Genomic DNA, 55,529 nt, shown 5'->3' on the forward strand with positions numbered 1-55,529 from the left:
CGAGGCCGACGAGCCAAGCGGCACCCAGCCACTGATGTATCAACAGATCACCAAGCAGCGCACCACCCGTGAGCTGTATGCCGATCGTCTGATCCAGGGCAGTGTGCTGGACGAGGCGCGTGTTCAGGCGAAAGTCGATGAATACCGCAACGCCCTGGACAACGGCCTGCACGTGGTGAAGAGCCTGGTCAAGGAACCGAACAAAGAGCTGTTCGTGGACTGGCGTCCGTACCTGGGTCACACCTGGACCGCGCGTCACGACACCACCTTCGATCTGAAGACCCTTCAGGAGCTGTCCGCCAAGTTGCTGGAACTGCCGGAAGGTTTCGTGGTTCAGCGCCAGGTGGCGAAGATCTACGAAGACCGCCAGAAGATGCAAGCCGGCGGCCTGCCGATCAACTGGGGTTACGCTGAAACCATGGCGTACGCGACCCTGGCGTTCGAAGGTCACCCGATCCGCATGACCGGCCAGGACATCGGCCGCGGTACCTTCTCGCACCGTCACGCGGTTCTGCACAACCAGAAGGACGCGGGTACCTACATCCCGCTGCAACACCTGTACGAAGGCCAGCCGCGCTTCGACCTGTACGACTCGTTCCTGTCGGAAGAGGCCGTGCTGGCGTTCGAATACGGCTACTCGACCACCACGCCGAATGCGCTGGTGATCTGGGAAGCCCAGTTCGGCGACTTCGCCAACGGTGCTCAGGTAGTGATCGACCAGTTCATCACCAGTGGCGAGCACAAGTGGGGCCGTCTCTGCGGTCTGACCATGCTGCTGCCACACGGTTATGAAGGTCAGGGTCCGGAGCACTCCTCGGCCCGTCTGGAGCGTTACCTGCAGCTGTGCGCCGAGCACAACATCCAGGTGTGCGTACCGACCACGCCGGCGCAGATCTACCACTTGCTGCGTCGTCAGGTGATTCGCCCGCTGCGCAAGCCGTTGGTCGTGCTGACACCGAAGTCGCTGCTGCGTCATAAACTGGCCATCTCGACCCTGGAAGATCTGGCGGAAGGTTCGTTCCAGACCGTTATCCCGGAAATCGATGCCCAGGATCCAAAAGACGTGGGTCGCATCATTCTGTGCAGCGGCAAGGTCTACTACGACCTGTTGGAAAAACGCCGTGCCGAAGGTCGTGACGACATCGCCATCGTGCGTATCGAGCAGCTGTACCCATTCCCTGAGGACGACCTGATCGAAGTCCTGGCTCCGTACAAAAACGTCAAACACATCGTTTGGTGTCAGGAAGAGCCGATGAACCAGGGTGCCTGGTACTGCAGCCAGCATCACATGCGTCGCATCATCAGCGGTCACAACAAGTCGCTCGTACTCGAGTACGCGGGCCGTGACGCTTCTGCTGCCCCAGCTTGTGGTTACGCATCGATGCACGCTGAGCAGCAGGAAAAACTGCTGCAAGATGCCTTTACTGTTTAACGCCTTCGCGCACCTGAAACCGAATTTAAGGAACCACAGATAATGGCTATCGAGATCAAAGCCCCCACTTTCCCGGAATCGGTTGCCGATGGCACCGTTGCCACCTGGCACAAACAACCGGGCGACGCCGTCAAGCGTGACGAACTGATCGTCGACATCGAGACCGACAAGGTCGTGCTGGAAGTTCTGGCCACCGCTGACGGCGTGCTGGGCGCCATCGTCAAGAACGAAGGCGACACCGTTCTGTCCGACGAAGTCCTGGGCTCCATCGTTGAAGGCGGCGCTGCTGCCGCTGCTCCTGCTGCCGCCGCCGCTCCGGCCGCTGCCGCTGCTGCCCCGGCTGCTGCCGATGGCGAAGACGATCCAATCGCTGCTCCTGCCGCGCGCAAGCTGGCTGAAGAGAACGGCATCAACATCGCTTCCGTTGCCGGCACCGGCAAAGGCGGTCGTGTGACCAAGGAAGACGTAGTGGCTGCCGTTGCCGCGAAGAAAGCCGCTCCGGCTGCCGCGCCTGCCAAGGCTCCGGCGCCTGCCGCTGCTGCTCCGGTCTTCGCTGCTGGCGATCGCGTCGAGAAGCGCGTGCCGATGACCCGTCTGCGTGCCAAGGTTGCCGAGCGTCTGGTTGAAGCCCAGTCGAACATGGCGATGCTGACCACCTTCAACGAAGTCGACATGACTGAAGTCATGGCCCTGCGTTCGAAGTACAAGGATCTGTTCGAGAAGTCCCACAACGGCGTACGCCTGGGCTTCATGTCGTTCTTCGTCAAGGCCGCTACCGAGGCCCTGAAGCGCTTCCCTGCGGTCAACGCCTCGATCGACGGTTCCGACATCGTCTACCACGGCTACGCCGACATCGGTGTTGCCGTGTCCAGCGACCGTGGTCTGGTGGTTCCGGTTCTGCGTAACGCCGAACTGATGAGCCTGGCTGAAATCGAGGGCGGCATCGCCACCTTCGGCAAGAAGGCCCGTGACGGCAAACTGTCGATGGAAGAGATGACCGGCGGTACTTTCACCATCACCAACGGTGGTACCTTCGGTTCGATGATGTCGACCCCGATCGTCAACCCGCCGCAAGCGGCAATCCTGGGCATGCACAACATTCTGCAGCGTCCTATGGCGATCAACGGTCAAGTGGTTATCCGCCCGATGATGTACCTGGCACTGTCCTACGATCACCGTCTGATCGACGGTAAAGAGGCCGTGACTTTCCTGGTAACTATCAAGAACCTGCTGGAAGACCCGGCGCGTCTGCTCCTGGACATCTAAAAAGCAGCTGCAAGTTGCAAGCGACAAGCTCCAGGCCTGTAGTGGGCGAGGTAGGCTTGAAGCGTGTGGCTTGCAGCTTCTAGCTTGCCGCTAAAAGGAACCTTTTATGACTCAGAAATTCGACGTGGTAGTGATTGGTGCGGGCCCAGGCGGCTACGTAGCTGCAATCAAGGCCGCACAGCTTGGTTTCACCACTGCTTGTATCGAGAAGTACACCGACAAAGAGGGCAAGCTGGCCCTTGGCGGTACTTGCCTGAACGTCGGTTGCATTCCTTCCAAGGCATTGCTGGACAGCTCGTGGAAGTTCCATGAAGCCCAGGACGGTTTTGCCATTCACGGCATCAACCACGCTGGCGTGACCATGGACGTACCGGCCATGGTCGGTCGCAAGGCCAACATCGTCAAAGGCCTGACCAGCGGTGTTGCCACCCTGTTCAAAGCCAACGGCGTGACCTCGATCCAGGGCCACGGCAAACTGCTGGCCGGCAAGAAAGTCGAAGTCACCAAGCCTGACGGTTCGGTTGAAGTGATCGAGGCCGAGAACGTGATCCTGGCTCCAGGTTCGCGTCCGATCGACATTCCACCGGCTCCGGTTGACCAGAATGTGATCGTCGATTCCACCGGCGCGCTGGAATTCCAATCCGTACCAAAACGTCTGGGCGTGATCGGCGCTGGCGTCATCGGCCTGGAACTGGGTTCGGTATGGTCGCGCCTGGGCGCAGAAGTGACTGTCCTGGAAGCCCTGGACACTTTCCTGATGGCAGCGGACACCGCCGTTTCCAAGGAAGCGCTGAAAACCCTGACCAAGCAAGGCCTGGACATCAAGCTGGGCGCTCGCGTGACCGGCTCCAAGGTCAACGGCGAAGAAGTCGTGGTTACCTACACCGACGCCAAGGGCGAGCAGACCATCACGTTCGACAAGCTGATCGTAGCCGTTGGTCGCCGTCCGGTGACCACCGATCTGCTGGCTGCCGATTGCGGCGTGACCCTCGACGAGCGCGGTTTCGTGCACGTTGACGATCACTGCGCCACCACCGTACCGGGTGTCTACGCCATCGGTGACGTGGTGCGCGGCATGATGCTGGCGCACAAGGCCTCGGAAGAGGGCATCATGGTCGCCGAGCGCATCAAGGGCCACAAAGCCCAGATGAACTATGACCTGATCCCTTCGGTTATCTATACTCACCCGGAAATTGCATGGGTCGGTAAAACCGAGCAGGCCTTGAAAGCTGAAGGCGTTGAAGTTAACGTCGGCACCTTCCCGTTTGCCGCCAGCGGCCGTGCCATGGCAGCCAACGACACCGGTGGTTTCGTCAAAGTCATCGCCGATGCCAAGACAGACCGCGTATTGGGCGTCCACGTGATTGGCCCAAGCGCTGCGGAACTGGTTCAGCAAGGCGCGATCGGCATGGAATTCGGCACCAGTGCCGAAGACCTGGGCATGATGGTCTTCTCCCATCCGACCCTGTCCGAAGCCCTGCACGAAGCAGCCCTGGCTGTGAATGGCACTGCCATCCACATTGCCAACCGCAAGAAACGCTAAGCAATAATAAGAAACCACGGCGGTTGGCCCGTCGTGAGCCTTGTGCGCAAGACTCACCGCGGAATATCCGCTGGACTCGACCTCTCAGGGTAACGCCGCACACTGGATCGCCGCTCAGGCTGGTGGTTCAGGGTGCGGCGCTGGTTTGAGAGTAGCGGTCACAGGTGGTGCGGCACTCACATGAGCGCAGCGCCGAATGCGCAGTACCTAACGAAGACGGTAAAAAGCATGAATCTTCACGAGTATCAGGGTAAGCAGCTGTTCGCTGAGTACGGCCTGCCAGTATCCAAAGGCTACGCGGTAGACACCCCGGAAGAAGCAGCAGAAGCTTGCGACAAAATCGGCGGCTCGGAATGGGTTGTCAAAGCCCAGGTTCACGCCGGTGGTCGCGGTAAAGCGGGCGGCGTTAAGCTGGTTCGCAGCAAAGAAGACGCTAAGGCATTCGCTCAGCAGTGGTTGGGCAAGCGTCTGGTGACCTATCAGACTGATGCCAATGGCCAGCCTGTCACCAAGATCCTGGTTGAATCGTGCACTGATATCGCTAAAGAGCTGTACCTGGGCGCTGTCGTTGACCGTTCGAGCCGTCGCATCGTGTTCATGGCTTCCACCGAAGGTGGCGTGGACATCGAGAAAATCGCTCACGACACTCCAGAGAAAATTCTCAAGGCCACTATCGATCCACTGGTTGGCGCTCAGCCATTCCAAGGTCGCGAGCTGGCTTTCCAACTGGGTCTGGAAGGCAAGCAAGTTGCCCAGTTCGCCAAGATCTTCGTAGGTCTGGCCAAACTGTTCCAGGATCACGATCTGGCTCTGCTGGAAGTGAACCCGCTGGTGATCAAGGCCGACGGCGATCTGCACTGCCTGGACGCGAAGATCAACATCGACGCCAACGCCATGTACCGTCAGCCTAAGCTGAAGACCTTCCACGATCCGTCGCAAGACGATCCGCGTGAAGCCCACGCTGCCAAGTTCGAACTGAACTACGTAGCCCTGGAAGGCAACATTGGCTGCATGGTCAACGGTGCCGGCCTGGCCATGGGTACCATGGACATCGTCAACCTGCACGGCGGCAAGCCAGCCAACTTCCTCGACGTAGGTGGTGGCGCTACCAAAGAGCGCGTGACCGAAGCCTTCAAGATCATCCTGTCCGACGCCAACGTTGCTGCAGTACTGGTCAACATCTTCGGCGGCATCGTTCGCTGCGACATGATTGCCGAAGGCATCATCGGCGCTGTGAAAGAAGTCGGCGTGAAAATCCCGGTTGTTGTTCGCCTTGAAGGCAACAACGCTGAACTGGGCGCTAAAGTACTGGCAGAAAGCGGCTTGAACATCATCGCTGCTACCAGCCTGACCGACGCTGCTCAACAAGTTGTCAAAGCTGCGGAGGGCAAATAATGAGCGTCCTGATCAATAAAGACACCAAAGTTATCTGCCAGGGCATTACCGGTTCGCAAGGTAGTTTCCACACCCAGCAAGCCATCGAATACGGCACCAAGATGGTTGGCGGCGTAACTCCGGGCAAAGGCGGCACCGAGCACCTGGGCCTGCCAGTGTTCAACACCGTGAAAGACGCAGTAGCTGCCACTGGCGCCACCGCCAGCGTGATCTACGTTCCTGCTCCTTTCTGCAAGGACTCGATCCTGGAAGCGGCTTTCGGCGGCATCAAGCTGATCGTCTGCATCACCGAAGGCATTCCTACCCTGGACATGCTGGACGCCAAAGTTAAGTGCGACGAGCTGGGTGTTACCCTGATCGGCCCTAACTGCCCAGGCGTGATCACCCCAGGCGAATGCAAGATCGGCATCATGCCAGGTCACATTCACTTGCCAGGCAAGGTCGGTATCGTTTCCCGTTCCGGCACCCTGACCTACGAAGCTGTGAAGCAGACCACTGACGCCGGTTTCGGTCAGTCCACCTGCGTCGGCATCGGCGGTGACCCGATCCCGGGTTCGAACTTCATCGACATCCTGAAGCTGTTCCAGGAAGACCCGAAGACCGAAGCGATCGTGATGATCGGCGAGATCGGCGGTTCGGCTGAAGAAGAAGCGGCTGCCTACATCAAGGCTCACGTGACCAAGCCGGTTGTTTCCTACATCGCTGGTGTGACTGCTCCTCCGGGCAAGCGCATGGGCCATGCTGGCGCAATCATCTCTGGCGGCAAAGGCACTGCAGACGAGAAATTCGCTGCGCTGCAAGACGCAGGCGTAAAAACCGTGCGTTCGCTGGCAGACATCGGCAAGGCCCTGGCCGAGCTGACCGGTTGGGCTGTCAAGTAAGCCTCGCGCTTAGCTTGCAGTTCTGCTGACAAAGGCCACCTTCGGGTGGCCTTTGTGCGTTTGGGGCCGCCAAAAGTGGCAGGCAACCTGCCTCAAGGGAGGCGCTACTTGCAGCTTGTGGTTATTCTTCTTTCAAAAATGCGACATCACGACGTCGCATATCGGATAGTTCGCCCTCGAACGGTGCGCTCGTCTTACAGTTTCTGTACTCTAGCCGCCTCTTTATGCGTCTGCTGCCCACAAGGTTGCTGCGCGCTAAACGGGTCAGTCTTATACGGACTGACAGCATTTCCCTCACCCATAAGGGAAATCCCTCTCTAAATTCCGATTCAGTAGTGTGGTATTTCCTTAATGAAAGTGTTGAAAGGCCAGGACATCCTGGCACTCGGCTTTATGACTTTTGCCCTGTTCGTCGGGGCCGGCAACATCATCTTCCCGCCTATCGTCGGCTTGCAGTCCGGACCTCATGTCTGGATGGCGGCGCTGGGCTTTTTGATCACCGCCGTCGGTCTGCCGGTGATCACCGTGGTTGCCCTGGCCAAGGTCGGTGGCGCCATGGATGCCCTGAGCACCCCTATCGGCAAGATCGCCGGGGGCTTGCTGGCTGCAGTGTGCTACCTGGCGGTCGGTCCGTTGTTCGCGACCCCGCGTACGGCCACTGTGTCTTTTGAAGTGGGCCTGGCGCCGCTGACCGGCGAAAGCCCGCTGGCGCTGTTCCTCTACAGCTCGGTGTACTTCCTGCTGGTGTTCTTCATCTCCCTGTACCCGGGGCGTCTGCTGGATACCGTCGGCCGCTTCCTGGCTCCGCTGAAAATCATCGCCCTGGCGGTGCTGGGCATTGCCGCCTTCGCCTTGCCGGCAGGGGATATCGGCGTCGCTACTCCCGAGTATGTGGCCGCGCCGTTTTCCCAGGGCTTCATCAATGGCTACCTGACCATGGATACCCTCGGCGCCCTGGTGTTCGGCATTGTCATCGTCAACGCCATTCGTTCCCGCGGGGTCGAGTCGCCACGTTTGATCACCCGTTACGCGGTGATCGCCGGCCTGATTGCCGGGGTCGGCCTGGCGCTGGTCTACGTCAGCCTGTTTCGCCTCGGTTCGGGCAGCCATGAAGTGGCCGCCGGTGTCACCAACGGCGCAGCCGTGTTGCACGCCTATGTACAGCACACCTTCGGCTCCCTGGGCAGCGGCTTCCTTGCGGTGCTGATTTCCCTGGCCTGCCTGGTCACCGCCGTGGGCCTGACCTGTGCCTGTGCCGAATACTTCAGCCGGGTGTTGCCGTTGTCCTACAAGACCCTGGTGGTGATCCTCGCGGCGTTCTCGCTGCTGGTGTCGAACCTGGGCCTGACCAAGCTGATCGCCTTTTCGATTCCGGTGCTGACCGCCATCTACCCGCCGTGCATCGTCCTGGTGGCGTTGAGCTTCTGCAAGGATTTCTGGCAGGAGCAGCGTCGCATCGTCGGTCCAGTGATGCTGGTGTCTTTCCTGTTCGGCCTGATCGATGCGCTCAAGGGCGCAGGTCTGATCGACGGCTTGCCAGGCCCGCTGTCCCACCTGCCATTGAGCGAGCAGGGCCTGGCGTGGCTGGTGCCTTCGGTGATCGTCCTGGCGGTCGCAGTGGTCTTCGACCGGGTGCTGGGCAAGCGTAGCGAAGCCCTGGCCTGATCGTTCGCTGATCGTGCGGGGGCCATCATCAGTGGCCCCGAGCATCAGGAAAAATGCCCCGTATCCATCGATACGGGGCATTTTTTATGGGCGGCGGCCGGTGTCTTTTTCCTCGACCAAGCGTCGAAGCAGTGTCCCTTGCCATTGCCCTCTGCCAACGCCCTACAGGAATTTGCATGTCGTTCGTCCAAGCCAACCTGATCCACCTACTGGCCGCCTTGTGGTTCGTCGTCTGCTGGGGTGGCTATACCCGCTACGCCAGTTGGAAGGGAAGGGACACCGCGTGCCTGGCCAGTGTCCTGCACCTGTATCGCGAGGACTGGATGCGCCGCATGCTGCTGCGCGACAACCGCATCGCCGATGCCAGCGTGATCGGCAACCTGGAGCGCAATGCCTCGTTCTTCGCCTCCAGTACCCTGATCATCCTGGCGGGCATCCTCACCGTGCTGGGCGCCTCGGAGCGTGCAGTGTCGCTATTGGCGGACATTCCCATGGTCCAGCAGGCGTCCCAGGGCATGTCGGAAATCAAGCTGCTGTGCCTGGCGCTGGTGTTCGTCTATGCCTTCTTTACCTTCAGCTGGTGCATGCGCCAGTACAACTTCGCTGCAGTGCTGGTGGGGTCGGCACCGATGATCGGTGAGCGTCATGTTTCCGAGCAGGAGCGCAAGGCTTTTGCATCGCGAGCAGCTCGGGTAATTTCCATGGCGGCCAACCAGTTCAACTTCGGATTGCGTTCCTATTACTTCGGCATGACCATGCTGGCCTGGTTCGTCAGCCCCTGGCTATTCATGCTGATGAGTGCAGGTGTGGTGTTTGTCCTGTATCGACGGGAGTTCCACTCCGATGTACTTGAGGTCATGGTCTATACACCGACGGAGCAACCTCTGGTCGATAGCCCCAAGGATGCAGCCTGAGCGCTGATGGCTGATCGATTGAACGGTTAAAAGGAGTTGGCCAATGAGCAGCAGTTCGCGTGCCTTGAAGTACTTGTGCCTGGGGTTCTTTCTGTTGTCGGGCTGCAGGGTGCAAACCCTGTATCTGAATGGCGAAGCCCGGGGCAGGGTGGTCGATGCATTGAGCGGCATGCCGATCGCCGGGGCCAAGGGTGCGGTGTGTGGCGCACAGTTCCTGACGGCTGATGACGGCAGCTTCAAGGTCGCAGCGGCAACTGACTGGGAATGGGTAATGCCGCTGGCCGGGCGTTCGCCCCGGGACATCCCGCACCCTTGTTTCATGAGGATCGCGGCAGCGGATTACCAGACCCGCCAATGGCTGGCGCCTTTTACCGCCCACTATGACTTTCCCATCAGGCTGCTGCCCGTTTCCAGCCCCTTGCACTATGCACTGGAGTCCCCAGGCAATGAGTCGGTGCCAAGGCAGCCGTTGCAGACAGCGCCCCGCCAGGACGAATGGTTTCTGGGGGCAGGCGGCTGATCTTCAACGCTTAGTTGCTTGTCCGGCAACTAAGCACTGCTGTATTGAGCGACTGTTTTACGCGCAAGAAAAAGCCCGCACTTGGCGGGCTTTGTTCTTTGTTGCACTAAAACCGACTTAGTTGGTTTTAGGAGCTGCTTCCTTGGCGCTTTCTTCAGCAGCAGCCTTGTTGGATTCAGCCTGATCTTTGGCGGCTTCGGCGTTTTCTTTTGCCGCGTCGTTCACTTTATCCTGAGCTTCGTTCATTTTCTGTTGGGCTTGCTCAGCATGTTGATTTGCATCTTGAGCTTTGTCCTCGGATTTTTTGTCGCAGGCAGCCAGACCGAGGGAAGCGGTCAGCATCAGGGCAATAGCTAAAGTCTTACGCATGGGGTGTTTCTCCTGAGTGAAGATATCTACTGGCCTTTCGATCATGGCCTTGTGATTTAAGTTCCTTGAGGCTCACAGATATATTAAGTAGTCATTTCATGGAACTTTTACCTGCTTCATTCAACGCACATTCCAGACAATAAAAAGAGATAAGTCTCATGGCGCAAAACCCTATTTCTGAGCGTGCGGCGCGCTTTCTTTCCGCCTTGCGCCACTGCCAGGTGCTGGGCATCCGGGTACATAGCGCCTCTGAAGAGGGCCTGACCCTGACCTTGCCCTACAGTCCGCAGATTGTCGGTGACCCGCAAACCGGGATCATCCATGGCGGTGCCCTGACCACGCTGATGGACAGTGCCTGTGGCATGGCCACGCTTTGCGTACTGCCGGAGTTCGAGGTGTGTCCGACCCTGGACCTGCGCATAGACTATATGCATCCGGCGGTCCCTCATCATGATGTGCACGGCTTTGCCCAGTGTTACCGGGTCACCACCGATGTGATCTTTACCCGCGGCTTTGCCTATCAGGAGGATCCCGAGCGTCCCGTGGCTCATGTGGTCGGCACTTTCATGCGCATGGGCAAGGGGCTCAAGGGCAGCCGTGGGCTCGCCAGCTCGATCAAGGGGGAGCGGGCATGAGCGCGGACCTTCGAGCACTTCTGGAGCAGGCTCGCCAGCAGGGCGATTACACCGCGTTGCTGGCGCAGATTCCCTACGCGAAGCTGATCGGCATCGAGTGCACGCCACTGGGAGATGAGTTGCTGTTTCGCCTGCCAGCCAACAAGGGCAACATTGGCAATCCGTTGCTGCCGGCCCTGCACGGCGGAGTGATCGCCGGCTTCATGGAGCTGGCGGCGGCTTTGCATCTGCTGATCTTCACCGGTTCGCCCGGGGTCCCGAAGATCATCGACTTTTCCCTCGACTACCTGCGTGCCGGACAGTTTCGCGATACCTTCGCCCGCTGCCAGGTGTGCCGCCAGGGGCGGCGGGTAGCCAACGTCGCGATCACCGCCTGGCAGAGCACCGCCGATGAGCCGATTGCCACTGCTCGCGCACATTTCAAGATTGAAGAGAGCAGCGCCCCTTGAAATCCTGCCAGCGACCCCCACTTTCATGTCATCCCGCCGCCCTCCGCTCCCGGAACGCGGCCAATGCCATCTGATTGGAGTTTGATGACCATGAGTGTGGAAACTCAAAAAGAAACCCTGGGCTTCCAGACCGAGGTGAAGCAGCTGTTGCACCTCATGATCCATTCGCTGTATTCCAACAAGGAAATCTTCCTTCGCGAATTGATCTCGAACGCCTCTGACGCCGTCGACAAATTGCGCTTCGAAGCCCTGTCCAAGCCCGAGTTGCTGGAAGGTGGCGGCGAACTGAAAATCCGTGTCAGCTTCGACAAGGACGCGAAAACCGTCACCCTCGAAGACAACGGCATCGGCATGAGCCGTGAAGATGTGATCACCCACCTGGGGACCATCGCCAAGTCCGGCACCGCCGACTTCATGAAAAACCTGTCGGGCGACCAGAAAAAGGATTCGCACCTGATCGGCCAGTTCGGCGTGGGCTTCTATTCCGCATTCATCGTCGCCGACCAGGTTGAAGTGTTCAGCCGTCGTGCCGGCCAGCCCGCCAGCGAAGGCGTGCACTGGTCGTCCAAGGGCGAAGGCGAGTTCGAAGTCGCGACCATCGACAAGGCCGAGCGCGGTACCCGCATCGTGCTGCACCTGAAGTCCGGCGAAGAAGAGTTCGCCGATGGCTGGCGCCTGCGCAACATCATCAAGAAGTATTCCGACCATATCGCCCTGCCGATCGAGCTGCCGAAAGAGGCCGCTGCCGCCGAAGGCAGCGATGCGCCTGCACTGGAATGGGAAACCGTCAACCGCGCCAGCGCGCTGTGGACCCGTCCGCGTACCGAGATCAAGGACGAGGAATACCAGGAGTTCTACAAGCACATCGCCCACGATTTCGAGAACCCGCTGAGCTGGAGCCACAACAAGGTCGAAGGCAAGCTGGAATACAGCTCGCTGCTCTACGTGCCGGCCCGTGCGCCGTTCGACCTGTACCAGCGTGAAGCGCCCAAGGGCCTGAAGCTGTATGTGCAGCGTGTATTCGTCATGGATCAGGCCGAGTCCTTCCTGCCGCTGTACCTGCGCTTCATCAAGGGCGTGGTGGACTCCAACGACCTGTCGCTGAACGTGTCGCGGGAAATCCTGCAGAAAGACCCGATCATCGACTCGATGAAGTCGGCGCTGACCAAGCGCGTCCTCGACATGCTGGAAAAACTGGCGAAGAACGAGCCTGAGCAATACAAGGGCTTCTGGAAGAACTTCGGCCAGGTGATGAAGGAAGGCCCGGCCGAGGACTTCGCCAACAAGGAGAAGATCGCCGGCCTGTTGCGCTTCGCGTCCACCCTGGGTGATGACGGCGAGCAGAGCGTTTCCCTGGCCGACTACCTGGCCCGGGCCAAGGAAGGTCAGGACAAGATCTACTTCCTCACCGGCGAATCCTACGCCCAGGTGAAGAACAGCCCGCACCTGGAAGTCTTCCGCAAGAAAGGCATCGAAGTGCTGCTGCTCACCGACCGTATCGACGAGTGGCTGATGAGCTACCTCAACGAATTCGACGGCAAGAGCTTTGTCGACGTGGCGCGTGGCGACCTGGACCTGGGCAACCTGGACTCGGAAGAGGACAAGAAGGCTGCCGAGGAAGTTGCCAAGACCAAGGAAGGCCTGGTGGAGCGGATCAAGTCCGCCCTGGGCGAAAGTGTCAGCGAAGTGCGGGTTTCCCACCGCCTGACCGACTCGCCAGCGATCCTGGCCATCGGCGAGCAGGACCTGGGGCTGCAAATGCGCCAGATCCTCGAAGCCAGCGGGCAGAAGGTGCCGGACTCCAAGCCGATCTTCGAATTCAACCCGACTCACCCGCTGATCGAGAAACTCGACGGCGAGCAGAGCGAAGAGCGTTTTGGCGACCTGTCGCACATCCTCTTCGATCAGGCGGCCCTGGCCGCCGGCGACAGCTTGAAGGACCCGGCGGCTTATGTACGCCGGCTGAACAAGCTGCTGGTGGAGCTGTCGGTTTAATCATGTAGCAAGAAAAACCCGCTTCGGCGGGTTTTTTCATTCTGGTGTCCCCCTACTGGAGAAGATGAGTCATGAGTCAAATCACAGTGCGTTCCGTGGTCTATCAGATCGATGGCCAGCCCTATGAAGGGCGCCTGGCCTTCGATGCCGCCCATAAAGCTGCGCGCCCGGGGTTGCTGATGGCGCCGAACTGGATGGGTGTCAGCGCCGGAGCGGAGAAGATCGCCGAGGCGGTGGCGGCCAAGGGTTATGTGGTGCTGATCGCCGATCTGTATGGCCAGTCGCTGCGCCCCAGCGATGCGAGCCAGGCCGGCGCCGCGATGATGCCGCTCAAGGATGACCGGGCGCTGTTGCGCAAGCGCATGCAGGCAGCCTTTGCGGCCTTGCAGAGCCAGGGCGAAGCCGCGGTGGATAGCTCCAGGCTGGCCACCTTCGGCTTCTGCTTTGGCGGCTGCTGCGCACTGGAGCTGGCTCGCAGTGGCGCACCGGTGAAGGCGGCAGTATCGTTCCACGGCACCCTGGACACCCCCAACCCTGCCGATGCCAACAACATCAAGGGGTCGGTGCTGGTGCTGCACGGTGCGGCGGACCCGTTCGTGGCCAAGGAGCAACTGCCGGCCTTCGAAGCGGAAATGGACGCGGCGGGGGTGGACTGGCAACTGGTCAGCTACGGCGGTGCGGTGCATTCCTTCACCGATACCCACGCCAATATCCCGGGCAAGATGATGTACGACGCCAAGACCTCGGCCCGCGCCTTCGCCACCATGCACTACCTGCTGGACGAAGTGTTCCAGGGCTGATCCGTTGGCCCTGATCCCGTAGGAGCTGGCTTGCCAGCGAAGGCATCAGCGAGAGCAACGCCAGGCTCACGGGCCTGTTCGCTGGCAAGCCGGCCCCTACCGATCAGTGGCGGGAGAGGGGCAATTCGATGCGCTCGCTTTCTCCCGGCACCTGCGGCCAGTCTCCGGCCGCCCAGCGTTGTCGAGCCTGGTCGATCAGCGCCGGATCGCTGGCGACGAAGTTCCAGTTGATCCGCCGTGGCCCGTCCAGGGGCGCACCGCCGATCAGCACCGCGTGGCAGTCGCTCTCGGCGAACAGCGTGGCGTTTTCCCCCTCCGGCAATACCACCAGCGAGTGCGCGGGCAATGGCTCGCCGTCCAGTTGTGCCTCGCCGTCCAATACATACAGCGCACGCTGTTGATGCTCGGTGGGAATCAGCAGGCTGGTGGCGGTCTGCAGCCGCAGCTCGGCATAAAGGGTAGGGGAGAGCACCGGCACTGGCGACTCGAGGCAAAAGCCGCTGCCGGCGATCATGCGGATGCTCACCCCCAGGTTGTCGCTCACCGGCAGGCAGCTGGCCGGATGATGGCTGTAATGCCCCGGGCCTTGCTCCTGCTCTTTGGGCGAGGCCAGCCAGACCTGCAGGCCGTGCATGGCAAACCCCTGGGCCAGCAAGGGCGCTGGCGTGCGCTCGACGTGGGCGATGGCGCTGCCGGCGGTCATCCAGCTGACATCCCCGGCTTGCACGATCTGGTCCGATCCCAGGCTGTCCTTGTGCTGGATCTGCCCTTCGAACAGGTAGGTGAGGGTGGACAGGCCGATATGCGGATGCTGGCGGATATTCATGCCTTTGCCGGCCGGGTAGGCGGTTGCCAGCATATGGTCGAAGAATACGAAGGGGCCGACACTGCGGCACTGTGCCGAAGGCAATGGGCGGAGGATGGGCTGGCCTTCGACGTCCTCGGGGCGGGGACGGATCACGAGGGGTGAGTGCATGGCGGACTCCAGGCTGATCGAGTTATGCCCTGGAGCATAACCCGATCCGCCCGGCCCTTGCCGCTATTGGCTGAAGGCGCCTTCGGAGAGGTGGGTCTCGATGCTGACTTCGCTGGTGGTCATCAGTTTGTGGATCGGGCAGCGGTCGGCCACACGGTGCAGTTCATCGCGCTGGGCATCGGTGAGCACCCCCTTGAGGGTCAGCTTGACGTGCAGGGCGTACTTGCCTTTCTGCTCCTCGCTGTTGTCGTGCTTGAGCTCCACCGTGACCCCAGTGAGGGGGATGTTCTTCTTCTGCGCATACAGCTTCAGGGTCAGGGCCTTGCAGGCGCCCAGGGCGGCGTCGAAGTAGTCGTGAGGTTCGGGCGCGGTGCCTTCGCCGCCGGCGGACTTGGGCAGGTCGGTGAACAACTGATGGTCATCGACCTGGATGCTGTGGCGGAAACCTTCGCTGGATTCGGTGTTGACGGTAATGGTCATGGCAAACCTCGGGCAGTGATGAGAAACGGATCAGGCTGTAAAGGTGCTGAAGTTATAGAGCATCCTGGGGCGCCGGCGTTCCCCTTTTTCTGAACCTGCGACTCGGCGCCGCGGTCTATCGAGCTTCGATCCCTGGAGGCGAGCCAGTGCACTGGAGTCATTTATACGGGGCGTCTGCATGGGCGTTGCTGATGCTGTTGCCGGTCGCTGCGGCCCAGGCACGGGACTACCTGTACAGCGATGCGCACCTGCATTACGTGGATTTCTTCCAGGAAACCGCAGGCATGCAGGCCTTGCTCAAGGCGATGGCCGACAACCGCATTGAACGGGTGATGATCTCGGGCATTCCGGTGGCCAAGAAATGGCATGAGGACGAACCCAAGCGCCCACGGTATTACGCCGGTGATGATGCGCGGGCCTATTGGTACAGCGCCACCGACGTGCTGGTGGCTGCCGCGGTGAAGGCCTTGCCCGCCGAGCAGCGTCGGCGCTTCCATCCCTTTCTCAGTGGCTTCAATCCCAATGACAAGAACTCCGACGCGCATATCCAGCGCATGCTCGACCTCGACCCGGGGCTGTGGCAGGGCATCGGCGAGGTGTTCACCCGCCATGACGACCTCACCGCGCTGACCGCCGGGGATACGCCCCGGGCCAACAACGAGGCCATGACCAGGGTCTATCACCTGGCGGCGGAAAATGACCTGCCGGTGTTGCTGCATTCCAACATCACCTCCAAGCGTGAACCCAATCCGCTGTACCTGGCGGAAATCGAGGAGCCGCTGCGTAACCATCCCCACACGCGCTTCATCTGGGCCCATGCCGGTACCAGTGCCGAGATCCATCGTCACCAGGCGCATCTGGAGTTTCTCCTGCCGACCCTGACTCGCTTGCTGGAGAGCTATCCCAATCTGTCCATCGACCTGTCCTGGAGCCTGCTCACGCCTTATTTGCTGGATGATCAGGGCCAACCACGCCAAGCGTGGCTGAAGCTGGTGGAGCGCTTCCCTGAGCGTTTCATGCTGGGTTCGGATGTGGTCGGTCGTTTCGACAAGCTGGGGGAGGAGTTACACAGCTTTGACGTCTTCCTCGACGCCTTGCCCGAGGACGTGGCGCGCAAGGTGGCCCACGACAACTTTCTCGCCATCCTCCCCGCCCGCGTGCGCCGCTAGGTCCAGGCGCACGTCCAGGGCTTTCGCGGCTCCAGACTGTCATCAGCCTGTCACGCCTGCTTCATAAGCTCGCGCCATCTCAATCAAGGAGCGCGATATGCACCTCACTCGTTTAGGCGCGCTGGCGGCGCTGATGATCTTCAGTGGCCTGGCCAGTGCCGAAGTCCGTGTTGAAGGCCCTGTTGAATATGGCGTGTTCGAAGGGCCCAAGGCCGAGTTGCAATCGGGGGAGCGGGTGTTGCGGCGCAGCAACGAGACGATCCAGAAAACTGCCGTGGTTCCGGCCCGGCTCGGCACCAAGTTCGGCATGCGCTACCAGTTGCTGGGCAAGGTCGCCGAGGACCAGCCGCTGACCCTGCTTTACCTGACCCCGGGCATCCGTACCCCGGACGGGGTGCGTCATGACAAGTTCGAAGTCACCCAGAAGCTGGTGCCCAATGCGCCCCAGGATGTGATGGCTTACGAGTTCACCGAAAGCCATGAAGTGGTGCCTGGCGAATGGCACTTCATGGTCTTCCAGGGTGACCGTTTGTTGGTAGAACAGCGATTTTCTGTGCGCTGAATCGTTTTATGCCCTGGTATCGGAGTGCTAGGGCGTTTTGATATCACGTTTTTGTCTTACGCAATTTCCCGCTGGCCCGATACCGTCTAAGAGCACCTTGCTGCAAGGTCTTGCAGCGCTCTAGGAAGGAGCCAGAGGAATGAGTCTTAGAAGTCTTAATATTGCGCCTCGTGCGAGCCTGGGTTTTGGCTTGCTGGCGCTGATGGTCTTTGCCCTCGGGGCATTCGCGCTGGTGCAGATGGGCAACATGCGCCAGCAATCCGACGAGGTTGAAAGCAATTGGCTGCCCAGCGTCATGTCCGTCGGTGACATGAGCCAGGACCTGCTGCGCATTCGCGCCTTGACCTTGCGCCTGCTGATCAACCGCGATCCACAGGCGATCGCCCAGAACGAAAAAAAGATCAATGACATCAAGAGTGGCCTGGGCGTTGCCCAGGGGCGCTATGAGTCGCTGATCGTGCTGCCTCAGGAACGGGTCCTGTTCGATCGATTCAAGAGCCTTGAAAAACAGTACCTGGAGCGTCAGGCCCAGGTGATGGTGTTCTCCGCGCAGAATCAGCTGGAGGAGGCGGTCAAGGTGGTCAATGGCGAGATGAACCAGTTGGCCGATGAAATGGCCACGACCCTGCATGAGCTGATCGAGTTGAACAAGCAAAGTGCGACCCAGGCTACCGATCTGGCTCAGGCGGTGTTCAGCAAGTCGCGGGTGTGGGTGCTGGGGATGATCGCGGTGGCGGCGCTGGTGACCATTGGCCTGGCGCTGCTGTTGACCCGCAGTATCGTCCTGCCGCTGGCGCAGTCGCTGAGTGTGGCTGAGGTGGTGGCTGGCGGCGACCTGACCGGCACCATCACGGTGAGTGGCAAGGACGAGCCGGCGCGCCTGCTGCAGGCGCTCAAGGCCATGCAGCACAACCTGCGGGAAACCATACGGCGCATCTCCGACTCTTCCAGCCAGCTGGCATCGGCTTCCGAAGAACTCAGTTGCGTCACCGAGGATGCAACCCGAGGCCTGCACCAGCAGAGCCTGGAGATCGAGCAGGCGGCCACGGCAGTCAACCAGATGACGGCGGCAGTGGAGGAGGTGGCAAGCAATGCGGTGGCCACCTCCGAGGCGTCCCGGGAGTCCGACCGCATTGCCCAGCACGGGCGCGAGCAGGTGCACCAGACGGTGCTGTCCATCGAGTCGCTGGCGCAGGACGTGACGACCAATGCCAGCCAGGTGGAGGACCTGGCGCAGAAGGTCTACGGCATCAGCAAGGTGCTGGACGTGATTCGCGCCATTGCCGAGCAGACCAACCTGCTGGCGTTGAACGCCGCCATCGAGGCTGCGCGAGCCGGGGATGCCGGGCGCGGGTTTGCCGTGGTGGCGGATGAAGTGCGGGCCCTGGCTCATCGAACCCAGCAGTCGACCCAGGAAATCGAGCAGATGATCGGCGGAATCCAGCAGGGGACCGATCAGGCGGTCAGTTCCATGCAGCAGAGCAACAGCCGGGCCCACTCGACGCTGGAGGTGGCCAAGGCTGCCGGGCAGGCGTTGGAGGAGATCGCCACGGCCTTCACCCTGATCAACGAGCGCAACATCGTGATTGCCAGTGCCTCGGAGCAGCAGGCGGCGGTGGCCCGGGAGGTCGATCGCAACCTGATGAACATCCGCGACCTGGCCCTGCAGACCTCGGCGGGAGCCAACCAGACCAGCGCCGCCAGTCAGGAGCTGTCACGGCTGGCGGTGGATTTGAACACCATGGTGGCGCGCTTCTCGGTCTGAGCCCTGCCGGTTCCAGCGGGATACACGCGGTGCGCAGGAACCGTTCAGGTGGCGAACGGCAGGCAAAGAAAAGCCCCGAACCAGTCGGGGCTTTTCATTGCCGCAGGCAGCGGGGCTTACTTGCCCTGCCAGCGCTTCAGTACCAGGGTGGCGTTGGTGCCGCCGAAGCCGAAGCTGTTGCTCATCACGGTGTTGATGGTGGCGTCTTCGCGAGTCTTGGTCAGGATCGGCATGTCGGCCACTTCCGGATCCAGCTCGTCGATGTTGGCCGAACCGGCCATGAAGTTGCCTTCCATCATCAGCATGCAGTAGATCGCTTCGTGAACGCCGGCGGCGCCCAGGGAGTGACCCGACAAGCTCTTGGTGGAGCTGATGGCCGGGGCCTTGTCGCCGAACAGTTCACGCACGCCTTTCATCTCCGCGACATCGCCGACCGGAGTCGAGGTGCCGTGGGTGTTCAGGTAGTCGATCGGTGCGTCGACGGTGGACATGGCCATCTGCATGCAGCGGATGGCACCTTCGCCGCTTGGCGCAACCATGTCGTAGCCATCGGAAGTGGCGCCGTAGCCGACGATTTCCGCGTAGATCTTGGCGCCACGGGCCAGAGCGTGCTCCAGCTCCTCGACCACCACCATGCCGCTGCCGCCGGCGATGACGAAACCGTCACGCTTGGCGTCGTAGGCGCGGGAGGCCTTTTCCGGGGTTTCGTTGTACTGGGTGGACAGGGCACCCATGGCGTCGAACAGGAACGACTGGGACCAATGTTCTTCTTCACCGCCACCGGCGAAGACGATGTCCTGCTTGCCCATCTGGATCTGTTCCATGGCGGTGCCGATGCAGTGTGCACTGGTGGCGCAGGCAGACGCGATGGAGTAGTTCAGGCCCTTGATCTTGAACGGCGTGGCCAGGCAGGCGGATACCGTGCTGCTCATGGTCCGCGTGACGCGGTACGGGCCAACGCGCTTGACGCCTTTCTCGCGCAGGATGTCCAGCGCTTCCATCTGGTTCAGGGTCGAGGCACCACCGGAACCGGCGATCAGGCCGGTACGCGGGTTGGACACCTGCTCTTCGCTCAGGCCGGAATCGGCGATGGCGTCTTTCATGGCCAGGTAGGCGTAAGCCGCTGCGTGGCCGACGAAACGATAGATCTTGCGGTCGATCAGTTCTTCGAGGTTCAGGTCAATGGAGCCGGAAACCTGGCTACGCAGACCCATTTCGGCATATTCCGGGTTGAAACGGATGCCAGGGCGACTTGCACGCAGGTTAGCGGAGACGGTCTCTTTGTCATTGCCCAGGCACGAAACGATGCCAAGACCAGTGATAACGACGCGGCGCATGCGGATAACCCTTAGAAGTTGTCAGTTGAGGTGAATACGCCGACCCGAAGGCCTTCGGCGGTGTAGATTTCGCGGCCGTCAACGCTGACCGAACCATCGGCGATGGCCATGTTCAGCTTGCCCTTGAGCACGCGCTTGATGTGAATGTTATAGGTGACTTTTTTCGCGGTCGGCAGTACCTGGCCGAAGAATTTCACTTCCCCTGAGCCCAGGGCGCGGCCGCGGCCCGGCAGACCCTGCCAGCCGAGGAAAAAACCGACCAGCTGCCACATGGCATCCAGGCCCAGGCAGCCCGGCATCACCGGATCGCCTTCGAAGTGGCAAGCGAAGAACCACAGGTCTGGAGTGATGTCCAGCTCAGCGACCAACTCACCTTTACCGTACTTGCCACCCTCTTCGCTGATATGGGTGATGCGATCCACCATCAGCATGTTGGGGGCGGGCAGTTGCGCGTTACCTGGGCCGAACAGCTCACCGCGACTGCAGCGCAGCAGGTCTTCCCGAGTAAAGGCGTTTTGTTTGGTCATGCGAGCTCCTCAATAGTCCCGTGCGGCAGGGTTGGGCAAATCTTCCCGGCCGATCGAAGCGTTCATGCCTCGAGCCGGCAGCCTACTCATAGACTATTGCGTTGTAGTGAAAGTCACAGCGCAAAGGGCATGAATGTACACTTGTGCACTGAAATTTTTTTTGAGGGCCTTTTCGGGCCCCGTCGGGTGCCTAAGACTGCCGCACTTTCGCCCCGCACGCCAGTCGAAGATGTTGGAAAATAGCCTGTTACTGCACCCAACGTTGGAGAATTTGCTGCAGATCCGCGCGCTTGAACGGCTTGGCCAGGTAGTCGTTCATGCCCGCTGCCAGGCAGGCCTCACGGTCGCCCTGCAAGGCGTTGGCGGTCAGCGCGATGATCGGCAAATCGGCGCAACCGGGCAGTTGGCGGATCTGTCGGGTGGCTTCATAGCCGTCGACCAGCGGCAGTCGGCAATCCATCAGGATTGCCTCGAAAATCAGGCTTTCGGCACTGCGCACCGCTTGCGCACCGTCGGTGACGATGCTCACGGTGAAGCCCAGGCTGCGCAGCATGGCCTGGATCACCGTCTGGTTCACCGGGTTGTCCTCCACCAGCAGCACATTGCGGCCTTCGCCCTGGTGCACTGCGGTGCTGACTCGCGGGGCGAGCACCGGCAGGCTCTGCTGAAACAGCGCCAGGGGGATTTCCAGGGTGAACACCGAGCCTCGGCCTTCCTCGCTCTGGGCCCGCAGGGTGCCGCCCATGCGCTCGGCCAGGGTCCGGGCGATCGGCAAGCCCAGGCCGGTACCGCCGTAGCGCCGGGAAATCGAGCTGTCGGCCTGCTGGAAGGCATCGAACATCAGCTCCAGGCTGGCGGCGCTGATGCCGATTCCGCTGTCGCGCACAGCGCAGGTGAACCACAGCAGTTCGTGATCCAGGGCCTGCCACTGAGGTTCGATGGTGACGCTGCCCTGTTCGGTGAACTTCAGCGCGTTGCCGATCAGGTTGACCAGGATTTGCCTGATCCGCGTCGGATCGCCCTTGACCTGCAGCGATTCCATGCCCGGCGGCAGTCGCAGTTGCAGGTCCAGGCCCCGCTGCAGCGCACTGTGCTGGAAGGCTTGGGCGGAACTGCTGATCAGCTCGGCGAGGTTGAATGGAATGTGCTCCAGCTCCAGGGCCGAGCGCTCGATGCGCGAGAAGTCGAGGATGTCGTTGATCACCTTCAGCAGGTGTTCGGTGGATTCCGAGGCCAGCGCCGCGTACTCGCTCTGCTCCTGAGTCATCTCGGTGGTTTCCAGCAGTTGCAGCATGCCCAGAACGCCGTTCATCGGCGTGCGCAGCTCGTGGCTCATCATCGCCAGGAAATCCGACTTGGCCTTGTTCGCCCGCTCGGCTTCCTCCCGAGTCTGGATCAGTTGGGACATGGCTTGCTGCTGTTCGCGGCTGGCCAGCTCCAGGCCGGCGGCGAGGTTGTTGATGTGCCGTGCCAGATTGCCCAGCTCGCCGTCGTCGACGATCGGCAGCGGGGTTTTGAAGTCACCTTCCTGGATCGCCTTGACCGCGTGGCCCATGGCACTGATGGGCTTGGCCAGGCCGGCCGCCAGGCGCCGGGCCAGGAGGTAGGTGAAGAGCAGGGCGAACAGGGCGAGGATCCCGGCCTTGAGGAGGATTTCCTGCTGGCGCTGGTTGAAGGCGTCGTTGGACATGCCGACGATGACCCGCCCCAGGTAGCCGTCGCCCTGGGTGTTGAAGGTGCTTGGGGCATTCTGCAGGAAGTCGTTGTGCACCTGGATCCGCTGCAGGCGCACCGGGGCCTGGAACACCTTGATCTGCTGTGCGTGCTGGCTGCGGGCGGAGGGTTGCTCGACGTACACCAAAATGTTGTTGGCACTGTCCTGGACCTCCAGGAAATGCACGTGGGGGGTCGCCAGGGTCGCTTGCAGGAGGCTTTCCAGGCCTTCGTTGTTGCCGGAAATCACCCCGTACTCGGTGGCGGGTGCCAGCTGGTTGGCGATCAACTGGCCGGTATGGTTCAGCTCTTGGCGCAGATCCTGGATCCGCACAAAGGTGAAGAAGCTGATCAGCAGCAGGGTCAGGAGCAGGGCCGGGCCCAGGCTGATGAGCTGAGTGCGGGTCTGGATGTCCCATCGGCGACGCACTGTCATGGGCGTTTTTCTCCTTCACTCAACTGGCGCGCGACGGCCTCCGGGTCGACTTCCTCTATGCCCAGGGAACGTGCCACCTGTGGGTTGCTCAGTACTTTGAAGGACCCCGGGTACTGCGCGCGTGGCCAGCGTGCCGGTGGTTGGTCGAGCAGGCTGTCCAGGGTCTGCAGCCAGTCCTGCTGGTCGCTGTAGGTGCTGGCCAGGCTGCCGGCCCGGACGAAGCCGGCATTGGGCCCAATCAGCGCCAGCTGGCGGGCGTAGCTGCTCAGTAGCAGGTTCTTCACGGTTTTCGGGTTGTACAGTTTCGGATCATCCAGGCCCAGTAGCACGTCGCAGCTGCGCAACAGGTTTTGCAGCGGTCGGCTGTCGCTGGTGCTGTCCCAGGGCTGGGCGACGATCTCCATGCCCAGGGAGTGTGCCGCCAGGCGCAGCTCCTGGAGCAGGAACCGGCTGTCGTCGCTGTACAGCACGCCCACCCGGCGTACCTGCGGCAGGATGTTGTGGATCAGCTGCAGCTGGCGAGCCAGGGGCGGGTCGCTCCAGAGCAGGCTGAGCCTGGGGTGGACGCTGCCCTGCAGGCGCTGCTGGGCCTGCAGGCGGCTGATGCGCAGGACCAGGGTCGCCGGTCCCTGGGGCTCTTGCAGGCGCCAGTCGAGACTTTGCGGATCCAGCAGGATCAGGCGGGTGCCGCCGGGCAACTGGCCCGGTGCCGGCAGTTGTGCCAGTGGCATGAAGCGCACCCGGTCGTGGGGGCGCCGGGTGGCCAGTTCCTGGGTGAAGGTGCGTACGTTGTCGTTGTCTTCGTTGGCCACCAGCAAGACCTCGGCCGCCCACGACGGCGTGCACAGCAGCAGGCTCAGCACGATCAGGCCGAGGCGCAGGAGGCAACGAATGCGCAGAGCCCTCCAGGGGCGGCATGGGCCCATATCAGAACTCGAGCTCCGCGCTGAAATAGACCACATGCCGGGAATCGTAGCGATTGTCGGCGAAGGTGGTGGGCTCGTGGTCGAGGCGCTGCTGCAGGGTGCCGGCCAGTTCCAGGCTGGCCTTGCCCAGGGCCAGGCGCTTGGCGATGCGGGTGTCGACCCGTTCGAAGCGGTAGCCGTTGAGCGCATTGTCGCCATAGTAGAAGAGCGCGCTGGACCAGCCTCGGCCCCAATTGCGCAGCCAGCCGGCGGAGCCGCTGTTGCTGGCGGTCAGGTGTTGGTCCAGGCGGTTGCTGGCTTGTGCGTGGACGTAGGCGTAGGTCAGGCGCAGGCGGTCGGCGCGGCTCAGTTGCCAGTCGACCTGGGTCTCGGTGCCGGAGAAACGTGACGAGTTGCTGTTGCTGGCGATGTACTGATTGTTGCGAAGCGGCTCGCTGATCATCCCGGTGATTTCGTCGTAGAACAGTTTGACGTCGAGGTTCAGCGCCTGGTCGACGAAGTAGCCGTTGTAGCCCAGCTCCCGCGAACGCATGTGCTCCTGGTCGAGGTCACCGGGGCCGCGGGTCTTGACGAAGTACTGGGCGCTGGTCTGGCCGTTGAGCGGGGTGCTCAGGCCGGTGACCCGGTAGCTCCAGTTGACGTTGTTCTCGAACATGTCCGGGGAGCGGATGGCTTCCGAATACACGGCTCGCAAGCCATGGCGCGGGTTGATCAGGTAGTTGACCGCCACTCGCGGGGTCAGGGAGTTGCCGGTCAGCTGGGTGTCTTCGTACATTGCCCCGCCCTGGATCAGCCAGTGTTCACTGGCCCGCCATTCCAGCTGGCCGAACAGGCGCCAGGTGGTGTCATCGAGGGTGCCGTTGAAGTAGGTTTCGGAGTCGGCCCGGTCGTAACGATAGTTCATGCCGCTGACCAGGCGCAGGTTGTCCGAGAGGCTCAGGGTGTCCTGCAGTTCGAGGTCATAGCGGGTTTCCCGGGCGCTCTGGTCGATGTTGCCGCAGACGGTGTTCTTGCCACCGCCGGTTTTCCACTGGTCGATGACTTGGGTGGCCAATGCCTGTTCCGTCGGGGTTCCGCTGGGCGCTGCGCTTAAATAATCGGGCATGTGGCGCGCCAGGCGCTCGGCGTAGTTCGGATTGAGCTGCCACAGGCGCGTCAGCTCGGGGCTGAAGGAAATGGCCGCGTCGCAGGCGCGCCAGGTCTGCTGGCGATCCCAGTGCTGGGCCGAACCCTGGATATATAGGCTGTGCTGCGGATTGAGCTCCAGGTTCCAGCGCAGCGATCCGGCATAGTCCTTGGCCACCACGTCGGAATTGTTGCCTTGCTGGGACACACCGTAGAACACCGGCTGATAGGTATACGGCCTCTGGTTGGTTCCTTCCTTGGCATTCAGCTGCCAGTCGATGCTCTGCTGTTCATTGAGCATCTGGCTCACCGACAGGCTGAAGCGGTTCAAGCGCTTGCTGTCGCGGTAGTCGGCGCCCAGGCGATTGTGGTCGAAGCCGTCATCTTCCTGGCCCGACAGCGACAACCGCAGGTCGCCGGTTTCCCAGCCGGTGCCCTGGCTGGCGTACCAGTCGCTGATGCCGCGCTGGCCCCGGGTCACCTTGATGCGCGTACCGTGGCTGCTGGCCGGCGAGCGGGTGATGATGTTGACCACCGCCATCAGTGCGTTGGCGCCGTAGCTGACGGTGTTGGGGCCGCGGAACACCTCGATGCGCTCGATGTCCTCCATGGCCACCGGGATATCGCTCCAGTCCACTGTCGCCAGCCCGGCGCGGTACACCGAGCGCCCGTCGATCAGGACCTGCATGCGCCGGGCTTGGCTGGCATTGGTGCCGTGATAGTTGACCGTCGCCTCGTTGCCGCTGACCGCCCCGACCATCATTCCCGGCACCAGGCGCAGCAGCTCGCTGATGTCCCGGGCGCCGCTGGCCTTGATCAGTTCGGTGTCGAGCACGGTCATGCTCCCGGGAACCGCGGCGGGGGACTGTTTCAGGCGCGTGGCGGTCAGTACCTCGGGCAGGGCCGGGCCGTCCAGGAACAGATCGTCGGCCAGCACCGAGTGGCCGATCAACATGCCCAGCAGCAATGACAGACGAAGAGGTGAGGGACCAACGGACACGACACAGCCTTGAATCTTGATGGATGGCGCGCATGTTAACCGAGACAGTCGAGTTTTCCAGTCGATAACCCCGACATTCCCCGAATGACTCCACCTGTTCCCGACAGAGCGCCTGAATGGTCGCTGGGGCTGGTGGTGAGAAAACCGCCCCGTATAATGCCGCCATCGCCACTGCTATGGATAAACGGATTGCATATGACACAACAGCGCCCTATTGCGGTCCTGGGAGGCGGAAGCTTTGGTACCGCCGTGGCCAATCTGCTGGCCGAGAACGGCCATCCGGTGCGGCAGTGGATGCGTGATCCCGAGCAGGCCGAGGCCATTCGGGTCAATCGCGAAAATCCGCGCTACCTCAAGGGCATCAAGATTCATCCGGCAGTGGAGCCGGTCACCGACCTGCTGGCCACCCTGAATGGCAGCGACCTGTGTTTTGTCGCCTTGCCCTCCAGCGCTCTGCGCTCGGTGCTGGCGCCCCACGCCGAGCTGCTCAGCGGCAAGATGCTGGTCAGCCTGACCAAGGGCATCGAAGCCCAGACCTTCAAACTGATGAGCGAGATTCTCGAAGAGATCGCGCCCCAGGCCCGGATCGGCGTGCTTTCGGGCCCCAACCTGGCCCGGGAAGTGGCCGAGCATGCCTTGACCGCCACGGTGGTCGCCAGTGAGGACGAAGCCCTGTGCCAGCAGGTCCAGGCCGCGTTGCATGGCCGGACCTTCCGGGTCTACGCCAGTGCCGACCGTTTCGGCGTGGAGCTGGGCGGGGCCTTGAAGAACGTCTACGCGATCATCGCCGGCATGGCGGTGGCCCTGGGTATGGGCGAGAACACCAAGAGCATGCTGATCACGCGCGCGCTGGCGGAAATGACTCGCTTTGCCGTGAGCCAGGGCGCCAACCCCATGACCTTCCTCGGCCTGGCCGGGGTCGGCGACCTGATCGTCACCTGCTCCTCGCCCAAGAGCCGCAACTACCAGGTGGGCTTTGCCCTGGGCCAGGGCTTGAGCCTGGAGGAGGCGGTGACCCGCCTGGGTGAAGTGGCCGAAGGCGTCAACACCCTCAAGGTGCTCAAGGCCAAGGCCCAGGAGCTTGGGGTGTACATGCCGCTGGTGGCCGGGCTGCATGCGATCCTGTTCGAAGGGCGTACGCTGAACCAGGTGATCGAGTTGCTGATGCGCGGCGAGCCGAAAACCGACGTCGACTTTATCTCCACCAGCGGATTCAACTGAGCAGTACAGGAGCCAGATATGAACGATACGAATTCCGAAGCCAAATACGAATCCATCCTCCTGCGCGTGTTGTGGATGCTGGTGTTCGTGCTGGTGTGGCAGGTGGCCCAGTTTCTGCTCGGCGCCCTGGTCCTGGTGCAGTTGATCTATCGGCTGATCTACGGCGCGCCAAATGCCAGCCTGATGAATTTTGGTGACAGCCTGAGCCAGTTCCTGGCCCAGATCGGCCGTTTCGGCAGCTTCCACACCGAACACAAGCCCTGGCCGTTCGCCGATTGGCCAACCCCGCGAGCGCCTGAGGGCGAAGCCCCCCATAGCGTGCCGCCCGCCGCCCATCCGGCCCGTGACGAGGAGCCCAAGCTGTGAAGCTGTGGGTACTGCGGCATGGCCAGGCCGAATCCCATGCGGCCACCGATGCCGAGCGCAATCTCACCGCTCACGGTCGCGAGGAGGTGCTGCGCAGCGCCGCGCAGCTGATCGGCCAGCCCATCAGCGCGATCATCGCCAGCCCTTACGTGCGCGCCCAGCAGACCGCCCAACTGGTGCATCAGGCCCTGGGCTTCGAGGGTGAAATCCGCACGGTGTCCTGGCTGACCCCCGAGGCCAATCCGCTGCTGGTGCTGGAGCAGTTGGAGAGTGCCGACAACCTGCTGCTGGTTAGCCATCAACCCCTGGTGGGCAACCTGATCGGTCTGTTGCAGCACGGCCATCTGCGCGATCCTCAGCCCATGAACACTGCCAGCCTGGCGGAACTGGAAGGCGACTGGCCACTGGCGGGGCTGATGATCCTCAATGGCGTCAAGCATCCCTGATGCCCGCGGCGGCCTGCCAAACCCAGGCCGCCGCTGTATCCGGACCTGAGCGATAGCCGATAGTGATTCGCTACATTTCTTAACTTGCAGCGCTCCTGTGTGCGTGGAATAGTCGACCGAGCAAGTGCTTGGTTGGCTGGTATCACGAACAGAATAAGAACAAAGGAGCGAGTCATGTCTGCTGCTTTTCGTTTGCCGCTGCAAGTGTTCTACGAGCGCGAAGCTCGTCATCCCCAGCAACGCTTTCTGGTCCAGCCCAGCGCTGGCGGACAGGTGCAAGAGCTGAACTGGTTCGAGGTCGGCCAGCAGGCCCGACGTGCCGCTCAATGGCTGCGGGAGCGGCAACTGACCCCGGGCAGCCATATCGCCATCATCGGCAAGAACTCCGCGCACTGGATCATCAGCGACCTGGCGATCTGGATGGCCGGCCACGTTTCGGTGCCGCTGTACCCCAACCTTACCGCCGAATCGGTGGCCCAGGTGCTGGAGCATTCCGAGTCGGCCCTGGTGTTCATCGGCAAGCTCGATGACTGGCCGGGCATGGCGCCGGGAGTCCGCGCCGGGTTGCCCAGCATCCGTCTGCCGCTGGGCCCCGAAGGCCATTTCGACTTCAGCTGGGACGACCTCCAGCGCTGCGAGCCGATCACGGACAACCCGAGCCCGGCCGCGGACCAGTTGGCCACCATCATCTATACCTCCGGCACCACGGGCCTGCCCAAGGGCGTCATGCACAGCTTTGCCAACCTGGGCTTCGCCGCCAGCCACGGCGTCCAGCTCTTCGGCCTGGGCCCCGAGGACCGGCTACTGTCCTACCTGCCGCTGTGCCACGTGGCCGAACGGATGTTCGTCGAGATGGCGGCGATCTACACCGGGCAGACGGTGTTCTTCGCCGAGAGCCTGGACACCTTCCTCGCCGACCTGCAACGGGCCCGGCCCACGGCGCTGTTCGGCGTGCCGCGGATCTGGACCAAGTTCCAGATGGGGGTCTACAGCAAGGTCCCGGCCAAGCGCCTGGAGTTTCTCCTGGGCCTGCCCTTCATCGGCAAGCGCGTTGGCCACAAGGTCCTCGCCGGCCTGGGCCTGGACGCCTTGCGGGTGGCCCTGTCGGGAGCGGCGCCGGTCCCCCAGACGTTGCTGCACTGGTATCGCCGCCTGGGCCTGGACGTGCTGGAGGTGTACGGCATGACCGAGAGTTGCGGTTACTCCCACATCGGCCGCTCCGGGGAACATGTTCCCGGGTGGATTGGCCGGCCCTGCCCGGAGGTGGTGGTGCGCATCGACGAGGCCGGGGAGGTCCAGGTCAGCAGTGGCGCCACCATGCAGGGCTACTACAAGGACCCGCAGAAAACCCGGGAGACCATCACCGAGGATGGGTTCCTGCGCACCGGCGACAAGGGCGAACAGGATGCCGCGGGCAACCTGCGCCTGACCGGCCGGCTCAAGGAAATCTTCAAGACCAGCAAGGGCAAGTACGTGGCCCCGGCCCCGATCGAGAACCGCCTGGCGGTGCATTCGCACATCGAGCAGGTGTGTGTGGTGGGCGACGGATTGAGTGCGCCGCTGGGCTTGTGCGTGCTGTCGGCGGCGGGATTGCAGGCTGCTGCCGGCAATGCCCGGGAGGGCCTGCACAGCAGCCTGGAAAACCTGCTGGCCCAGGTCAATACCAGCCTGGACAAGCATGAACGCCTGCACCGACTGGTGGTGGTCAAGGACAGCTGGGCGGTGGAAAACGGTTTCCTGACCCCGACCCTGAAGATCAAGCGCAACGTGATCGAGGCCACCTATGGCGGCAATTTCCAGAGCTGGAGCGAGCGCAGCGAAGCCGTGCTGTGGCAGGATTGAGCGGCACCAACCACCCAAAGAAGGAAGCGGCGATGAGTCTGTGGCGTACCATTCCGAACATCGAACAATTGAATGCAATCCAGAAGAACACCATCGGCGAAGTGCTGGATATTCGCTTCGAGTCCTATGACGAGCAATCGCTGACGGCGAGCATGGTCATCGACCATCGCACCCACCAGCCCTATGGCCTGTTGCACGGTGGGGCCTCGGTGGTACTGGCGGAAACCGTCGGCTCCATGGCCAGCTACCTGTGCATCGATGCCAGCAAGTTCTACTGCGTGGGGCTGGAGATCAACGCCAATCACCTGCGGGGCTTGCGCAGCGGTCGGGTCACGGCGGTGGCCAGGGCGATTCATATCGGTCGCACCACCCACGTCTGGGACATCCGCCTGAGCAGTGATGAAGGCAAGGCCAGTTGCGTTTCGCGCCTGACCATGGCGGTGGTGCCGCTGGGGCAGACCCCGCCGGCAGCCTGAGGGCCGGCTACATAGGCTGAGCCCGGGTGTCAGTATTCCTGTCCGTTACGGTCATTGCCCTGGTGCAGGGGCTTGCGGACAATCGCAACTCGTTTGATGGATGGATGTGCCGGTATGTCGCAACAGGTGTTTTTCGCTCACGCCAATGGGTTTCCATCGGGCACCTACGGCAAGCTGTTCGCTGCCCTGGCGCCTGAATTCGATGTGGTCCATTTGCCGCAGCATGCCCACGATCCGCGCTTTCCGGTGGACGATAACTGGCGCAGCCTGGTGGACGAACTGATCCACCACCTGCAACAGCAGGCCGAGCCTGTCTGGGGCGTGGGGCATTCGCTGGGCGGGGTGCTGCACCTGCATGCGGCGCTGCGCTGCCCGGAGCTGTATCGCGGGGTGGTGATGCTCGACTCGCCGGTACTGACCCGGGCCGACCAGTGGGTGATCCGCGCGGCCAAGCGCTTTGGCTTCATCGACCGCCTGACCCCGGCCGGGCGAACCCTGGGACGTCGCGAAGAGTTCGCCGATATCGAGTCCGCGCGCAGTTATTTTTCCCGCAAGACGCTGTTTCGCGCCTTCGATCCGGACTGCCTCGACGCCTATCTGCAGCACGGCCTGCAGCCGGTGGGCGATCGCCTGCGCTTGCGCTTCGATCCGGCCACCGAGATCAGCATCTATCGCGGCGTGCCCCACACCAGCCCGGGTAGCGCCCGCCAGCTCAAGGTGCCCCTGGCGGTCGTGCGCGGCCAGCAGAGCCGGGTGGTGATGCGACATCACACCAGCGCCGTCGGGCGCATGCCCCAGGGCGAGTCGCTGACCATGCCAGGCGGCCACATGTTTCCCCTTGAGCGGCCCCAGGACACAGCGACCCTGCTCAAGGCGCTGTTCAGCCGTTGGGAAGGCCGCCAGCCACGGAGTTGTGCATGAGCGCTGCCGTTGAAGAAGTCCGCCTGAGCCTGCCCCATATCGAGCTGGCGGCCCATCTGTTCGGGCCCGAGGACGGCTTGCCGGTCATCGCCCTGCATGGCTGGCTGGACAATGCCAACAGCTTTGCCCGCCTGGCGCCCAGGCTCAAGGGCCTGCGCATCATTGCCCTGGACCTGGCGGGGCACGGTCACTCCGGGCATCGTCCCCCGGGGGCCGGCTACGCCCTCTGGGACTATGCGTACGACGTGCTGCAGGTGGCGGAGCAACTGGGCTGGAAACGCTTTGCCCTGATCGGCCACTCCCTGGGGGCGATTGTGTCCCTGGTGCTGGCAGCAGCGCTGCCGGAGCGGGTCAGCCACCTGGCCTTGATCGATGGCGTCGTTCCGCCGACGGCCAGTGCCGAGGGCAGCGCCGAGCGCCTGGGCATGGCGTTGCAGGCGCAGTTGGCCTTGCAGGGCAAGAGCAAGCCGGTCTACAGCACCCTGGAACGGGCCATCGAGGCGCGGATGAAGGGCTTGGTGGCGGTCAGTCGCGAAGCTGCCGAATTGCTGGCCCAGCGTGGCCTGATGCCGGTGCCGGGCGGGTATACCTGGCGCAGCGACAGTCGCCTGACCCTGGCTTCGCCACTGCGTTTGACCGATGAACAGGCGATGTCCTTCGTCCAGCGAGTCAGTTGCCCGACGCAACTGGTGGTGGCCGCGGATGGCATGCTGGCCAAGCACGACGCCCTGTTGCAGCGCTTGCCCTTTAGCCGTGAACAGCTGCCGGGCGGGCATCACCTGCACCTCAACGACGAAATCGGTGCAGGCTTTGTCGCAGACTGTTTCAATCGGTTTTTCGCCGTTCCTTGACTTGACCGGGTCAACTGTCGAGGCTGGGCGGGTTGAAATGGGAGACAACCATGATAGATCTGTACACCGCTGCGACCCCCAATGGCCACAAGGTTTCGATCCTGCTTGAAGAACTCGGCCTGCCCTATACGGTGCATGCCCTGAGTTTCGACAAGCAGGAGCAAAAGGCGCCGGCGTTTCTGAAGATCAATCCGAATGGGCGTATTCCGGCGATTGTCGACCGTGACAACGATGATTTCGCAGTATTCGAATCCGGCGCCATCCTGGTGTACCTCGCCGAACGCAGCGGCCAGTTGCTGCCTGCCGACCCCAAGGGCCGCTCCATCGTCATGCAATGGCTGATGTTCCAGATGGGCGGCATAGGGCCCATGCAGGGCCAGGCCAACGTGTTCTTCCGCTATTTCCCGGAAAAGCTCCAGGGCGCCATCGATCGCTATCAGCATGAAACCCGGCGCCTGTATGAAGTGCTCGACACGCGCCTGCAACAGGCCGAGTACCTGGCCGGGGACTACAGCATTGCCGACATCGCGACCTTCCCCTGGGTGCGCGGTCATGAGTGGTCCGGCGTTTCGGTGCAGGGCTTGCCGGCCCTGCAACGCTGGATGGCGGCCCTGGAGGCCCGGCCTGCGGTCCAGCGCGGCTTGCAGATTCCGCAGCGCAACGATGACGCCAGTGTCGTCAAGGGTGCCCAGGCCATGCTTATCCGATGAGAGCCTCCATGCGTTCAATCAGTGTTCTGGGCCTGTCCTTCGTCAGTGCCCTGGCGGTCGCCGCCGACCTGCCCGGCAGCCACGACCTGCCCCTGGTGCCCCGTCTGACCGATGCCCAGATCGTCGACTACCGACCCGAAGTGGAGCAGGAACGGGTCTACCCCATGGGCTCGATCCGCAAGATCAGCGGCCAGTTGCGTTTCGACGGCCAGGTCAATGCCCGGGGCAAGCTCACCGCCATCACCTACCAGCTACCGGCCGAGCGCACCTCCACCGAGGCGTTCACCCTGGCGCGGGAAGCCTTGCAGAAGCAGGGGGCCGAGCTGTTGTTCTGGTGCCAGGCGCGGGACTGCGGTGAGAGCAGCCTGTGGGCCAACGAAGTCTTCGGCAACGCCAAGCTGCTGGGGGCCGACGAGCAGCAGGCCTATCTGTTGCTGCGCCTGGCAGCGCCCCAGGACAACTCCCTGGTGGCCCTGTACAGCATCACCCGGGGCAATCGCCGGGCCTACCTGCATGTGGAGCAATTCGATGCCAGCGCGCCCCAGGGTGACCTGTTGCCGACCTCGGCGACCCTGCTGCGGCAGTTGAAGGACACCGGTACGCTGGACCTGCCGAAGCTGAGCGCGGGGCCCCAGCCGGCCTGGCTCAACCTGCTGTCCCGCGGGCTGAACCTGGACACCACGATGCGTGTCAGCCTCTCCGGCAAGCAGGCCGAAGCCTGGCGCCAGGCCCTGATCGGCCAGGGCGTGCTGGCGACGCGCATGGAAACCGGCGACACCGAAGCCACCGGCCTGCATTTCGAATTACTGCGTTAAGCTGTTTCAGGCGGCCTGCGATTGCGGGTTCGCCTACTCTTCTCTGTTTATCCTTGCGCGAGACACTTCATGCCCAATAACGATCGCCTGCTGGTGCAGATCCTGCTCCTGGTGTTGTTCGGTGCCAGCTTCTGGGTGATGGCGCCATTTTGGTCGGCGCTGTTCTGGGGCGCGGTGCTGGCGTTTGCCAGCTGGCCGCTGATGCGCCTGCTGACCCGCTGGCTCAAGGGGCGAGAATCCCTGGCCGCAGCCTTGCTGACCCTGGGCTGGATGGTGCTGGTGGCGGCGCCGCTGGTCTGGCTTGGCCTGAACCTGGCGGACCATGTGCGCGATGCCACGGCCTTCATCAAGGACGTGCAGGTGGATGGGTTGCCCGCGGCCCCCGACTGGCTGGCGGGCATACCGTTCATTGGCGAGCGGGCGGTCGGCTGGTGGAACAGCATCGACCAGCAGGGCGCGGCCCTGATGCTGGCGATCAAGCCGTACCTGGGGCAGGTGGGCAACTGGCTACTGGCGCGCAGTGCGCAGATCGGCGGCGGTATCCTGGAACTGACCCTGAGCATCGTCTTCGTATTCTTCTTCTACCGGGACGGCCCGCGCCTGGCGCTGTTCGTGCACAAGCTGCTGGAGCGCTTGATCGGCGAACGCGCCGGCTATTACATCGACCTGGTGGCCGGCACCGTGCAGCGAGTGGTCAACGGGGTGATCGGGACTGCGGCGGCCCAGGGCCTGTTGGCCCTGATCGGCTTTCTCATCGCCGGCGTGCCGGGCGCACTGGTACTGGGGATTGTGACTTTCCTGCTCAGCCTGATTCCCATGGGGCCGCCCCTGGTGTGGATTCCCGCCACGGCCTGGCTGGCCTGGAAGGGTGAGTACGGGATGGCGGTGTTCCTCGGGATCTGGGGCACGTTCATCATCAGCGGCGTCGACAACGTGCTCAAGCCGTACCTGATCAGTCGCGGTGGCAACCTGCCGCTGGTGATCGTGCTGCTCGGGGTGTTCGGGGGCCTGATCGCCTTTGGTTTCATCGGCCTGTTCATCGGCCCGACCCTGCTCGCCGTGGCCTACAGCCTGCTGCTGGACTGGAGCGCCAGCCAGGCTCGGGCCCAGGAACCTCGCTGAGCCACCCATTGCCGCTCCAGGCTGGAGCGGCATGGGCTCATCAGGCGGCGACGTTGACGCTGCTGCCGACCCGGCTGCTGCTGGTCAACTGATATTGCTGGTTGAGGCTGGCGATCAGCTTGTCCAGGGCGACAGCCATGGCGGATGAATCGCTCGGGCGATTGCCGTCGGAACTGCGTCCGGCCTGCAACGCGGCCTTGAGCTCATCGCTGCTGATGCCGCCGCTGTTGTCACTGTCGAGGATTTTCAGCAGCGCCGCGCTGTTGTCGGTGCTGGCGCTGTTGTCGCCGGTCTGCAGGGCCGTGCTCAGCTCGCCGGCGCTGATGCTGCCATCTCCATCGCTGTCGAGCTGGCTGAACAACGGGGTGCCGGAAACCTGCTGCGCTGGCGGCGGGGCCAGGCTGGCGGCCAGCTCATCGATACTGATGTTGCCGTCCTGGTTCTTGTCCAGGGCCGAGAACACCTGCTTGCTGTCGGCGCTGCTGCCGGCACTGCTCAAGCCGCTGCTCAGTTCATCATGGCTGATGGCCCCGTCGCCATCGCTGTCCAGGGCGCTGAGCAGGGCATCCGCCAGCTCGGTGTTCGGTGCCTGGTCGTGACGCGGGGGCGGCGCCATGGCCGCCATTTCATCACTGCTCAGGCTGCCGTTGCCGTCGCTGTCCAGATCGCTGAAGTGCCTGCTCAGGCCGACCAGGATGCCGTTGTCGCCTTTCTGTGACAGGGCGCTGTTCAGCTCGTCCTGGTCCACTGCACCGTCGCCGTTGCTGTCGAGCTTGGCGAACAGTTCCTGGTGCAACGTTTGGCCGCGGCTGACGCTGGAGGTACTGCTGCTGGAGCTGTAGTAGCTCGAATAGTTGCTGCTGACACTACCGATCATTGGGCTCACTCCCTGCGGATGAATGAAGCCGGTGGCTGTGCACCGGCCCTGGCAGCCTCAGGGGAGCAGTTGTCCTGGGTATTTGGGCTTTGTACCGGTCGCTACACAAGGCGCTCAGGGGCGGGGCAGGTGCAGGACGGCGGTCAGGCCGCCGCCTGGGGTCTCCTCCAGCCGCAATTGGCCGCCCATGCGCACCGCGGCCTCGCGGGCGATGGTCATGCCCAGGCCGACACCGCCGGAGTTGCGGTTGCGCGAGCCTTCGAGGCGAAAGAAGGGTTCGAAGACCGCTTCGCGCTTGTCGACGGCAATCCCCGGCCCATGGTCGATGACCCGGATCAGCAGGTGTTCGCGGTGGTCTTCCAGGGCCAGGGTGGCCTGCCCGGCATAACGCAAGGCGTTGTCCAGCAGGTTGTTGAGGCACGACTGCAACGCCATGGGCTGCACCAGCAGCGGCGCGCAATGGCCCTGGGCCTGGACGTCGGCGCCCTGGTCCTGGGCGTTCTCGCACAGGGATTCTGCCAGGGCCTGCACGTCCATCCACTGCTCGGCCTCGCTGGTGCGCTGTTCATGCAGGTAGCTGAGGGTGGCGTCGAGCATCTTGATCATGTCGTCCAGGTCCTGGCGCATCTGCCCTTGCAGCTTGCTGTCCTCTATTTGCTCCAGGCGCAGCTTGAGCCGTGACAGCGGGGTGCGCAGGTCGTGGGACACCGCGCCGAGCATGCGCCCGCGTTGCTGCACTTGCTCGCGGATGCGCTTCTGCATCCGGTTGAAGGTGCTGGCTGCTTGTCGCGCCTCTCGTGGACCGACTTCTTCCAGGGGCGGGCTGTCGAGGTCTTCACTCAGGCGCTCGGCGGCGTCGCTCAGGCGCTGGATTGGCCGTGACAGCAGCTTGGCGCCGTACCAGGCGGCGATGATCAGCGAAATGAACTGGAACGTCAGGGGCACCAGCGGGCCGCCGAACCAGGGACGTGGCGGACGCCTGGGGTAGGGCGGAGGTGATCCGGGAGGCAGGCCGCTGAGCTGACCTGCCGATGCAGGAGGTGGCGGTGGTGGTGGAGGCGGCCCGTAATGGTGAAACCAGAAGAAGGCCAGCAGGTGGGCGAGCACGATCGCGATCAGCAAGACGCCGAACAGGCGGCCGAACAGCGTATCGAAGCGCCCACGCATCAGCCGATGTCTCGGGCGTCGAACAGGTAGCCTTCACCGCGTACGGTCTTGATCAATTGCGGCGATTTCGGGTCATCCCCGAGCTTTTGCCGCAGGCGCGATACCAGCAGGTCGATGCTGCGATCGAAGGCCTCGATGGAGCGTCCACGGGCAGCGTCCAGCAATTGCTCACGGCTCAGCACCCGGCGCGGTCGCTCGATGAACACCCAGAGCAGGCGGAATTCGGCGTTGGACAGCGGCACCACCAGGCCGTCGGCGGAAATCAGCTGGCGCAGGACGCTGTTCAGGCGCCAGTTGTCGAAGCGGATGTTGGCCCGCTGCTCGCTGCGGTCGTCACGCACCCGGCGCAGGATGGTCTGGATCCGCGCCACCAGTTCCCGGGGTTCGAAGGGCTTGGCCATGTAGTCGTCGGCCCCCAGTTCCAGGCCGATGATGCGGTCGGTGGGCTCGCAACGGGCGGTGAGCATGAGGATCGGGATGTCCGATTCGGTGCGCAGCCAGCGGCACAGGGACAGGCCGTCTTCACCGGGCAGCATCAGGTCGAGCACCACCACGTCGTAGTGCTCGGCCTGCAGGGCCTGGCGCATCGCCGCGCCATCGGTGACGCCACTGGCGTGGATGTTGAAGCGCGCCAGGTAGTCGATCAGCAACTCGCGGATCGGCACGTCGTCGTCGACGATCAGCGCCCGGGTGTTCCAGCGCTTGTCATCGCCATTGACCGGGGCTTTGGAGTCGTCGTGCAAAGGGGCTGGGGAGTTATGCATGGGTGCGGTCATCTGCCAGGTAGGCTGCCGGCCACCAGGAGGCGACGGCGAGGTTGTGGCTTCAGCATAGGCGTCCGGCCTGGGGGCTGGAAGTGCTGTTCGAAGGTCTTGCGGCTGGCGAGGGTAGCGCCGGGGGGTGTTGCTGGCGTGTCGGCAGTGTATCGAGCTTGATACAAAGCCCGGATCGACGGGGATTTGCCGGGCGCATCGCCAGGCTCGATCGCCGTTGAGGAGGATTTACCTCTCATCGGGTCCCGGAGCGTCGCGGCTTGCGCTACAATCCGCGCCGATTTCGACTTGCCTGAGAGCCCCTTCATGTCCGCCTGCCAGACTCCTATCATCGTCGCCCTGGATTTTCCCACCCGTGACGCCGCACTGAAACTGGCCGATCAACTGGACCCGAAACTGTGCCGGGTCAAAGTCGGCAAGGAGCTGTTCACCAGCTGCGCCGCCGAGATTGTCGGAACCCTGCGCGACAAGGGTTTCGAAGTGTTCCTGGACCTGAAGTTCCATGACATCCCCAACACCACCGCGATGGCGGTCAAGGCCGCTGCCGAAATGGGCGTGTGGATGGTCAATGTGCACTGCTCCGGTGGCCTGCGCATGATGGCCGCCTGCCGCGAGGTGCTGGACCAGCGCAGCGGTCCAAAACCCCTGCTGATCGGCGTCACCGTGCTGACCAGCATGGAGCGCGAGGACCTGGCCGGCATCGGCCTGGACATCGAACCCCAGGAGCAGGTGCTGCGCCTGGCTGCCCTGGCGCAAAAGGCCGGGATGGACGGCCTGGTGTGCTCGGCCCTGGAGGCCCAGGCGCTGAAGAGCGCCCATCCTTCCCTGCAACTGGTGACCCCGGGGATTCGCCCGGCGGGCAGCGCCCAGGACGACCAGCGACGGATTCTCACCCCGCGTCAGGCCCTGGATGCCGGTTCCGACTACCTGGTGATCGGTCGTCCCATCAGCCAGGCGGCAGACCCGGCCAAGGCCCTGGCGGCCGTGGTGGCCGAACTGGCCCTGTAACCTGCGGTTCGCCCCGACCGGGTCCCGCTGCAGGCGGCGCCCGGTCGGCAGGCCGCCGGTGCCAGGATCCAGATCAGCCCCCGCAGCGGGGCTGTCCCCCCGTCAGACTTTGAGCACCAGCTTGCCGAAGTTCTCGCCGCTGAACAGTTTCATCAATGTCTCCGGGAACGTCTCCAGTCCCTCGACGATGTCCTCCTTGCTCTTGAGCTGCCCCTTGGCCATCCAGCCGGCCATTTCCTGCCCGGCGCTGGCGAACTGCGCGGCATAATCCATCACCACAAAACCTTCCATGCGCGCACGGTTGACCAGCAGCGACAAGTAGTTGGCCGGGCCCTTGACCGCTTCCTTGTTGTTGTACTGGCTGATGGCGCCGCAGATCACCACCCGCGCCTTGAGGTTCAGGCGGCTGAGCACTGCATCGAGGATGTCGCCGCCGACATTGTCGAAATACACATCAACGCCTTTCGGGCATTCGCGTTTGAGGCCGGCGTGGACATCTTCGCTCTTGTAGTCGATGGCACCGTCAAACCCCAGTTCGTCGATGAGAAAGCGGCACTTGTCCTGGCCGCCGGCGATGCCCACTACCCGGCAGCCCTTGAGCTTGGCAATCTGCCCGGCGATGCTGCCCACCGCCCCGGCGGCGCCGGACAGCACCACGGTGTCGCCAGCCTTGGGCGCACCCACGTCCAGCAGGGCAAAGTAGGCGGTCATGCCGGTCATTCCCAGGGCGGACAGGTAGCGCGGCAGCGGTGCAAGCGCCGGATCGACCTTGTAGAAGCCCCGGGGCTCGCCGAGAAAGTAGTCCTGTACGCCCAGGGCGCCATTGACGTAATCACCGACGGTGAACTGCGGGGTGCTGGAGGCAATCACCTGGCCCACCCCCAGTGCGCGCATGACCTCGCCAATGGCTACCGGCGGGATGTAGGACTTGCCTTCATTCATCCAGCCGCGCATGGCCGGATCCAGGGACAGGTAGTGGTTCTTCACCAGGACCTGGCCCGGGCCGGGGGCGCCGACTGCAACCTGCTGGTAGGTGAAGGTGTCGCGGGTCGCGGCGCCGACCGGGCGCTTGGCGAGCAGGAACTGGCGATTGGTCTGGGTGGTCATGGCAGGCCCTCGAGGGTGTTGGGGGGAGAGCTAGTTGATAGACTTTGCGAGGCCATGTCGCAAGCTGTGCCGACTCAGCGAATGGGCATCGATCAAGTGGCGTGATGAAGCGCCGGCTGTTGTCATCACTGCGATGCATGAGCCCCCAACCGGGCCCTTGATAGTGCTGCCGCGGTTCCGGAGGGCTGTGGCTAGATGCGCGACTATCCGACCTGTGGTTGTTCAAGGAGTTGATCGATGAGCATGACTTTTTCCGGCCAGGTGGCCCTGGTGACGGGTGCCGCCAATGGTATTGGTCGCGCTACGGCCCAAGCGTTTGCCGCGCAGGGCTTGAAGGTGGTGGTGGCGGACCTGGATGTGGCCGGAGGCGAAGGCACTGTGGCACTGATTCGTGCGGCCGGGGGCGAGGCCCTGTTCGTGCCGTGCAATGTCACCCTGGAAGCTGAGGTGCAGCAGCTCATGGCCCGGACCCTGGAAGCCTACGGGCGTCTGGACTATGCCTTCAACAACGCCGGGATCGAGATCGAGAAAGGCCGTCTGGCCGAGGGGACGCTGGACGAGTTCGACGCGATCATGGGGGTCAACGTCAAGGGTGTCTGGTTGTGCATGAAGCACCAGTTGCCGCTGCTGCTGGCCCAGGGCGGCGGTGCGATCGTCAACACAGCCTCGGTGGCGGGCCTGGGCGCAGCGCCGAAGATGAGCATCTATGCGGCGTCCAAGCATGCGGTGATCGGCCTGACCAAGTCGGCGGCCATCGAGTACGCCAAGAAGAAGATTCGTGTGAATGCGGTGTGCCCGGCGGTGATCGACACCGACATGTTCCGTCGTGCCTACGAGGCGGACCCGAAGAAAGCCGAGTTCGCCGCAGCCATGCACCCGGTGGGGCGCATCGGCAAGGTCGAGGAAATCGCCAGTGCCGTACTCTACCTGTGCAGCGATGGTGCGGCCTTCACCACCGGCCAGGCGCTGGCGGTCGACGGTGGCGCCACCGCCATCTGAGGCCGGTGCCCAGGGTGGCAGGTAACGCCGCGACAGGATGGAATCGACCTCCAGCGTCCTGAAAACGACTTCGGCGTAGCTTTTTGCCATTATTCCGACGCCAGAGACTTGTGCGTCGGTGCGCGCCGTTGCGACCCTTTGCCAAGACAAAATGGCCCTGTCGCCATTGGGGATTGGAAGGGGACTGCGCACCATGACTACGGCCGCGAGTGGACGTTTTGCCAACCTGGGCATGGCGAAAAAACTGGGCATCGGCTTTGCCCTGGTGTTGCTCTTGACGGCCCTGGTGGCCGCTATTGGCGTCTGGTCGCTGCAAACCATCAGCCAGCGTTTCGACGGCCTCAAGCAGATGTCGCAGCTCAACAGTGGCGTGCTCAAGGTGCGCCTGCTGGAGCAGGACTACGCCCTCCACGGCGACGGCAAAAGCGTGGACAGCCTGCATGAGAGCCTGGACGGCCTGCTGGCCCTGGCCGAGCAGCTCAAGGCGCAGTCGTCGGCCAATCAGTTGGTCATGCCTGATGTCGAGCAGGCCCTGGCGGATTATCGCAAGGCTTTCGATCAGTTCGTCGAACTGACCCAGGCCAAGGAGCTGGCCCTGGAAATGGCCAGTTGGTCAGTGTCCAGCGTGGCCAACAACCTTGATGTGTTGCAGGCCGGCCTGGCGGATGACGGTGCCTACACGCTCAAGGACACCCAGGGCAAGGAGGGCGCCGAGTTCATCGAGCAGGCCAATCAGATCAGCCAGGTTTCGCGCCTGATGTTGCAGGCCATGAACGAAGCCCGGGTGCGCCTGGACCAGAACCGCAAGGGCGACGACCAGGAGGCAGCCGAGCAGGGCAAGATCGAACAGGCCGAGCAGGCCATGACCCAGGCTGAGCAGTTGAAGGCGGTGATCAAGGACGCGGGCTACCAGACGGTGCTCAATGAGGTGTCGGGGCATATCGGCAATTTCAGTGAGAAGCTCAACGAATACACCGGCCTGCTGGCCCAGGAGAAGCAGGTCTATCAGCAGTTGCGTGAGCGCGCGGCCCAGGTCATGGGCCGGGTCGACCAGGCCTACGCGGCTGAAGACGGGGCCATGCAGGGCGAGCTGAAGAAGAACACCTTGCTGATCATCGGCTCCTCGGCCCTGGCCTTGCTGGTGGGGTTGCTGGCGGCCCTGAGCATTACCCGGTTGATCGTCCGCCCCCTGCGCAGCGTGATGCAGGTGGCCCAGCAGATTGCCGCAGGCGACTTGAGCGCGACGGTGACGGTGACCCGGCGGGACGAAATCGGCCAATTGATGCTGGCCATGCAGCAGATGAGCCGAGGCCTGGGCAATATCGTCAGCGGCTTGCAAAGCGGAATCGAGCAACTGGCCACGTCGGCCCAGTCGCTGTCCACGGTGACCGAGCAGACCAATCTCGAGGTCAGCAGCCAGAAGGAGGAAACCGAGCAGGTCGCTACCGCGATGAACCAGATGACCGCTACGGTGCACGACGTGGCGCGCAACGCCGAGGAAGCGGCCCAGGCCGCCCAGGCGGCAGACGACAAGGTCGAGAGCGGCCAGCAGGTGGTGCGCCAGAGCATGCAGCGCATCGAGCAATTGGCGGATTCCGCCACCCGTGCCAGCAGCGGTATCGAGAGCTTGAGCGCCGAGATCGACAATATCGGCAGCGTGCTGGATGTGATCAAGAGCGTCGCCGAGCAGACCAACCTGCTGGCCTTGAATGCCGCCATCGAAGCTGCCAGGGCAGGGGAGCAGGGGCGGGGATTCGCCGTGGTGGCCGATGAGGTGCGGGCCCTGGCCAAGCGCACTCAGCAATCCACCGAGGAGATCGCCCGCCTGGTGGCCGCTTTGCATGTTGCCGCCGATTCCTCAGTGCAACAGATCCAGAGCAGTGGCGAGCTGGTGAAGCTGGCAGTCAGCGATGCCCTGCAGACCGAGAGCGCCCTGGGCAGCATCGCCGCGGCGGTGTCGCTGATCCAGCAGATGAATCAGCAGATCGCAGCCGCAGCCGAGCAGCAAAGCTCGGTGGCCGAAGAGATCAACCGCAGTGTCACCAGCATTCGCGCCAGTGCCGATCAGTCGTCCCTGGCCATGCAGGGCAACGCCGCGTCGAGCATCGAGCTGGCGCAGTTGGGCGTGGAACTGAAGGGGATGGTGGGGCATTTCCGCTTGTAGCGGCGAGGAGGGCGCAGCGCTTTAAAACCCTTGCCCGGGTGTGCCGGGCAAGGGTTTTTGCTGTCAGTCGTAGATGGCTTTCTTTTTCCAGTCGGCGTCGGCTTCCACGGTCTTCAGGCCCTGGGTCAGCTGGTTGTCTTCGTCCGGTGCCGGTTCCAGGGTCGAGAGCACCATGGCATTGGCCCGCGCCAGGAGTTTGTCCAGGTACTCCAACTGCTCCTTGTAGACTGCCGGGTCCGGTTGCTTGCGCAGGTACTGCACACCACGTTCGAAGGCCAGGCGCGCCTGCCCCGGTTGGTTCTGCTGCAGGGCGTATTGCCCCAGGTTGTTGAAGAACTCGATGTGCAGCAGCACCAGGATATGGCGGATTTCCTTGATCCAGCGCTTGGCTTCATTGGGTTGCAGGAAACCGTCATGAGCCGCGCGGGTTACCTGGCCGTGCATGGCTTCCAATAGAAAGCGCACATCCTTGGCCTTGGCTTCGGTCTGGATCGGCGATGGCGGATTGTTGACCGGGATCGATTCACCCTGACCGACCAGGGCATTGAGTTCGGCCTGGCGTGCCTTGAGGGCGTTGTCGGACTTGTCGAGGTTGAGCATGCGCTGGACGACGTTGAGTTCCAGGCGGGTCAGCAGCAACTTGAGCCCCGGCGACATGAACTGGCCGGGAAAGGTTTCGGTGATTTCGCCGCAGCGACGCAGGCGATCATTGAGTTCGACCTTGGTGCGGGCCTTCTCCAGCTTGTTGTTTTCCACCACATGGTTCATGTAGCCAATGGCGATCAAGAGTGCGATCCCGGCTATTACCAGCAGGGTGATCATGAGTGGTGTCACCGTTAAAACCTCGTTATAGGATTCGCGTGCGAGTGTAGTGGCTTGGCATTTGGACGCATAGCGCCGCTCGACGAGCCGGGTATCGGTTGTGCTGTTTATAGAGGTGGCAAACGCTTGGGGAGAACCCAGGGTTCAAATTGCCATCACCGGCTGCGGAGGACTATAACGCCTTGTCGAGTGCCAGAATATAGGCGTCAAAGCGCGGACGGCAGAAAAGCCCGAACTGGGCCTCAAACCACCCCGAAGTCATTGATTTAAATAAAATTATATCTGGGGCTTGACGGCCCCCCAAAGCATCCATAGAATGCGCGCCACTTTCAACGGAAAGCAAACAGCGAAACGTTGAAGGAAGTGAATGTTGTAGCGTGTCCCCTTCGTCTAGTGGCCTAGGACACCGCCCTTTCACGGCGGTAACAGGGGTTCGAGTCCCCTAGGGGACGCCAATGCGGGAATAGCTCAGTTGGTAGAGCACGACCTTGCCAAGGTCGGGGTCGCGAGTTCGAGTCTCGTTTCCCGCTCCAATTTTAAACAGCGTTGCTTTCGGGCAGGGCTGAGTGAAACCAGAACCAGCGTCTTCGGATTCGGCTCTGGGCACCGAAACACACACCATGTGTTCCGGGTAGTGTGTCCCCTTCGTCTAGTGGCCTAGGACACCGCCCTTTCACGGCGGTAACAGGGGTTCGAGTCCCCTAGGGGACGCCATTTGCGGGAATAGCTCAGTTGGTAGAGCACGACCTTGCCAAGGTCGGGGTCGCGAGTTCGAGTCTCGTTTCCCGCTCCAATTTTAAACAGCGCTGCTTTCGGGCAGGGCTGAGTGAAACCAGAACCAACGTCTTCGGATTCGGCTCTGGGCACCGAAACACACACCATGTGTTCCGGGTAGCGTGTCCCCTTCGTCTAGTGGCCTAGGACACCGCCCTTTCACGGCGGTAACAGGGGTTCGAGTCCCCTAGGGGACGCCATTTGCGGGAATAGCTCAGTTGGTAGAGCACGACCTTGCCAAGGTCGGGGTCGCGAGTTCGAGTCTCGTTTCCCGCTCCAAATTCACAAGAACGCCGCTCATTGAGCGGCGTTTTTGTTTGTCTGCGATTCAGGGTTTCGTCCTGCCATGCATTAAAAAGGCCCGCCAGTCAGACTGTGCGGGCCTTTGTCGTGGGTCGCTCACAGTGACAGCAGCAGGCGTCCGGCGAATAGCACCAGAATCAGCCCCATGCAGCGTTCGAACCAGTGCCCCAGGCGCATGAACAACTGGCGCACCCGGGCGCTGGAAAAGAACAGCGCGACGATGACGAACCACAGGGCGTTCACCAGGCACATCCAGGCGCCATACAGCGCCTGAATGCTCAGCGGTGTGGTGGCGCTGACCAGGGTGGTGAAGATCGCCAGGAAAAACAGGGTCGCCTTGGGGTTGGTGGCGTTGGTCAGGAAGCCGGTGATAAAGGCCCGCAGCAAAGTCTGCTGCGGCTCGTCCGGCGCTGTGTCGCCAGGGAGGCTGGTCTTGGCCTTGCTGCGCAACAGGCTGATGCCCAGATACAGAATGTAGGCGCCGCCCAGCAGCTTGGCCGCGCTCAGCAGCCAGGGCGTAGCGTGCATCAGGGCACCGACCCCGAGCAGGGTGTAAAGCACGTGTACCGAAATGCCGGCGCCGATCCCCAGGGCGGTGCAGACACCGGTCATGCGACCGAAGCCTACGCTCTGGCGGATGGTGACGGCGAAGTCCGGTCCGGGGGCGACCACGGCAAGAAAGTGAACAACGGCCAGGGCAAGAAACTCGCCAAGATAATTGGACAGCATGCGGACTCCGCAAGGCAGGAAGGTAGATGAGGACGGGCAGGCTCAGTCGAGGCTGTAGCTGACCGAGAGGGTGCCTTTCTTTTCCGAGACTGCGTCGATGATCACCCGCCCAAGCTGTTGCAGGTGCTGGACGTGGGTGCCACCGCAACCGTAGGCGGGCAACTGGCCGAAGCTGATCTGGCGCGACCCGGCCTCCAGGGAGATGTGCCGGGGGAAATCCTCGCTGATCCATTGTGCGAGGGCGTTCTGCACCCTGGCGCAGTCGATTTCCCCAGGTTGTTCGCCGGGCTTGAACGACACCCGTCCCTCGTCCGGCCAGTGATGAGCCTTGACGGGTATCCAGCCCTGGCTTTGCACGAAGTGGCCAATCAAGTGTCCGGCGGAGTGCATGCGGCTGTTGAACAGGCGCTGCTCTTCATCGACACGAGCCTCATGGCTTCCCGGCGTCAGCGGTTGGCTCAGGTAATGCACGATCTGTTCGCCTTCCTGGGTGACCCGCAGCACGCGGGCCTCGCCAATCCAGCCGGTGTCGCTGGGTTGGCCGCCACCCTGGGGATGAAAGGGCGTGGCCAGCAGGGTCGCGGCAAACAGATCGTCCTGGGGCGCGCAGCTCAGCAGTTCTACCGGGGCCGTCAACAGGTCATGTTCGAAGTACAGGCGAAGCGTCATTTCTCAAACCCTGAATCCAAGTGTTTTTTTATTATGGGGCTTGAGTAATTGCGTGATAATCCATTCAAAACTCAATGGACTATTGCGTCATGAGCATAAATCTCCCCCTGCCTTTACTGGCAGAAATGGCCATCTTCGTCAGGGTCGTGGAGACCGGCAGCTTCTCCGAGGCCGCACGCCAGCTGGGTTCCTCGCCGTCGGCGGTGAGCCGCAGCATCTCGCGGCTGGAGAAGGCCCTGGCCACGCGTCTGCTGCAACGCACCACGCGCAAGTTGCGTTTGAGCGACGGCGGCGAAGAGGTCTTCAAGCGCTGCAGCGAGATGGTCAGTGCGGCCCGTTCGGTCATGGAGATCAGCGGTCAGTTCACCCACGAGGCCGAGGGTGTGGTGCGGGTCAGTGTGCCCAAGGCGGTGGGGCGATTCGTGGTGCATCCCCATATGCCGGAGTTCCTGCGGCGCTACCCGAAGGTGGATGTCGAACTGCTGCATGAAGACCGGGACATCGACCTGATCGAAGACAATGTCGACCTGGCGATCCGCATCACCGATCGTCCGCCTCCGGGGTTGGTTGGCCGCCAGCTGCTGCGCATCGATCACATGCTGTGTGCCACCCCGCAGTACCTGGCGCAACATGGCACGCCGCTGCACCCCCAGGACCTGCGCCAGCACAGTTGCATTTACCTGGGAGAAACCCCCAGTGATGCCCGCTGGAAATTCACCCAGGGCGGCAAGGCGGTGACCGTCGGCGTGCGCGGGCGTTACGCCGCCAACCACACTGGGGTGCGCCTGGATGCGGTGCTGCAGCACCTGGGCATTGGCAGCCTGCCGTACTTCACCGCGCGCCACGCCCTGGAGCAGGGGCTGGTGGTCCAGGTGCTGCCGGAGTGGACCTTCCTGGCCTCCTACCACGGTGGCGCCTGGCTCCTGCATTCACCGACCCGCTACCTGCCGCCCAAGTTGCGGGTCTTCATCGATTATCTGGTGGAGTGCCTGGCCAGGGAGCCGACCCTGAACCGCCCGGGCAAAGGAGAACGCATCTTGTAGGCGCTGGCTTGCCAGCGAAGGTAACTCTGAGGGCGATGCGAGGCCCAAGGGCCTCTTCGCCGGCAAGCCGGCTGCCACGGGGGGGGAAGGGTGATCTGGTTTGTCGCGGCTACAAAAAAGGCCCGCCGGTCAAACCGTGCGGGCCCTGGCTGCGTCAGGAGCAGTGATCAGTGCTTGCTGTCCTGGGCGGAGAGCGCCAGCAGCTGCTTTTCCTGGTTCCAGTCGAAGGGTTCGTCATTCTGCTCGGCTTCGAAGCGACGCTCTTCCAGGGCCTGGAACAAGTCGATTTCTTCATCGGGCATGTAGTGCAGGCAGTCGCCGGCGAAGAACCACAGCAGGTCGCGGGGCACCAGATGGGCGATCTGCGGGTAGCGCTGCATGGTCTGGCACAGCAGGTCCTGGCCCAGGTACTGGCTTTCGATCGGATCGATCGGCAGCGAGGCGCGCAGTTCATCGAAGCGCTCCAGGAACAGCGCGTGGCTTTCTTCGGGAACCTGTTCGGCTTCTCCCACCGCCACCAGGATGCTGCGCAGGTGGTCCAGCAGGACGAGATGATCGGCGACGATGTTGGACATGACAGGGTCCTCAAGAACAAAAACGGGCGCGGGAGTATATAGCTCCTGCGCCCGGTTTCATAATCGACCTGCCGCGAGGGAGCCCGCCTAGCGGGTCTTGCCCTCACTCAGGGTCAGTTGCTCTTTGGCGAAATCATCGACATCGATGACCTTGCGCCGCGCCGCTTCGGCCTCGTGCAGACTCTGGGCCTCGGCGGCCTGCAGCACCCCGGCCTCCAGCGCCGCGTCGATGGCCGATTGGCCGGCAGCCGGTTTCACCTGGCCGCTTTTCAGCGCCTCGTGGAGCTTCTTCTGCAACGGATGCACGGCGCTCAGCAGGTCGCTGGCGTGCTGCAGGGCGCCCACTGGGTCGTCCTTGGATTGCGGGCGGTAGCAACCGGCAAGCACCGCTTCCAGGGCCGGATCACCCTGGGCACGGCCGATGATGGCTGCCACCTCGGCGTCCAGCTGGTCTGATGGCCCGGTGTGGCGACGGCCGAAGGGGAACACCAGCACCCGTAGCAGGCAACCGAACACGCGGTTGGGGAAGTTGCTGAGCAGCTCGTCCAGAGCCCGTTCGGAATGCCCGAGGCTTTCCTCCATGGCCCAGGCCAGCAGGGGGCGCAGGTATTCCGGGGAGTCCAGGTCGTGGTAGCGCTTGAGCGCCGCCGAGGCCAGGTACAGGTGGCTGAGCACATCCCCCAGGCGGGCGGAAAGGCGTTCGCGGCGTTTCAGTTCGCCCCCCAGGAGCATCATCGAGAAGTCCGCCAGCAGGGCGAAGGCCGCAGCCTGACGGTTCAGCGCACGGAAATAGCCTTGGCTGAGCTTGTCCCCCGGGGTGGACTCGAAGTGGCCGAAGCCCAGGTTCAGCACCAGGGTGCTGGCGGCATTGCTCACGGCAAAGCCGATGTGGTTGAGCAGCAGGGCGTCGAACTCCTTCAGCGCCTGGTCATGGTCTTCGCGGCCAGCCAGGGCCATTTCCTTGAGCACGAACGGATGGCAGCGGATTGCCCCCTGGCCGAAGATCATCAGGTTGCGCGAGAGGATGTTGGCGCCCTCCACGGTGATGAAGATCGGCGCTCCCTGCCAACTGCGGCCCAGGTAGTTGTTGGGGCCCATGATGATGCCCTTGCCGCCGTGCACGTCCATGGCGTGGCTGATGCACTCGCGGCCGCGCTCGGTGAGGTGGTACTTGAGGATCGCCGAGAGCACCGAGGGTTTCTCTCCCAGGTCCACGGCGTTGGCGGTGAGCATGCGTGCGCTGTCCATCAACCAGGCGTTGCCACCGAGGCGGGCCAGGGCTTCCTGGATGCCCTCGAAGGCGGCCAGGGGCACGTTGAACTGCTCCCGCACCTGGGCGTACTGGCCGGTCACCAGGCTGGTGAATTTGGCGGCGCCGGTGCCGACTGCGGGCAAGGAGATCGAACGCCCCACCGACAGGCAGTTCATCAGCATCATCCAACCCTTGCCGAGCATTTCCTGGCCACCGATGAGGAAGTCCAGGGGAATGAACACGTCCTTGCCGGAGTTCGGGCCGTTCATGAAGGCCGCGCCCAGGGGCAGGTGGCGACGTCCGATCTCGACCCCGGGGGTGTCGGTAGGGATCAGCGCCAGGCTGATGCCCAGGTCGTCCTGGTCGCCCAGCAGGTGGTCCGGGTCATGGGCCTTGAAGGCCAGGCCCAGCAGGGTGGCCACCGGGCCCAGGGTGATGTAGCGCTTCTCCCAATTCAGGCGCAGGCCGAGGGTTTCTTCACCCTGCCATTGGCCTTTGCAGATGATCCCGGTGTCGGGCATGGCCCCAGCATCGGAGCCCGCCAGCGGACCGGTGAGGGCGAAGCAGGGGATGTCGTCGCCACGAGCCAGGCGCGGCAGGTAGTGGTTGCGCTGCTCGTCGGTGCCGTAGTGCAGCAGCAGTTCGGCCGGGCCCAGGGAGTTGGGCACCATCACGGTGGACGCCAGGTCGCCGCTGCGGGTGGCCAGTTTCATCGCCACCTGGGAGTGGGCGTAGGCCGAGAAACCCTTGCCGCCGTACTCCTTGGGAATGATCAGGGCAAAGAAACCGTGCTCCTTGATGTGGGCCCAGGCTTCGGCCGGCAGGTCCATGTGCTGGCCGATCTGCCAGTCGCTGACCATGGCGCACAGCTCTTCGGTGGGGCCGTCGATGAAGGCCTGCTCCTCATCGGTCAACTGGGCCTTGGGGTAGGCCAGCAGGGTGTTCCAGTCCGGGCGGCCGCTGAACAGCTCGCCATCCCACCAGACCGTGCCAGCGTCGATGGCATCGCGTTCGGTTTGCGACATCGGCGGCAGGACTTTCTGGAACCAGTTGAACAACGGTGCACTGAAGTATTTGCGTCGCAGGTCAGGCAGCAGCAAGGGCGCGGCGACTGCGGCCAGCAGCACCCAGAAAACCAGCAGCAACCAGCCGGGAGCACGGCTGAAGGCGCCCATGGCCAAGAGGTAGACGGCGACCACGCCGAGGGCGGGCAGGGGGGCGGTACGGCGGTGGGCCAGGTAGGCCACTGCGAGCACCAGAACCAGTATCCACAACAACAGCATATTCAATCCTCCGTGAAACCAGGGGTGAAATCACCCTCAGAGCGTAGTCGGCCTTCGACGGCGCGGGTGAGCAGGGCGGTGCGGGTGCAGCGTGAGTTTGTGTCTTGCGGGCCGGGCCCGGTTGATCGTCGGGGCCATGATCTTTGGCCGATACGTCGTTATCACTGGGGTGCACGCCTCGATAGACTCAGGCTTCCTCTCGGAGGTCATGTCCATGCACGAGTACCTGCGTCCCAGTCGCTTCATCGATAGTGACCACCCGGCGGTGGTGGAGTTCGCCGAAACTCATCGCGGTGCCAGCCGCGATCCTCGACAGCAAGCCGTCAGCCTCTATTACGCGGTGCGCGAGGCGGTGCGCTACAACTTCTACAGCTTCAGCCGTGATCCCCAGACCTTGTGTGGCAGCCATGCCCTGGCCACCGGCGAGAGCTATTGCGTGCCCAAGGCCACCTTGCTCGCCGGCTGCGCCCGGCATTGCGGGATACCGGCGCGCATCGGCCTGGCCGATGTGCGCAATCACCTGTCCACCCCCAAGCTGCTGGAGTTGCTGCGCAGCGATGTGTTCGCCATGCACGGTTACACCGAGTTCTATCTGCAGGGGCGTTGGGTCAAGGCCACGCCGGCGTTCAACCGGCAATTGTGTGAAATGTTCGACGTCGCGCCCCTGGATTTCGACGGCCTGGAGGACAGCGTTTTCCAGCCGTTCAATCGCCAGGGCGAGCAATCGATGGAGTACCTGATGGACCACGGGCAGTTTGCCGACGTGCCGCAGGCGCTGTTTTTCGGCCACCTGGAAAAATGCTACCCGCACCTGTTCGACCCGCAGCAGCCGCAAATGCTCGGAGACATGCGCGACGATTTGAGCCGCGGCTGATCAGGCGTAGACTGCCCCGGCATTCATTACTGAGGGATGGTCATGCTGAAGATCTGGGGTCGCAAGAACTCGTCGAATGTCAGGAAGGCACTCTGGTGCGCCCAGGAACTGGGGCTCGCCTATGAGTCCCTGGACGCCGGCGGCGCCTTTGGTGTGGTGGACACCCCGGCGTACCGGGCGCTAAACCCCAATGGCCGCATTCCACTGATTGAAGACGGCGACTTCGTGCTCTGGGAATCCAACACCATCGTGCGTTACCTGGCTGCGCGCTACGCTGCCGATAGCCACTGGTGCCCGGCCGACGTACATGTCCGGGCCAGTGCCGAGAAGTGGATGGACTGGACCACCTCGACCTTTGCCGAACCCTTCCGGCAGCTGTTCTGGGGGGTGTTGCGCACCCCGGCCGAGCAGCAGGACTGGGCGCAGATCAACGCCGCCAAGGCCACCTGTGCCGAGTTGCTGGCCCGGGTCGACCAGGCTCTGGGTGAACAGCCTTACCTGTCCGGGGAGGAAATCGGTGTGGGCGACATTCCCCTCGGCAGTTTCATCTACGCTTGGTTCGAGATGCCTATCGAGCGTCCTGCGATGCCCCATCTGCAAGCCTGGTATGAGCGCTTGAAACAGCGCCCGGCCTATCGCCAGGCGGTGATGACCGCGTTGACTTAATATCCACTATCAATAGGCATGACTGTACTTGCGCAGCGCCGGCACGCAACATGGCGTGCGTCCGGCGTCGTTGCAATCGCTCCGGGCCGCCCTTACTTATAAAACTCCCCCTTCTTGGTGCATGAATCCGATATGAGTTCCGCTCTGTCCATCCGGCAGCTAACCAAAACCTACGGCAACGGTTTCCAGGCCCTGAGTGGTATCGATCTGGACGTCGCCGAAGGTGACTTTTTCGCCCTGCTTGGCCCTAACGGGGCCGGTAAATCCACCACCATTGGCATCCTCTCGACCCTGGTCAACAAGACCAGCGGCACCGTGAATGTCTTCGGCAATGACCTGGATCGTCAGCCGGCGGCGCTCAAGCGCTGCATCGGCGTGGTGCCGCAGGAGTTCAACTTCAACCAGTTCGAGAAGACCTTCGACATCGTCGTGACCCAGGCCGGCTACTACGGCATTCCGGCGAAGATCGCCAAGGAACGGGCCGAGATGTACCTGACCCAGCTGGGGCTGTGGGACAAGCGCGATGAGCCTTCGCGTTCCCTGTCCGGGGGCATGAAGCGTCGCCTGATGATTGCCCGCGCGCTGGTTCATCAGCCGCGCCTGCTGATTCTCGACGAGCCCACTGCCGGGGTCGACATCGAGCTGCGCCGTTCGATGTGGAGCTTCCTCACCGAGCTCAACCAGAAAGGCATCACCATCATCCTCACCACCCACTACCTGGAAGAGGCTGAACAGCTGTGCCGCAACATCGGCATCATCGATCACGGCACTATTGTCGAGAACACCAGCATGCGCCAGTTGCTCGGTCAGCTGCATGTGGAGACCTTTCTCCTCGACCTGAAAAATGACATGAGCGTGGCGCCGCAACTGGTGGGCTACCCGGCCCGGCTGGTAGACAGCCACACCCTGGAGGTCCAGGTGGACAAGGCCGTGGGGATCACCGCGCTGTTCGCCCAGTTGGCCCTGCAGAACATCGAAGTCCTGAGCCTGCGCAACAAAACCAATCGACTTGAGGAGCTGTTCGTGTCCCTGGTGGAGAAAAATCTGTCGAAGGTGGCGGTATGAGTTCGGAGTTGAAACCCAACCTGGTGGCGCTCAACACCATTGTCTATCGCGAGGTCCGGCGCTTCACCCGGATCTGGCCGCAGACCCTGCTGCCACCAGCCATCACCATGGTCCTGTACTTCGTCATCTTCGGTAACCTGATTGGTCGGCAGATCGGCGACATGGGTGGCTTCACCTATATGGAGTACATCGTGCCGGGGCTGATCATGATGTCGGTGATCACCAACTCCTACGGCAACGTGGTGTCGAGCTTCTTCGGCAGCAAGTTCCAGCGCTCCATCGAGGAGTTGATGGTGTCGCCGGTATCGCCCCACACCATTCTCATCGGCTACACCCTGGGCGGGGTCCTGCGGGGCCTGATGGTGGGCATCATCGTGACCCTGCTGTCGCTGTTCTTCACCAAGCTGCAGGTACATCACCTGGGCGTCACCGTGCTGGTGGTGGTGCTGACGGCGACGATCTTCTCGTTGCTGGGCTTCATCAACGCGGTGTTCGCGCGCAATTTCGACGATATCTCGATCATCCCGACCTTCGTGCTGACGCCCCTGACCTACCTGGGTGGGGTGTTCTACTCGATCAACCTGCTGCCGCCGTTCTGGCAGACGGTGTCTTTGGCCAACCCGGTGCTGCACATGGTCAATGCCTTCCGTTTCGGCATTCTCGGGGTCTCGGATATCAAGATCAGCGTGGCCATCACCTTCATGCTGGTGGCGACCGTGGTGCTGTATTTCGGTTGCGCACGGCTGCTGGTCAGTGGGCGCGGCATGCGTCAGTGAAGGGTTTTAGCGCGTAATGGCAACGGCCTCCCTCGGGAGGCCGTTGTCGTTTCTACCGGCGCTGTTGCTTGCGGCGACGCCACTGGCGACCGACCCACCAGCGCCAGTAGAGCATGGTCAGGCAGTAGGCCGTGGCGCCCAGTACCAGGCCGGCGACCACCGAGCCGAGGAGGAAGGGTTGCCACAAGGTGGACAACTGGCTGCTGATCCACTCCCAGGTGAGTTCGTCCGGCAGGCTGCGGGCTGGCACGTTCATCAGCCAGGCGCCCAATTGGTAGGTGCAGAAGAACACGGGCGGCATGGTGATGGGATTGGTCAGCCAGACCAGGCTGACGCTGATGGGCATGTTGCCCCGCAGCCAGATGGCCAGTACGGCGGCCAGCAGCATCTGCATCGGAATGGGGATAAAGGCGGCGAACAGGCCGACGGCCATGGCCCGCGCCACCGAGTGCCGATTGAGGTGCCAGAGGTTGGCGTCATGCAACAGGGTGCCGAGAAAGCGTAAGGACTTGTGTTCCCGGATGCTGGTCGGATCTGGCATGTAACGTTTGAATAAGTGCCGGGGCATAAGGCATCTCGGTCTGATCAGGCGACGATTATGAACGGATTCTAGCCAGCGCAAATTCAGACATTGTGACAAATGATAAAGCCGCGCCCGCCATCCTCGGCTAAGCCAAGAGTAGGGACTGCCAAGGATGGGCTGGCTGATGCGAACAGGGATGCTGGGATTGGCCGCGGGCCTGCTGGCACTGGGTTTTCTGCCGGTGCTGCCGCCTGGCTGGTGGTTGCTGCCGATGGCGATGCTGGCACTGATGCTGCTGCCGTTTCGTACACATCCGGTGGCATTTTTTCTCTTCGGTTTCACATGGGCCTGTGCCTCCGGGCAGTGGGCGCTGGACGATCGACTGCCGCCGCGCCTGGATGGGCAGACGCGTTGGGTGGAAGGGCGGATCAGTGGGTTGCCCGAGCCGGGGGAGGGCGTGGTGCGTTTCCAGTTGCACGATGCTCAGGCCCGGCGCGAGGGGTTGCCCCGGCGGATTCGCCTGGCCTGGCACGGCGGCCCGCCGGTGCGCAGTGGCGAGCGCTGGCGGCTGGCAGTCAAGCTGCGACGCCCGGCGGGGCTGCTGAATGTCCATGGCTTCGACCGCGAAGCCTGGTTGCTGGCCCGGCGCATCGGGGCTACCGGTACGGTCAAGGCGGGGCACTTGCTGGCGCCGGCCCGCCAGGCTTGGCGTGACGGGGTGCGCCAGCGTCTGCTGGGGGTTGAGGCTCATGGCCGCGCCGGTGGCCTGGCGGCGCTGGTGATGGGCGATGGCTCAGGGCTGACGCGGGAGGACTGGCAGTTGTTGCAGGACACCGGCACCGTCCACCTGATGGTGATTTCCGGGCAGCACATCAGCCTGCTGGCCGGGCTGATTTACCTGGCGGTGGCCGCGCTCGCACACTATGGCTGCTGGCCCGAGCGTTGGCCGTGGCTGCCCTGGGCCTGCGCCCTGGCCTTCGGCGGGGCACTGGGCTATGGCCTGCTGGCCGGGTTCGATGTGCCGGTGCAGCGTGCCTGCGTCATGGTGGCCCTGGCATTGCTGTGGCGCTTGCGCTTTCGGCACCTGGGGGCCTGGTGGCCGTTGTTGCTGGCACTGAATGCGGTGTTGCTGCTTGAACCCCTGGCCAGCCTGCAACCCGGGTTCTGGCTGTCGTTCGCGGCGGTGGCGATCCTGATCTTCACGTTTTCCGGCCGTCTGGGTACCTGGCGCTGGTGGCAGGGTTGGACCCGGGCCCAGTGGCTGATCGGTCTTGGCCTGGTGCCGCCGATGCTGGCCCTGGGGCTGCCCATCAGCCTCAGTGGCCCCCTGGCCAATCTGTTGGCGGTCCCCTGGATCAGCCTGCTGGTGCTGCCGCCGGCCTTGCTCGGCAGCCTGTTGCTGCCAGTGCCTCATGTGGGCGAGGGGTTGC

At 62.8% G+C, this 55,529-nt stretch carries 52 protein-coding genes, 6 tRNA genes and 1 pseudogene (2 of these 59 cut by a window edge); 41 read left to right on the forward strand and 18 right to left on the reverse strand.

The features are described 5' to 3' along the window. The 8 genes from U873_RS0112800 to U873_RS0112835 form a co-directional block, all read left to right on the forward strand. Window positions 1–1,432, forward strand: partial view of a 2-oxoglutarate dehydrogenase E1 component gene (locus tag U873_RS0112800; protein ID WP_025128635.1) — the 3' portion only. The gene continues 1,400 nt to the left of window position 1, outside the view; the window shows 1,432 of its 2,832 coding nt (coding positions 1,401–2,832); its start codon lies off the left edge, out of view; its stop codon occupies window positions 1,430–1,432. Window positions 1,433–1,474: 42 nt separating this feature from the next. Further along, complete coding sequence (gene odhB / locus U873_RS0112805) at window positions 1,475–2,698, forward strand: 2-oxoglutarate dehydrogenase complex dihydrolipoyllysine-residue succinyltransferase (RefSeq protein WP_025128636.1); 1,224 nt, start codon at window positions 1,475–1,477, stop codon at window positions 2,696–2,698. A gap of 106 nt (window positions 2,699–2,804) precedes the next feature. Further along, window positions 2,805–4,241 carry a dihydrolipoyl dehydrogenase gene (gene lpdA, locus U873_RS0112810; RefSeq protein WP_025128637.1) on the forward strand — a complete coding sequence of 479 codons (1,437 nt, stop codon included), beginning with the start codon at window positions 2,805–2,807 and terminating at the stop codon, window positions 4,239–4,241. A gap of 228 nt (window positions 4,242–4,469) precedes the next feature. Then, entirely contained in the window at window positions 4,470–5,636 is a 1,167-nt protein-coding gene (gene sucC / locus U873_RS0112815) for an ADP-forming succinate--CoA ligase subunit beta (RefSeq protein ID WP_025128638.1), read from the forward strand. Continuing rightward, window positions 5,636–6,517, forward strand: a complete 882-nt coding sequence (sucD, locus tag U873_RS0112820; protein ID WP_003223019.1) for a succinate--CoA ligase subunit alpha — start codon at window positions 5,636–5,638, stop codon at window positions 6,515–6,517. Before sucC ends, sucD begins: the two co-directional genes overlap by 1 nt. 351 nt (window positions 6,518–6,868) lie before the next feature. Further along, entirely contained in the window at window positions 6,869–8,182 is a 1,314-nt protein-coding gene (gene brnQ, locus U873_RS0112825; RefSeq protein ID WP_025128639.1) for a branched-chain amino acid transport system II carrier protein, read from the forward strand. A gap of 176 nt (window positions 8,183–8,358) precedes the next feature. Next, window positions 8,359–9,096, forward strand: coding sequence for a DUF599 domain-containing protein (locus U873_RS0112830; RefSeq protein ID WP_025128640.1), 738 nt, complete (start codon window positions 8,359–8,361; stop codon window positions 9,094–9,096). Between the two features lie 43 nt (window positions 9,097–9,139). Next, on the forward strand, window positions 9,140–9,616 hold the full coding sequence (locus tag U873_RS0112835; protein WP_025128641.1) for a hypothetical protein: 477 nt from the start codon (window positions 9,140–9,142) through the stop codon (window positions 9,614–9,616). 117 nt (window positions 9,617–9,733) lie between these two features. Here U873_RS0112835 and U873_RS0112840 read toward each other — a convergent pair whose 3' ends face one another. Further along, the gene (locus tag U873_RS0112840; RefSeq protein WP_011060058.1) at window positions 9,734–9,985 is read right to left on the reverse strand and encodes a hypothetical protein; all 252 of its coding nucleotides are present in this window, start codon (window positions 9,983–9,985) and stop codon (window positions 9,734–9,736) included. Window positions 9,986–10,143: 158 nt separating this feature from the next. Here U873_RS0112840 and U873_RS0112845 point away from each other — a divergent pair, with 158 nt between their 5' ends. From U873_RS0112845 to U873_RS0112860, 4 genes are all read left to right on the forward strand, one after another. Next, on the forward strand, window positions 10,144–10,620 hold the full coding sequence (locus tag U873_RS0112845; RefSeq protein WP_025128642.1) for a PaaI family thioesterase: 477 nt from the start codon (window positions 10,144–10,146) through the stop codon (window positions 10,618–10,620). Continuing rightward, on the forward strand, window positions 10,617–11,069 hold the full coding sequence (locus tag U873_RS0112850; RefSeq protein ID WP_025128643.1) for a PaaI family thioesterase: 453 nt from the start codon (window positions 10,617–10,619) through the stop codon (window positions 11,067–11,069). Before U873_RS0112845 ends, U873_RS0112850 begins: the two co-directional genes overlap by 4 nt. Window positions 11,070–11,159: 90 nt before the next feature. After that, window positions 11,160–13,064 (forward strand): molecular chaperone HtpG, encoded by a 1,905-nt coding sequence (gene htpG / locus U873_RS0112855; RefSeq protein WP_025128644.1) that lies wholly within the window; start codon window positions 11,160–11,162, stop codon window positions 13,062–13,064. A 71-nt stretch (window positions 13,065–13,135) separates the two neighbouring features. Further along, window positions 13,136–13,864: a dienelactone hydrolase family protein gene (locus U873_RS0112860; RefSeq protein WP_025128645.1), complete on the forward strand. Its 729-nt coding sequence runs from the start codon at window positions 13,136–13,138 to the stop codon at window positions 13,862–13,864. A gap of 103 nt (window positions 13,865–13,967) precedes the next feature. Here U873_RS0112860 and U873_RS0112865 read toward each other — a convergent pair whose 3' ends face one another. Both U873_RS0112865 and U873_RS0112870 read right to left on the reverse strand, forming a co-directional pair. Further along, window positions 13,968–14,840 carry a pirin family protein gene (locus tag U873_RS0112865; RefSeq protein ID WP_025128646.1) on the reverse strand — a complete coding sequence of 291 codons (873 nt, stop codon included), beginning with the start codon at window positions 14,838–14,840 and terminating at the stop codon, window positions 13,968–13,970. A gap of 63 nt (window positions 14,841–14,903) precedes the next feature. Next, complete coding sequence (locus tag U873_RS0112870; RefSeq protein ID WP_025128647.1) at window positions 14,904–15,320, reverse strand: OsmC family protein; 417 nt, start codon at window positions 15,318–15,320, stop codon at window positions 14,904–14,906. Window positions 15,321–15,511: 191 nt separating this feature from the next. Here U873_RS0112870 and U873_RS0112875 point away from each other — a divergent pair, with 191 nt between their 5' ends. The 3 genes from U873_RS0112875 (at window position 15,512) to U873_RS0112885 (ending at window position 18,816) form a co-directional block, all read left to right on the forward strand. Beyond that, window positions 15,512–16,489 carry an amidohydrolase family protein gene (locus U873_RS0112875; protein WP_051586078.1) on the forward strand — a complete coding sequence of 326 codons (978 nt, stop codon included), beginning with the start codon at window positions 15,512–15,514 and terminating at the stop codon, window positions 16,487–16,489. A gap of 97 nt (window positions 16,490–16,586) precedes the next feature. Further along, a complete protein-coding gene (locus tag U873_RS0112880; protein WP_025128649.1) occupies window positions 16,587–17,051 on the forward strand; it encodes a DUF3859 domain-containing protein in 465 nt (154 codons plus the stop codon). Window positions 17,052–17,190: 139 nt separating this feature from the next. Then, complete coding sequence (locus tag U873_RS0112885; RefSeq protein ID WP_025128650.1) at window positions 17,191–18,816, forward strand: methyl-accepting chemotaxis protein; 1,626 nt, start codon at window positions 17,191–17,193, stop codon at window positions 18,814–18,816. A 116-nt stretch (window positions 18,817–18,932) separates the two neighbouring features. Here the strand turns inward: U873_RS0112885 and fabB are convergent, their stop codons facing one another. The 5 genes from fabB to U873_RS0112910 form a co-directional block, all read right to left on the reverse strand. After that, the gene (fabB, locus tag U873_RS0112890) at window positions 18,933–20,153 is read right to left on the reverse strand and encodes a beta-ketoacyl-ACP synthase I (protein ID WP_025128651.1); all 1,221 of its coding nucleotides are present in this window, start codon (window positions 20,151–20,153) and stop codon (window positions 18,933–18,935) included. A gap of 11 nt (window positions 20,154–20,164) precedes the next feature. Then, window positions 20,165–20,680: a 3-hydroxyacyl-[acyl-carrier-protein] dehydratase FabA gene (gene fabA, locus U873_RS0112895; protein ID WP_011060067.1), complete on the reverse strand. Its 516-nt coding sequence runs from the start codon at window positions 20,678–20,680 to the stop codon at window positions 20,165–20,167. 247 nt (window positions 20,681–20,927) lie between these two features. After that, the gene (locus tag U873_RS0112900; protein WP_025128652.1) at window positions 20,928–22,829 is read right to left on the reverse strand and encodes an ATP-binding protein; all 1,902 of its coding nucleotides are present in this window, start codon (window positions 22,827–22,829) and stop codon (window positions 20,928–20,930) included. Beyond that, on the reverse strand, window positions 22,826–23,755 hold the full coding sequence (locus U873_RS0112905) for an ABC transporter substrate-binding protein (RefSeq protein WP_025128653.1): 930 nt from the start codon (window positions 23,753–23,755) through the stop codon (window positions 22,826–22,828). Before U873_RS0112905 ends, U873_RS0112900 begins: the two co-directional genes overlap by 4 nt. Before the next feature lies 1 nt (window position 23,756). Continuing rightward, the gene (locus tag U873_RS0112910; RefSeq protein ID WP_025128654.1) at window positions 23,757–25,880 is read right to left on the reverse strand and encodes a TonB-dependent siderophore receptor; all 2,124 of its coding nucleotides are present in this window, start codon (window positions 25,878–25,880) and stop codon (window positions 23,757–23,759) included. Between the two features lie 195 nt (window positions 25,881–26,075). Here U873_RS0112910 and U873_RS0112915 point away from each other — a divergent pair, with 195 nt between their 5' ends. The 10 genes from U873_RS0112915 (at window position 26,076) to U873_RS0112960 (ending at window position 34,650) form a co-directional block, all read left to right on the forward strand. Continuing rightward, window positions 26,076–27,101, forward strand: coding sequence for an NAD(P)H-dependent glycerol-3-phosphate dehydrogenase (locus U873_RS0112915; RefSeq protein ID WP_025128655.1), 1,026 nt, complete (start codon window positions 26,076–26,078; stop codon window positions 27,099–27,101). Window positions 27,102–27,119: 18 nt separating this feature from the next. Next, window positions 27,120–27,467 carry a DUF4389 domain-containing protein gene (locus U873_RS0112920; protein ID WP_025128656.1) on the forward strand — a complete coding sequence of 116 codons (348 nt, stop codon included), beginning with the start codon at window positions 27,120–27,122 and terminating at the stop codon, window positions 27,465–27,467. Next, window positions 27,464–27,913: a phosphohistidine phosphatase SixA gene (sixA, locus tag U873_RS0112925; RefSeq protein ID WP_025128657.1), complete on the forward strand. Its 450-nt coding sequence runs from the start codon at window positions 27,464–27,466 to the stop codon at window positions 27,911–27,913. Before U873_RS0112920 ends, sixA begins: the two co-directional genes overlap by 4 nt. Window positions 27,914–28,087: 174 nt before the next feature. Then, window positions 28,088–29,755 carry an AMP-binding protein gene (locus tag U873_RS0112930; protein WP_025128658.1) on the forward strand — a complete coding sequence of 556 codons (1,668 nt, stop codon included), beginning with the start codon at window positions 28,088–28,090 and terminating at the stop codon, window positions 29,753–29,755. Window positions 29,756–29,787: 32 nt separating this feature from the next. Next, on the forward strand, window positions 29,788–30,231 hold the full coding sequence (locus U873_RS0112935) for a hotdog fold thioesterase (RefSeq protein WP_025128659.1): 444 nt from the start codon (window positions 29,788–29,790) through the stop codon (window positions 30,229–30,231). Between the two features lie 114 nt (window positions 30,232–30,345). Beyond that, on the forward strand, window positions 30,346–31,152 hold the full coding sequence (locus U873_RS0112940; protein ID WP_025128660.1) for an alpha/beta fold hydrolase: 807 nt from the start codon (window positions 30,346–30,348) through the stop codon (window positions 31,150–31,152). Next, window positions 31,149–32,003, forward strand: coding sequence for an alpha/beta hydrolase (locus U873_RS0112945; RefSeq protein ID WP_025128661.1), 855 nt, complete (start codon window positions 31,149–31,151; stop codon window positions 32,001–32,003). The genes U873_RS0112940 and U873_RS0112945 overlap by 4 nt, the downstream gene beginning before the upstream one ends. Before the next feature lie 50 nt (window positions 32,004–32,053). Beyond that, entirely contained in the window at window positions 32,054–32,713 is a 660-nt protein-coding gene (locus tag U873_RS0112950; RefSeq protein ID WP_025128662.1) for a glutathione S-transferase family protein, read from the forward strand. Between the two features lie 8 nt (window positions 32,714–32,721). Next, the gene (locus U873_RS0112955) at window positions 32,722–33,528 is read left to right on the forward strand and encodes a DUF4892 domain-containing protein (RefSeq protein WP_025128663.1); all 807 of its coding nucleotides are present in this window, start codon (window positions 32,722–32,724) and stop codon (window positions 33,526–33,528) included. 69 nt (window positions 33,529–33,597) lie between these two features. Next, a complete protein-coding gene (locus tag U873_RS0112960) occupies window positions 33,598–34,650 on the forward strand; it encodes an AI-2E family transporter (RefSeq protein WP_025128664.1) in 1,053 nt (350 codons plus the stop codon). Window positions 34,651–34,690: 40 nt separating this feature from the next. Here U873_RS0112960 and xopAW read toward each other — a convergent pair whose 3' ends face one another. The 3 genes from xopAW to U873_RS0112975 form a co-directional block, all read right to left on the reverse strand. After that, window positions 34,691–35,527: a XopAW family type III secretion system calcium-binding effector gene (gene xopAW, locus U873_RS0112965; RefSeq protein WP_025128665.1), complete on the reverse strand. Its 837-nt coding sequence runs from the start codon at window positions 35,525–35,527 to the stop codon at window positions 34,691–34,693. A gap of 114 nt (window positions 35,528–35,641) precedes the next feature. Continuing rightward, the gene (locus U873_RS0112970) at window positions 35,642–36,694 is read right to left on the reverse strand and encodes a HAMP domain-containing sensor histidine kinase (RefSeq protein ID WP_025128666.1); all 1,053 of its coding nucleotides are present in this window, start codon (window positions 36,692–36,694) and stop codon (window positions 35,642–35,644) included. Continuing rightward, a complete protein-coding gene (locus tag U873_RS0112975; RefSeq protein ID WP_025128667.1) occupies window positions 36,694–37,458 on the reverse strand; it encodes a response regulator in 765 nt (254 codons plus the stop codon). Before U873_RS0112975 ends, U873_RS0112970 begins: the two co-directional genes overlap by 1 nt. Before the next feature lie 315 nt (window positions 37,459–37,773). Between U873_RS0112975 and pyrF the strand changes: the two genes are divergently transcribed. Next, window positions 37,774–38,475, forward strand: a complete 702-nt coding sequence (pyrF, locus tag U873_RS0112980; RefSeq protein WP_025128668.1) for an orotidine-5'-phosphate decarboxylase — start codon at window positions 37,774–37,776, stop codon at window positions 38,473–38,475. Window positions 38,476–38,577: 102 nt separating this feature from the next. On the opposite strand, the gene U873_RS0112985 is transcribed toward pyrF, so the two are convergent. Further along, the gene (locus tag U873_RS0112985; RefSeq protein WP_025128669.1) at window positions 38,578–39,582 is read right to left on the reverse strand and encodes an NADP-dependent oxidoreductase; all 1,005 of its coding nucleotides are present in this window, start codon (window positions 39,580–39,582) and stop codon (window positions 38,578–38,580) included. A 237-nt stretch (window positions 39,583–39,819) separates the two neighbouring features. Between U873_RS0112985 and U873_RS0112990 the strand changes: the two genes are divergently transcribed. From U873_RS0112990 to U873_RS37565, 3 genes and pseudogenes are all read left to right on the forward strand, one after another. After that, a complete protein-coding gene (locus U873_RS0112990; RefSeq protein ID WP_025128670.1) occupies window positions 39,820–40,581 on the forward strand; it encodes an SDR family oxidoreductase in 762 nt (253 codons plus the stop codon). A gap of 1,201 nt (window positions 40,582–41,782) precedes the next feature. After that, window positions 41,783–41,836 (forward strand): annotated as a pseudogene (locus tag U873_RS37560) (hypothetical protein); the annotation flags it as partial. Between the two features lie 204 nt (window positions 41,837–42,040). Continuing rightward, window positions 42,041–42,745: a methyl-accepting chemotaxis protein gene (locus U873_RS37565; RefSeq protein ID WP_371261309.1), complete on the forward strand. Its 705-nt coding sequence runs from the start codon at window positions 42,041–42,043 to the stop codon at window positions 42,743–42,745. A gap of 63 nt (window positions 42,746–42,808) precedes the next feature. On the opposite strand, the gene U873_RS0113000 is transcribed toward U873_RS37565, so the two are convergent. Further along, window positions 42,809–43,567 (reverse strand): hypothetical protein, encoded by a 759-nt coding sequence (locus tag U873_RS0113000; protein WP_029978377.1) that lies wholly within the window; start codon window positions 43,565–43,567, stop codon window positions 42,809–42,811. 379 nt (window positions 43,568–43,946) lie between these two features. Between U873_RS0113000 and U873_RS0113005 the strand changes: the two genes are divergently transcribed. The 6 genes from U873_RS0113005 (at window position 43,947) to U873_RS0113030 (ending at window position 44,620) form a co-directional block, all read left to right on the forward strand. Then, window positions 43,947–44,022: transfer RNA gene (locus U873_RS0113005), tRNA-Glu, on the forward strand. A 2-nt stretch (window positions 44,023–44,024) separates the two neighbouring features. Then, a tRNA-Gly gene (locus tag U873_RS0113010) sits at window positions 44,025–44,100 on the forward strand. A 105-nt stretch (window positions 44,101–44,205) separates the two neighbouring features. After that, a tRNA-Glu gene (locus U873_RS0113015) sits at window positions 44,206–44,281 on the forward strand. 3 nt (window positions 44,282–44,284) lie between these two features. Next, window positions 44,285–44,360, forward strand: a tRNA-Gly gene (locus U873_RS0113020). 105 nt (window positions 44,361–44,465) lie between these two features. Beyond that, window positions 44,466–44,541, forward strand: a tRNA-Glu gene (locus U873_RS0113025). Window positions 44,542–44,544: 3 nt separating this feature from the next. Continuing rightward, window positions 44,545–44,620 (forward strand) — tRNA-Gly (locus U873_RS0113030). Window positions 44,621–44,740: 120 nt separating this feature from the next. On the opposite strand, the gene U873_RS0113035 is transcribed toward U873_RS0113030, so the two are convergent. Next, complete coding sequence (locus U873_RS0113035) at window positions 44,741–45,373, reverse strand: LysE family translocator (protein WP_025128673.1); 633 nt, start codon at window positions 45,371–45,373, stop codon at window positions 44,741–44,743. A gap of 42 nt (window positions 45,374–45,415) precedes the next feature. Then, complete coding sequence (locus U873_RS0113040) at window positions 45,416–46,042, reverse strand: alanyl-tRNA synthetase (RefSeq protein ID WP_025128674.1); 627 nt, start codon at window positions 46,040–46,042, stop codon at window positions 45,416–45,418. A gap of 89 nt (window positions 46,043–46,131) precedes the next feature. Between U873_RS0113040 and U873_RS0113045 the strand changes: the two genes are divergently transcribed. Continuing rightward, window positions 46,132–47,085, forward strand: a complete 954-nt coding sequence (locus U873_RS0113045) for a LysR family transcriptional regulator (RefSeq protein WP_025128675.1) — start codon at window positions 46,132–46,134, stop codon at window positions 47,083–47,085. Between the two features lie 167 nt (window positions 47,086–47,252). Here the strand turns inward: U873_RS0113045 and U873_RS0113050 are convergent, their stop codons facing one another. Continuing rightward, window positions 47,253–47,660: a PA2817 family protein gene (locus tag U873_RS0113050; RefSeq protein ID WP_025128676.1), complete on the reverse strand. Its 408-nt coding sequence runs from the start codon at window positions 47,658–47,660 to the stop codon at window positions 47,253–47,255. A gap of 87 nt (window positions 47,661–47,747) precedes the next feature. Continuing rightward, complete coding sequence (locus tag U873_RS0113055; protein ID WP_025128677.1) at window positions 47,748–50,195, reverse strand: acyl-CoA dehydrogenase; 2,448 nt, start codon at window positions 50,193–50,195, stop codon at window positions 47,748–47,750. A gap of 214 nt (window positions 50,196–50,409) precedes the next feature. Between U873_RS0113055 and U873_RS0113060 the strand changes: the two genes are divergently transcribed. The 4 genes from U873_RS0113060 to U873_RS0113075 all read left to right on the forward strand — a co-directional run bounded on the left by U873_RS0113060 (window position 50,410) and on the right by U873_RS0113075 (window position 53,576). Then, window positions 50,410–51,069 (forward strand): transglutaminase family protein, encoded by a 660-nt coding sequence (locus tag U873_RS0113060; protein WP_025128678.1) that lies wholly within the window; start codon window positions 50,410–50,412, stop codon window positions 51,067–51,069. A gap of 42 nt (window positions 51,070–51,111) precedes the next feature. Beyond that, entirely contained in the window at window positions 51,112–51,735 is a 624-nt protein-coding gene (locus U873_RS0113065) for a glutathione S-transferase (protein WP_025128679.1), read from the forward strand. Between the two features lie 132 nt (window positions 51,736–51,867). Continuing rightward, a complete protein-coding gene (locus U873_RS0113070) occupies window positions 51,868–52,800 on the forward strand; it encodes an ABC transporter ATP-binding protein (protein WP_025128680.1) in 933 nt (310 codons plus the stop codon). Next, window positions 52,797–53,576 (forward strand): ABC transporter permease, encoded by a 780-nt coding sequence (locus tag U873_RS0113075; RefSeq protein ID WP_025128681.1) that lies wholly within the window; start codon window positions 52,797–52,799, stop codon window positions 53,574–53,576. The genes U873_RS0113070 and U873_RS0113075 overlap by 4 nt, the downstream gene beginning before the upstream one ends. Before the next feature lie 52 nt (window positions 53,577–53,628). Here the strand turns inward: U873_RS0113075 and U873_RS0113080 are convergent, their stop codons facing one another. Further along, on the reverse strand, window positions 53,629–54,144 hold the full coding sequence (locus U873_RS0113080) for a DUF2062 domain-containing protein (RefSeq protein WP_025128682.1): 516 nt from the start codon (window positions 54,142–54,144) through the stop codon (window positions 53,629–53,631). A gap of 139 nt (window positions 54,145–54,283) precedes the next feature. On the opposite strand from U873_RS0113080, the gene U873_RS0113085 reads away from it, so the two are divergent. Beyond that, on the forward strand, window positions 54,284–55,529 hold the 5' portion of the coding sequence (locus U873_RS0113085) for a DNA internalization-related competence protein ComEC/Rec2 (RefSeq protein ID WP_025128683.1). The gene runs 986 nt beyond the window's last position; 1,246 of the gene's 2,232 nt are visible here — the first part of the coding sequence; the start codon lies at window positions 54,284–54,286; the stop codon falls past the right edge of the window.

This window comes from Pseudomonas sp. PH1b (assembly GCF_000633395.1).
Taxonomy (GTDB): Bacteria; Pseudomonadota; Gammaproteobacteria; order Pseudomonadales; family Pseudomonadaceae; genus Aquipseudomonas.

Coding starts and splice junctions, on each gene's coding strand:
- odhB (WP_025128636.1), top strand. CDS start 1,475: ATGGCTATCGAGATCAAAGCCCCCACTTTCCCGGAATCGGTTGCCGAT.
- lpdA (WP_025128637.1), top strand. CDS start 2,805: ATGACTCAGAAATTCGACGTGGTAGTGATTGGTGCGGGCCCAGGCGGC.
- sucC (WP_025128638.1), top strand. CDS start 4,470: ATGAATCTTCACGAGTATCAGGGTAAGCAGCTGTTCGCTGAGTACGGC.
- sucD (WP_003223019.1), top strand. CDS start 5,636: ATGAGCGTCCTGATCAATAAAGACACCAAAGTTATCTGCCAGGGCATT.
- brnQ (WP_025128639.1), top strand. CDS start 6,869: ATGAAAGTGTTGAAAGGCCAGGACATCCTGGCACTCGGCTTTATGACT.
- U873_RS0112830 (WP_025128640.1), top strand. CDS start 8,359: ATGTCGTTCGTCCAAGCCAACCTGATCCACCTACTGGCCGCCTTGTGG.
- U873_RS0112835 (WP_025128641.1), top strand. CDS start 9,140: ATGAGCAGCAGTTCGCGTGCCTTGAAGTACTTGTGCCTGGGGTTCTTT.
- U873_RS0112840 (WP_011060058.1), bottom strand. CDS start 9,985: ATGCGTAAGACTTTAGCTATTGCCCTGATGCTGACCGCTTCCCTCGGT.
- U873_RS0112845 (WP_025128642.1), top strand. CDS start 10,144: ATGGCGCAAAACCCTATTTCTGAGCGTGCGGCGCGCTTTCTTTCCGCC.
- U873_RS0112850 (WP_025128643.1), top strand. CDS start 10,617: ATGAGCGCGGACCTTCGAGCACTTCTGGAGCAGGCTCGCCAGCAGGGC.
- htpG (WP_025128644.1), top strand. CDS start 11,160: ATGAGTGTGGAAACTCAAAAAGAAACCCTGGGCTTCCAGACCGAGGTG.
- U873_RS0112860 (WP_025128645.1), top strand. CDS start 13,136: ATGAGTCAAATCACAGTGCGTTCCGTGGTCTATCAGATCGATGGCCAG.
- U873_RS0112865 (WP_025128646.1), bottom strand. CDS start 14,840: ATGCACTCACCCCTCGTGATCCGTCCCCGCCCCGAGGACGTCGAAGGC.
- U873_RS0112870 (WP_025128647.1), bottom strand. CDS start 15,320: ATGACCATTACCGTCAACACCGAATCCAGCGAAGGTTTCCGCCACAGC.
- U873_RS0112875 (WP_051586078.1), top strand. CDS start 15,512: ATGCTGTTGCCGGTCGCTGCGGCCCAGGCACGGGACTACCTGTACAGC.
- U873_RS0112880 (WP_025128649.1), top strand. CDS start 16,587: ATGCACCTCACTCGTTTAGGCGCGCTGGCGGCGCTGATGATCTTCAGT.
- U873_RS0112885 (WP_025128650.1), top strand. CDS start 17,191: ATGAGTCTTAGAAGTCTTAATATTGCGCCTCGTGCGAGCCTGGGTTTT.
- fabB (WP_025128651.1), bottom strand. CDS start 20,153: ATGCGCCGCGTCGTTATCACTGGTCTTGGCATCGTTTCGTGCCTGGGC.
- fabA (WP_011060067.1), bottom strand. CDS start 20,680: ATGACCAAACAAAACGCCTTTACTCGGGAAGACCTGCTGCGCTGCAGT.
- U873_RS0112900 (WP_025128652.1), bottom strand. CDS start 22,829: ATGACAGTGCGTCGCCGATGGGACATCCAGACCCGCACTCAGCTCATC.
- U873_RS0112905 (WP_025128653.1), bottom strand. CDS start 23,755: ATGGGCCCATGCCGCCCCTGGAGGGCTCTGCGCATTCGTTGCCTCCTG.
- U873_RS0112915 (WP_025128655.1), top strand. CDS start 26,076: ATGACACAACAGCGCCCTATTGCGGTCCTGGGAGGCGGAAGCTTTGGT.
- U873_RS0112920 (WP_025128656.1), top strand. CDS start 27,120: ATGAACGATACGAATTCCGAAGCCAAATACGAATCCATCCTCCTGCGC.
- U873_RS0112930 (WP_025128658.1), top strand. CDS start 28,088: ATGTCTGCTGCTTTTCGTTTGCCGCTGCAAGTGTTCTACGAGCGCGAA.
- U873_RS0112935 (WP_025128659.1), top strand. CDS start 29,788: ATGAGTCTGTGGCGTACCATTCCGAACATCGAACAATTGAATGCAATC.
- U873_RS0112940 (WP_025128660.1), top strand. CDS start 30,346: ATGTCGCAACAGGTGTTTTTCGCTCACGCCAATGGGTTTCCATCGGGC.
- U873_RS0112945 (WP_025128661.1), top strand. CDS start 31,149: ATGAGCGCTGCCGTTGAAGAAGTCCGCCTGAGCCTGCCCCATATCGAG.
- U873_RS0112950 (WP_025128662.1), top strand. CDS start 32,054: ATGATAGATCTGTACACCGCTGCGACCCCCAATGGCCACAAGGTTTCG.
- U873_RS0112955 (WP_025128663.1), top strand. CDS start 32,722: ATGCGTTCAATCAGTGTTCTGGGCCTGTCCTTCGTCAGTGCCCTGGCG.
- U873_RS0112960 (WP_025128664.1), top strand. CDS start 33,598: ATGCCCAATAACGATCGCCTGCTGGTGCAGATCCTGCTCCTGGTGTTG.
- xopAW (WP_025128665.1), bottom strand. CDS start 35,527: ATGATCGGTAGTGTCAGCAGCAACTATTCGAGCTACTACAGCTCCAGC.
- U873_RS0112970 (WP_025128666.1), bottom strand. CDS start 36,694: ATGCGTGGGCGCTTCGATACGCTGTTCGGCCGCCTGTTCGGCGTCTTG.
- U873_RS0112975 (WP_025128667.1), bottom strand. CDS start 37,458: ATGCATAACTCCCCAGCCCCTTTGCACGACGACTCCAAAGCCCCGGTC.
- pyrF (WP_025128668.1), top strand. CDS start 37,774: ATGTCCGCCTGCCAGACTCCTATCATCGTCGCCCTGGATTTTCCCACC.
- U873_RS0112985 (WP_025128669.1), bottom strand. CDS start 39,582: ATGACCACCCAGACCAATCGCCAGTTCCTGCTCGCCAAGCGCCCGGTC.
- U873_RS0112990 (WP_025128670.1), top strand. CDS start 39,820: ATGAGCATGACTTTTTCCGGCCAGGTGGCCCTGGTGACGGGTGCCGCC.
- U873_RS37565 (WP_371261309.1), top strand. CDS start 42,041: ATGACCGCTACGGTGCACGACGTGGCGCGCAACGCCGAGGAAGCGGCC.
- U873_RS0113000 (WP_029978377.1), bottom strand. CDS start 43,567: ATGATCACCCTGCTGGTAATAGCCGGGATCGCACTCTTGATCGCCATT.
- U873_RS0113035 (WP_025128673.1), bottom strand. CDS start 45,373: ATGCTGTCCAATTATCTTGGCGAGTTTCTTGCCCTGGCCGTTGTTCAC.
- U873_RS0113040 (WP_025128674.1), bottom strand. CDS start 46,042: ATGACGCTTCGCCTGTACTTCGAACATGACCTGTTGACGGCCCCGGTA.
- U873_RS0113045 (WP_025128675.1), top strand. CDS start 46,132: ATGAGCATAAATCTCCCCCTGCCTTTACTGGCAGAAATGGCCATCTTC.
- U873_RS0113050 (WP_025128676.1), bottom strand. CDS start 47,660: ATGTCCAACATCGTCGCCGATCATCTCGTCCTGCTGGACCACCTGCGC.
- U873_RS0113055 (WP_025128677.1), bottom strand. CDS start 50,195: ATGCTGTTGTTGTGGATACTGGTTCTGGTGCTCGCAGTGGCCTACCTG.
- U873_RS0113060 (WP_025128678.1), top strand. CDS start 50,410: ATGCACGAGTACCTGCGTCCCAGTCGCTTCATCGATAGTGACCACCCG.
- U873_RS0113065 (WP_025128679.1), top strand. CDS start 51,112: ATGCTGAAGATCTGGGGTCGCAAGAACTCGTCGAATGTCAGGAAGGCA.
- U873_RS0113070 (WP_025128680.1), top strand. CDS start 51,868: ATGAGTTCCGCTCTGTCCATCCGGCAGCTAACCAAAACCTACGGCAAC.
- U873_RS0113075 (WP_025128681.1), top strand. CDS start 52,797: ATGAGTTCGGAGTTGAAACCCAACCTGGTGGCGCTCAACACCATTGTC.
- U873_RS0113080 (WP_025128682.1), bottom strand. CDS start 54,144: ATGCCCCGGCACTTATTCAAACGTTACATGCCAGATCCGACCAGCATC.